Source organism: Extensimonas vulgaris (assembly GCF_003337425.1).
Lineage (GTDB): Bacteria > Pseudomonadota > Gammaproteobacteria > Burkholderiales > Burkholderiaceae_C > Extensimonas > Extensimonas vulgaris.
In genome coordinates this window covers 1-56,607 of sequence record NZ_QPJU01000009.1, presented here as the reverse complement: position 1 = coordinate 56,607, position 56,607 = coordinate 1, and the positions used below count along the sequence as shown (strand labels likewise).

At 66.3% G+C, this 56,607-nt stretch carries 51 protein-coding genes and 1 pseudogene (1 of these 52 only partly in view); 28 read left to right on the top strand and 24 right to left on the bottom strand.

What is annotated here, in order from left to right:
* Positions 1-1,046 carry the 3' portion of a cation-translocating P-type ATPase gene (locus DFR45_RS11975; protein ID WP_114483975.1) on the top strand. The gene continues 1,915 nt to the left of window position 1, outside the view, so only the last 1,046 of its 2,961 coding nucleotides appear in the window; its start codon lies off the left edge, out of view; it ends in the stop codon at positions 1,044-1,046.
* A 333-nt stretch (positions 1,047-1,379) separates the two neighbouring features.
* A complete protein-coding gene (locus DFR45_RS11970; protein WP_114484029.1) occupies positions 1,380-2,663 on the top strand; it encodes an O-acetylhomoserine aminocarboxypropyltransferase/cysteine synthase family protein in 1,284 nt (427 codons plus the stop codon).
* 56 nt (positions 2,664-2,719) lie between these two features.
* Here the strand turns inward: DFR45_RS11970 and DFR45_RS11965 are convergent, their stop codons facing one another.
* From DFR45_RS11965 to DFR45_RS11955, 3 genes are read right to left on the bottom strand one after another with little or no spacing between them, the layout of a single operon-like run.
* The gene (locus DFR45_RS11965; protein ID WP_114483974.1) at positions 2,720-3,166 is read right to left on the bottom strand and encodes a PaaI family thioesterase; all 447 of its coding nucleotides are present in this window, start codon (positions 3,164-3,166) and stop codon (positions 2,720-2,722) included.
* Positions 3,163-4,041, bottom strand: a complete 879-nt coding sequence (locus tag DFR45_RS11960) for an SDR family oxidoreductase (protein ID WP_114483973.1) — start codon at positions 4,039-4,041, stop codon at positions 3,163-3,165. Before DFR45_RS11960 ends, DFR45_RS11965 begins: the two co-directional genes overlap by 4 nt.
* The gene (locus DFR45_RS11955) at positions 4,038-4,901 is read right to left on the bottom strand and encodes an SDR family oxidoreductase (protein WP_114483972.1); all 864 of its coding nucleotides are present in this window, start codon (positions 4,899-4,901) and stop codon (positions 4,038-4,040) included. The genes DFR45_RS11960 and DFR45_RS11955 overlap by 4 nt, the downstream gene beginning before the upstream one ends.
* A gap of 454 nt (positions 4,902-5,355) precedes the next feature.
* Here DFR45_RS11955 and DFR45_RS11950 point away from each other — a divergent pair, with 454 nt between their 5' ends.
* From DFR45_RS11950 to nrdR, 3 genes are all read left to right on the top strand, one after another.
* Entirely contained in the window at positions 5,356-6,219 is an 864-nt protein-coding gene (locus tag DFR45_RS11950; RefSeq protein WP_114483971.1) for a lytic transglycosylase domain-containing protein, read from the top strand.
* A gap of 283 nt (positions 6,220-6,502) precedes the next feature.
* A complete protein-coding gene (gene glyA / locus DFR45_RS11945; protein ID WP_114483970.1) occupies positions 6,503-7,747 on the top strand; it encodes a serine hydroxymethyltransferase in 1,245 nt (414 codons plus the stop codon).
* 18 nt (positions 7,748-7,765) lie between these two features.
* Entirely contained in the window at positions 7,766-8,215 is a 450-nt protein-coding gene (nrdR, locus tag DFR45_RS11940; RefSeq protein WP_114483969.1) for a transcriptional regulator NrdR, read from the top strand.
* An 87-nt stretch (positions 8,216-8,302) separates the two neighbouring features.
* On the opposite strand, the gene DFR45_RS11935 is transcribed toward nrdR, so the two are convergent.
* On the bottom strand, positions 8,303-9,493 hold the full coding sequence (locus DFR45_RS11935) for an aminotransferase-like domain-containing protein (RefSeq protein WP_114483968.1): 1,191 nt from the start codon (positions 9,491-9,493) through the stop codon (positions 8,303-8,305).
* An 89-nt stretch (positions 9,494-9,582) separates the two neighbouring features.
* Here DFR45_RS11935 and nth point away from each other — a divergent pair, with 89 nt between their 5' ends.
* A complete protein-coding gene (gene nth, locus DFR45_RS11930; protein WP_114483967.1) occupies positions 9,583-10,227 on the top strand; it encodes an endonuclease III in 645 nt (214 codons plus the stop codon).
* A 33-nt stretch (positions 10,228-10,260) separates the two neighbouring features.
* On the opposite strand, the gene DFR45_RS11925 is transcribed toward nth, so the two are convergent.
* Genes DFR45_RS11925 through DFR45_RS11915 form a run of 3 tightly spaced genes read right to left on the bottom strand, consistent with a single transcriptional unit; the run spans position 10,261 to position 16,283 of the window.
* Positions 10,261-11,811: an efflux transporter outer membrane subunit gene (locus DFR45_RS11925; RefSeq protein WP_114483966.1), complete on the bottom strand. Its 1,551-nt coding sequence runs from the start codon at positions 11,809-11,811 to the stop codon at positions 10,261-10,263.
* Complete coding sequence (locus tag DFR45_RS11920) at positions 11,808-13,055, bottom strand: efflux RND transporter periplasmic adaptor subunit (protein WP_114483965.1); 1,248 nt, start codon at positions 13,053-13,055, stop codon at positions 11,808-11,810. Before DFR45_RS11920 ends, DFR45_RS11925 begins: the two co-directional genes overlap by 4 nt.
* 3 nt (positions 13,056-13,058) lie before the next feature.
* On the bottom strand, positions 13,059-16,283 hold the full coding sequence (locus tag DFR45_RS11915) for an efflux RND transporter permease subunit (protein WP_114484028.1): 3,225 nt from the start codon (positions 16,281-16,283) through the stop codon (positions 13,059-13,061).
* 291 nt (positions 16,284-16,574) lie between these two features.
* On the opposite strand from DFR45_RS11915, the gene DFR45_RS11910 reads away from it, so the two are divergent.
* Complete coding sequence (locus DFR45_RS11910) at positions 16,575-17,528, top strand: NAD(P)H-dependent flavin oxidoreductase (RefSeq protein WP_114484027.1); 954 nt, start codon at positions 16,575-16,577, stop codon at positions 17,526-17,528.
* Positions 17,529-17,587: 59 nt separating this feature from the next.
* Here DFR45_RS11910 and rng read toward each other — a convergent pair whose 3' ends face one another.
* The 7 genes from rng to DFR45_RS11875 all read right to left on the bottom strand — a co-directional run bounded on the left by rng (position 17,588) and on the right by DFR45_RS11875 (position 24,572).
* On the bottom strand, positions 17,588-19,075 hold the full coding sequence (gene rng / locus DFR45_RS11905; protein ID WP_114484026.1) for a ribonuclease G: 1,488 nt from the start codon (positions 19,073-19,075) through the stop codon (positions 17,588-17,590).
* Positions 19,076-19,113: 38 nt separating this feature from the next.
* Positions 19,114-19,746 carry a Maf family protein gene (locus DFR45_RS11900; protein WP_114483964.1) on the bottom strand — a complete coding sequence of 211 codons (633 nt, stop codon included), beginning with the start codon at positions 19,744-19,746 and terminating at the stop codon, positions 19,114-19,116.
* A gap of 145 nt (positions 19,747-19,891) precedes the next feature.
* Positions 19,892-20,359, bottom strand: coding sequence for a 23S rRNA (pseudouridine(1915)-N(3))-methyltransferase RlmH (gene rlmH / locus DFR45_RS11895; RefSeq protein ID WP_114483963.1), 468 nt, complete (start codon positions 20,357-20,359; stop codon positions 19,892-19,894).
* Between the two features lie 17 nt (positions 20,360-20,376).
* Positions 20,377-21,189, bottom strand: coding sequence for a ribosome silencing factor (rsfS, locus tag DFR45_RS11890; RefSeq protein WP_114483962.1), 813 nt, complete (start codon positions 21,187-21,189; stop codon positions 20,377-20,379).
* A gap of 325 nt (positions 21,190-21,514) precedes the next feature.
* Positions 21,515-22,552, bottom strand: coding sequence for an oxygen-dependent coproporphyrinogen oxidase (gene hemF / locus DFR45_RS11885; RefSeq protein ID WP_114483961.1), 1,038 nt, complete (start codon positions 22,550-22,552; stop codon positions 21,515-21,517).
* Complete coding sequence (gene purD / locus DFR45_RS11880; RefSeq protein WP_114483960.1) at positions 22,549-23,850, bottom strand: phosphoribosylamine--glycine ligase; 1,302 nt, start codon at positions 23,848-23,850, stop codon at positions 22,549-22,551. Before purD ends, hemF begins: the two co-directional genes overlap by 4 nt.
* 2 nt (positions 23,851-23,852) lie before the next feature.
* Positions 23,853-24,572 (bottom strand): YebC/PmpR family DNA-binding transcriptional regulator, encoded by a 720-nt coding sequence (locus tag DFR45_RS11875; RefSeq protein ID WP_114483959.1) that lies wholly within the window; start codon positions 24,570-24,572, stop codon positions 23,853-23,855.
* An 83-nt stretch (positions 24,573-24,655) separates the two neighbouring features.
* On the opposite strand from DFR45_RS11875, the gene DFR45_RS11870 reads away from it, so the two are divergent.
* The 9 genes from DFR45_RS11870 (at position 24,656) to DFR45_RS11830 (ending at position 34,719) form a co-directional block, all read left to right on the top strand.
* The gene (locus DFR45_RS11870; protein WP_114483958.1) at positions 24,656-26,200 is read left to right on the top strand and encodes a helicase HerA-like domain-containing protein; all 1,545 of its coding nucleotides are present in this window, start codon (positions 24,656-24,658) and stop codon (positions 26,198-26,200) included.
* A gap of 43 nt (positions 26,201-26,243) precedes the next feature.
* A complete protein-coding gene (locus DFR45_RS11865; RefSeq protein ID WP_114483957.1) occupies positions 26,244-27,086 on the top strand; it encodes an enoyl-CoA hydratase-related protein in 843 nt (280 codons plus the stop codon).
* Positions 27,087-27,187: 101 nt separating this feature from the next.
* Positions 27,188-27,823 (top strand): uracil phosphoribosyltransferase, encoded by a 636-nt coding sequence (upp, locus tag DFR45_RS11860; protein ID WP_114483956.1) that lies wholly within the window; start codon positions 27,188-27,190, stop codon positions 27,821-27,823.
* Between the two features lie 106 nt (positions 27,824-27,929).
* On the top strand, positions 27,930-29,018 hold the full coding sequence (locus DFR45_RS11855; RefSeq protein ID WP_114483955.1) for a BMP family protein: 1,089 nt from the start codon (positions 27,930-27,932) through the stop codon (positions 29,016-29,018).
* A 16-nt stretch (positions 29,019-29,034) separates the two neighbouring features.
* Positions 29,035-30,657, top strand: a complete 1,623-nt coding sequence (locus DFR45_RS11850) for an ABC transporter ATP-binding protein (RefSeq protein ID WP_114483954.1) — start codon at positions 29,035-29,037, stop codon at positions 30,655-30,657.
* Positions 30,654-31,715, top strand: a complete 1,062-nt coding sequence (locus DFR45_RS11845; protein ID WP_114483953.1) for an ABC transporter permease — start codon at positions 30,654-30,656, stop codon at positions 31,713-31,715. Before DFR45_RS11850 ends, DFR45_RS11845 begins: the two co-directional genes overlap by 4 nt.
* A gap of 94 nt (positions 31,716-31,809) precedes the next feature.
* Complete coding sequence (locus tag DFR45_RS11840) at positions 31,810-32,733, top strand: ABC transporter permease (RefSeq protein WP_114483952.1); 924 nt, start codon at positions 31,810-31,812, stop codon at positions 32,731-32,733.
* A gap of 2 nt (positions 32,734-32,735) precedes the next feature.
* The gene (locus tag DFR45_RS11835; RefSeq protein WP_114483951.1) at positions 32,736-33,374 is read left to right on the top strand and encodes a LysE family translocator; all 639 of its coding nucleotides are present in this window, start codon (positions 32,736-32,738) and stop codon (positions 33,372-33,374) included.
* Positions 33,375-33,426: 52 nt separating this feature from the next.
* A complete protein-coding gene (locus tag DFR45_RS11830; protein ID WP_114483950.1) occupies positions 33,427-34,719 on the top strand; it encodes an amidohydrolase family protein in 1,293 nt (430 codons plus the stop codon).
* A gap of 53 nt (positions 34,720-34,772) precedes the next feature.
* Here the strand turns inward: DFR45_RS11830 and DFR45_RS11825 are convergent, their stop codons facing one another.
* Positions 34,773-35,600, bottom strand: a complete 828-nt coding sequence (locus DFR45_RS11825) for a ferritin-like domain-containing protein (protein WP_114483949.1) — start codon at positions 35,598-35,600, stop codon at positions 34,773-34,775.
* 135 nt (positions 35,601-35,735) lie between these two features.
* Here DFR45_RS11825 and DFR45_RS11820 point away from each other — a divergent pair, with 135 nt between their 5' ends.
* The 5 genes from DFR45_RS11820 to DFR45_RS11800 all read left to right on the top strand — a co-directional run bounded on the left by DFR45_RS11820 (position 35,736) and on the right by DFR45_RS11800 (position 40,893).
* Positions 35,736-37,034, top strand: coding sequence for a diguanylate phosphodiesterase (locus DFR45_RS11820; RefSeq protein WP_114483948.1), 1,299 nt, complete (start codon positions 35,736-35,738; stop codon positions 37,032-37,034).
* A 103-nt stretch (positions 37,035-37,137) separates the two neighbouring features.
* A complete protein-coding gene (locus tag DFR45_RS11815) occupies positions 37,138-38,367 on the top strand; it encodes a nucleoside recognition domain-containing protein (RefSeq protein WP_114483947.1) in 1,230 nt (409 codons plus the stop codon).
* A 55-nt stretch (positions 38,368-38,422) separates the two neighbouring features.
* Entirely contained in the window at positions 38,423-39,271 is an 849-nt protein-coding gene (gene aat, locus DFR45_RS11810) for a leucyl/phenylalanyl-tRNA--protein transferase (protein ID WP_114483946.1), read from the top strand.
* On the top strand, positions 39,268-40,008 hold the full coding sequence (locus tag DFR45_RS11805; RefSeq protein ID WP_114483945.1) for an arginyltransferase: 741 nt from the start codon (positions 39,268-39,270) through the stop codon (positions 40,006-40,008). Before aat ends, DFR45_RS11805 begins: the two co-directional genes overlap by 4 nt.
* Positions 40,009-40,110: 102 nt before the next feature.
* On the top strand, positions 40,111-40,893 hold the full coding sequence (locus DFR45_RS11800; RefSeq protein ID WP_114483944.1) for an IclR family transcriptional regulator: 783 nt from the start codon (positions 40,111-40,113) through the stop codon (positions 40,891-40,893).
* A 96-nt stretch (positions 40,894-40,989) separates the two neighbouring features.
* Here DFR45_RS11800 and pbpG read toward each other — a convergent pair whose 3' ends face one another.
* The 6 genes from pbpG to DFR45_RS11770 form a co-directional block, all read right to left on the bottom strand.
* Positions 40,990-42,174: a D-alanyl-D-alanine endopeptidase gene (pbpG, locus tag DFR45_RS11795; RefSeq protein ID WP_114483943.1), complete on the bottom strand. Its 1,185-nt coding sequence runs from the start codon at positions 42,172-42,174 to the stop codon at positions 40,990-40,992.
* A 126-nt stretch (positions 42,175-42,300) separates the two neighbouring features.
* Entirely contained in the window at positions 42,301-43,839 is a 1,539-nt protein-coding gene (locus DFR45_RS11790) for a 2-isopropylmalate synthase (protein WP_114483942.1), read from the bottom strand.
* A gap of 243 nt (positions 43,840-44,082) precedes the next feature.
* Entirely contained in the window at positions 44,083-44,955 is an 873-nt protein-coding gene (gene pssA / locus DFR45_RS11785) for a CDP-diacylglycerol--serine O-phosphatidyltransferase (protein WP_114483941.1), read from the bottom strand.
* Positions 44,956-45,097: 142 nt separating this feature from the next.
* Positions 45,098-46,114: a ketol-acid reductoisomerase gene (gene ilvC / locus DFR45_RS11780; RefSeq protein ID WP_114483940.1), complete on the bottom strand. Its 1,017-nt coding sequence runs from the start codon at positions 46,112-46,114 to the stop codon at positions 45,098-45,100.
* Between the two features lie 62 nt (positions 46,115-46,176).
* Complete coding sequence (gene ilvN / locus DFR45_RS11775; protein WP_114484025.1) at positions 46,177-46,668, bottom strand: acetolactate synthase small subunit; 492 nt, start codon at positions 46,666-46,668, stop codon at positions 46,177-46,179.
* A 239-nt stretch (positions 46,669-46,907) separates the two neighbouring features.
* Positions 46,908-48,698, bottom strand: coding sequence for an acetolactate synthase 3 catalytic subunit (locus DFR45_RS11770; protein ID WP_114483939.1), 1,791 nt, complete (start codon positions 48,696-48,698; stop codon positions 46,908-46,910).
* Positions 48,699-49,003: 305 nt separating this feature from the next.
* Here DFR45_RS11770 and DFR45_RS11765 point away from each other — a divergent pair, with 305 nt between their 5' ends.
* From DFR45_RS11765 to DFR45_RS11740, 6 genes are read left to right on the top strand one after another with little or no spacing between them, the layout of a single operon-like run.
* Complete coding sequence (locus DFR45_RS11765; protein WP_114483938.1) at positions 49,004-49,573, top strand: RNA polymerase sigma factor; 570 nt, start codon at positions 49,004-49,006, stop codon at positions 49,571-49,573.
* Positions 49,570-50,079, top strand: a complete 510-nt coding sequence (locus DFR45_RS11760; RefSeq protein WP_114483937.1) for a DUF3619 family protein — start codon at positions 49,570-49,572, stop codon at positions 50,077-50,079. Before DFR45_RS11765 ends, DFR45_RS11760 begins: the two co-directional genes overlap by 4 nt.
* Positions 50,080-50,137: 58 nt before the next feature.
* Positions 50,138-50,995 carry a DUF3106 domain-containing protein gene (locus DFR45_RS11755; protein WP_114483936.1) on the top strand — a complete coding sequence of 286 codons (858 nt, stop codon included), beginning with the start codon at positions 50,138-50,140 and terminating at the stop codon, positions 50,993-50,995.
* A 28-nt stretch (positions 50,996-51,023) separates the two neighbouring features.
* Complete coding sequence (locus DFR45_RS11750) at positions 51,024-51,572, top strand: RDD family protein (protein ID WP_114483935.1); 549 nt, start codon at positions 51,024-51,026, stop codon at positions 51,570-51,572.
* A 53-nt stretch (positions 51,573-51,625) separates the two neighbouring features.
* Positions 51,626-52,048 (top strand): diacylglycerol kinase, encoded by a 423-nt coding sequence (locus DFR45_RS11745; protein WP_114483934.1) that lies wholly within the window; start codon positions 51,626-51,628, stop codon positions 52,046-52,048.
* On the top strand, positions 52,041-52,634 hold the full coding sequence (locus DFR45_RS11740; RefSeq protein WP_114483933.1) for an LOG family protein: 594 nt from the start codon (positions 52,041-52,043) through the stop codon (positions 52,632-52,634). Before DFR45_RS11745 ends, DFR45_RS11740 begins: the two co-directional genes overlap by 8 nt.
* 194 nt (positions 52,635-52,828) lie before the next feature.
* On the opposite strand, the gene DFR45_RS11735 is transcribed toward DFR45_RS11740, so the two are convergent.
* A complete protein-coding gene (locus DFR45_RS11735) occupies positions 52,829-53,167 on the bottom strand; it encodes a P-II family nitrogen regulator (RefSeq protein WP_114483932.1) in 339 nt (112 codons plus the stop codon).
* Between the two features lie 74 nt (positions 53,168-53,241).
* On the bottom strand, positions 53,242-54,900 hold the full coding sequence (locus DFR45_RS11730) for an NAD+ synthase (protein ID WP_241659441.1): 1,659 nt from the start codon (positions 54,898-54,900) through the stop codon (positions 53,242-53,244).
* Positions 54,901-54,986: 86 nt separating this feature from the next.
* Here DFR45_RS11730 and DFR45_RS11725 point away from each other — a divergent pair, with 86 nt between their 5' ends.
* A complete protein-coding gene (locus tag DFR45_RS11725) occupies positions 54,987-56,186 on the top strand; it encodes a GNAT family N-acetyltransferase (protein WP_114483931.1) in 1,200 nt (399 codons plus the stop codon).
* Positions 56,187-56,237: 51 nt separating this feature from the next.
* Here DFR45_RS11725 and DFR45_RS11720 read toward each other — a convergent pair.
* A pseudogene (locus DFR45_RS11720) lies at positions 56,238-56,607 on the bottom strand (methyl-accepting chemotaxis protein); the annotation flags it as partial.

The following is a 56,607-nucleotide window of genomic DNA, read 5'->3' as shown; positions in this document are numbered from 1 at the left end:
TCACGGGCGACCACCCGGCCACGGCGCGCGCCATCGCCCTGCGCCTGGGCATCGTCGCCAGCGCCGACGCGCCCGTGCTCACGGGCAAGGAGCTTGCCGAGCTCGACGCCGCCGCGCTGCGCGCGCGTATCGAGCAGGTGCGCGTCTATGCGCGCGTCGATCCGGCGCAAAAAATCCGCATCGTCGAAGCCCTGCAGGCGCTGGGCCACTTCGTCGCGATGACGGGTGACGGCGTCAACGACGCGCCTGCACTCAAGCGCGCCGACATCGGCGTGGCCATGGGCCGCGGCGGCACTGACGTGGCGCGCGAAGCCGCGAGCCTGGTACTGCTCGACGACAACTTTGCCACCATCGTCGCGGCCGTGCGCGAAGGCCGGCGCATCTACGACAACATCCGCAAGTTCGTGCGCTACGCCATGTCGGGCAATTCAGCCGAGATCTGGACCATTTTGCTCGCGCCCATGGTGCTGCTGCCCATCCCGCTGCAGCCCATCCACATCCTTTGGATCAACCTCGTGACCGACGGCCTGCCCGGCCTGGCGCTGGCCGCCGAGCCGGCCGAGCCGGACGTCATGCGCCGCCCACCCCGCCCGCCGCGCGAGAGCCTGTTTGCGCGCGGGCTGTGGCAGGACGTGCTGGGCATGGGCCTGCTGATCGCCGGACTGTGCCTCGCGGTGCAGGCCTGGGCCTTGCACACCGGCCGAGCGCACGCCCAAACCATGGTGTTCACGGTGCTCACGCTCTCGCAAATGACCTACCTGCTGGCCATCCGTTGCGAAAGCGCTCCGCTGTGGCGCGTGGGCCTGGCCAGCAACCGCCCGCTGCTGGGCGCCGTGCTGCTGACCTTCCTGCTGCAACTGGGCACCATCTACGTGCCCTGGCTGCAACCCATTTTCAAAACCGAGCCACTGAGCGCCTTCGAGCTGGGCATCTGTCTCGCCGCCTCCTTGCTCGTCTATCTTGCCGCCGAGGCCAGCAAAGCCTGGTGGCGCGCACGCCAACGCCGAGGTGCGCTCCCTGCCAGCAGTGCGGTGGACGACACGTGAACCCAGATTGTTCATTCGGACGCGGGATGATCGTTCCTCGTCATTGCGAGGGCCGAAGGCCCGCGGCAATCCATGGGCCTTGGCAAAAGCGCCTGCGCACGCTGCGAAGGACAGGACTGGATTGCCGCGCCCCTGCGGGGCTCGCAATGACGGGTAGCTTTGCTGCGGCCAAAATGACCGGCAGCCGTCCGCCAGCGCCCACGTAGGCGCGCAGCGCCGCCGAATGGACAATCTGGGTTGAACAAACCATAAGCTCATGCACAAATGTTCGTTTCGGGCGCTGCCGTGGGCCGGCACAATGCAGCCTCCACCGCTTTCACCGCAAGCACCGCCATGAAACTCGAAACCCTCGCCGTCCACGCCGGCTACAGCCCCGACCCGACGACCAAGTCCGTTGCCGTGCCCATCTACCAGACCGTGGCCTACGCCTTCGACAGCGCGCAGCATGGCGCCGACCTGTTCGACCTCAAGGTGCCGGGCAACATCTACACGCGCATGATGAACCCGACCAACGACGTGCTCGAAAAGCGCATTGCGGCGCTCGAAGGCGGCATAGGCGCGCTGGCCGTGGCCTCGGGCATGGCGGCCATCACTTACGCGATCCAGACGCTGGCCGAAGCGGGCGACAACATCGTCTCGGCCAGCACCATTTACGGCGGCACCTACAACCTGTTTGCGCACACCTTCCCGCAGCAAGGCATCACTACGCGCTTTGCCGACCCGCGCGATCCGGCCGGCTTTGCGCGCCATATCGACGCACGCACCAAGGCGATCTTCGTCGAGTCGATAGGCAACCCGCTGGGCAACGTGACCGACATCGCCGCGCTGGCTGACGTGGCCCACGCGCACGGCGTGCCGCTGATCGTGGACAACACCGTGCCCAGCCCCTACCTGCTGCGCCCGATAGAGCACGGCGCCGACATCGTGGTGCACTCGCTCACCAAATACCTCGGCGGCCACGGCAACAGCCTGGGCGGCGCGATCGTGGACAGCGGCAAATTCCCCTGGGCCGAGCACCAGGAACGCTTTGCGCGCTTCAGCCAGCCCGACCCGAGCTACCACGGCGTGGTCTATACCGAAGCCCTGGGCCCGGCCGCCTTCATCGGCCGGGCGCGTGTGGTGCCGCTGCGCAACATGGGCGCGGCGCTGGCGCCGCTCAACGCCTTCCTGATCCTGCAGGGCATAGAGACGCTCGCGCTGCGCATGGAACGCATCTGCGACAACGCGCTTGCGCTGGCGCGCTACCTGCAAAGCCACCCCAAGGTCGAATGGGTGCGCTACGCCGGCCTGCCAGACCACCCCGACCACGCCATCGCGCAGCGGCTCATGGACGGGCGCGCGTCGGGCATCCTGTCGTTCAGCCTCAAGGCCCAGGACGGCGACGCACGCGCGGCCGGTGCGCGCTTTCTCGACGCGCTGCAGCTGTTCACGCGCCTCGTCAACATCGGCGACGCTAAGTCGCTCGCCACGCACCCCGCCTCGACCACGCACCGCCAGCTCAGCCCCAGCGAGCTCGAACAGGCCGGCGTGAGCGCAGGCATGGTGCGCCTGTCGGTCGGCATAGAGCACGTGGACGACCTGCAGGCCGACCTCGCGCAGGCGCTCGAAATGGTATGAAAAAGTGAGCAGTTAGTGCACGCCATATCTAGGCAAAATGCCGATTTGGCTCAATTTCAGACGTCTTTGACGAGCGACTTGGTATAGACCCGGTACGTGCCGATGCCGCGCGCGACGAGTTCGCCGTCGAGCGCGTCGCGCGTGACCTTGACCGAGACGTAGGCCAGCGTCTTGCCGATGAAGTCGGGCGTGCCGCTCGCGTACAGCACGCCGCTGTCGATCGCGCGCATGAAGTCCACCGTGAGCGTCGCCGTGACGGTGGAGCGGATCAACAGATCGCTGCCCGGAATCTGCCGGTCGATCAGCACGCGCCCGCCGATCGCATCGAGCAAGGTCAGCGGCACGCCGCCATGCAGCACACCATGCGGGTTCAGGTGGTCGCGCCGTATCGGCAGCGTGAAGTACGGCCCGCTCTCACCCTTCAAAATGTCGTAGCCCACGAGCTGCTGGAACGGCCCGTGAAAATACGCCGGCGAGGGCGCAGGAGTGGGGCTTTCGCTCATGCGCCGTTGACCTTGAAGTAGTCGGGCTTGCCGGCGGGCCAGAATTCGCCCCACAGCAGCATGCCGCCCTCGACGTTGAGCACTTCGCCCGTGATGAACTTGCCCGAGGGCCCGGCCAGATAGACCACGGCTTCGGCAATGTCCTGCACGTCGCCAGGGCGCATCATGGGGTTGCACTGGTAGAAGGTGGGGACGTTTTCTTCGCGGTAGTTGTTGAAGCCGTTGCTCTCGATCGCGCCGGCGCCTATGCAGTTGAGGCGGATGTCGTGCTCGGCCCATTCGATGGCCAGCGTGCGCGAGAGCGCGATCACGCCCGCACGCGAGGCCGCGGTGTGCGCCATGCCCGGCAAGCCGCGGTCTATCGCCGCCGTGATGGTGATGATGTTGCCGGGCTTGCCCTGCTCCACCCAGCGCTTGGCGGCGCTTTGCATCATGAACCAGCTGCCGTTGAGGTTGGTGTCTATGACCGCGTTCCAGCCCTTGATGGGGAAGTCCATCGCATGCGCGGCAAACTGCCCACCCGCGTTGTTGACCAGGATGTCCAGGCCGCCGAAATGCTCCCACACGGCACCCATCAAGGCATCGACCTGCTCGGGGTCGCGGATGGTCATGGGGTAGGTGAACACCTCGCGCCCCGAGAGCGCGCGCAGCTTTTGCGCGCTGTCTTCGAGCTTTTCGGCATTGCGCCCGCAGATCGCGAGCGTCGCGCCCAGGCGCGCAAACAAGAAGGCAATCGCCTTGCCGATGCCGCTGCCCGCGCCCGACACCAGCACCACCTTGCCGGCAAACAAGTCGTCGCGGTACACCGTGGGCAGCGCGGCCAGGGCCTCGTCGCCGGGGCCGAATTTGGGTTGTTGTGTGTCTTGCGTGCTCATGCGTTCACCTTGAAATAGTCAGGCTTGGGGATGGTCCAGACCTCGCCCCAAAGGACGCCGCCGCCATCGACGGTGAGCAACTCGCCCGTGATGAACTTGCCGCTGGGCGCGCTCAGATAGACCACGGCCTCGGCAATGTCGTGCACATCGCCCACGCGCTTCATCGGGTTGGCGGCCGAGAAGGACTTGACGGCCTCCTCCGAATACTGGCGAAAGCCCGTGCTCGCCACCGCTCCGGGCGCGACGCAGTTGATGCGGATGCCGTACTGCGCCCACTCCACCGCTACGGTCTTGGAAAGATAGGTCACGGCCGCACGCGCCGCACAGGTGTGTGCCACGCCCGGCATGCCGCGCTGGAAGGTGGCGACGATGTTCACGATGTTGCCCTGCGTGCCCGTGTCGCGCCAGCGCTTGGCCATAGCGTGCATCATGTACCAGGTGCCGTTGAGGTTGGTGTCTATCACCGCCTTCCAGCCCTTGACGCTGAAATCGAGCGCGCGCTGCGGGAACTGGCCGCCGGCGTTGTTGACCAGCACATCGACGCGCCCGAAGTGCTGCCACGCGGCATCCATGAGCTGCTCGACCTGCTCGGGGTCGCGGATGCTCATGGGATGCACGAGCACGTCGGGGCTGCCGAGCTTGCGCAACCACTCGGCGCTGGCCTCGAGCTTGGCCACGTCGCGCCCGCAGATCGCGAGCCTGGCACCCAGGCGCGCATACAAAAAGGCGATGGCCTTGCCAATGCCGCTGCCCGCGCCCGAAACGAGCACGACCTTGTCGTCGAAAAGCCCGGCGTGATAGACCGTGGGCTGCTGGGCCAGGGTCTCATCGTCGAAGCCGAACGTGGGGGGTGTTGTCATGAAGAACCTCAGGAATCTCAGAAACGGAAAATCCCATTGCGGGGGTCTGCGATAGTGGCGTTGGCTGCATGCACCTGCGGGATTATCCGACTCTAACTAGCGTTTGATTGTTTTGAGCAAGGGAAAACCCTTGTTTACACCACCAAACCGCCTTTCATACGGGGCAAAAATCCCTAGCACTCACCCCTCAAATAACAAAAATATCTCATATCTAACTTTTTAAGCATTGACTTGGCATTTATTGCCTCCCAAAATCCGCCTCTCTTCGGACGCAGTCCGTGCGACTCGCTTCCACTGCCCCACCTGGCTCTGTGCTCGTTTGCTTTGCTTCCGGTCTAGTCAACGACCGGCGCAGGAAACTAGCGATGCGTTTGTATCGCGGCGCCGCAGATGCCTTGCCAGCCTTGTGCATGCAAGGCATCTGGCACCCGCTTCATCTAGGAAAGGAATAGTGATGACAGCGTTCACTCGTTTCATCTCTGGCAGCAAGACCTTTGCCAACCACGTGATAGGCGCAGTCCTGGCCGTCACCCACAACGGCTTTGCCTTGCTGGGCCTGGCCGTCACGTGCGCGGCATTGCTCGGTGCAAGCCGTCCTGACTTGCGCGCGCAGGCAGAAGCGCAGCTTTTCGATTGGCTGCGCACGCGCCATGTCGTGGCGCAAGCGCCTGAAACCGCGACGGATGTGCCCGACACCACCGAGCGGGCCTTGGCAGTCAATCCCCGCACCCTTCCCAAAGAGCAAGCCGCCCTGGCTTTCTGGCTCAGCAAAAAATACCGCGTGGCGCCGGAGCCCGTGAGCGCCTTGGTGGCGCAGGCGTTCGAAATCGGCGCGCGCAGCAAGATCGACCCGACCCTGCTGCTCGCCGTCATTGCCGTCGAGTCGAACTTCAATCCTTTTGCCCAAAGCGTCGTCGGCGCCCAAGGCTTGATGCAGGTCATGACGCGCACCCACACCGAAAAATACGAGGACTTCGGCGGCCACCTGGCGGCGTTTGATCCCATCGTGAATCTGCGCGTGGGCGCCCAAGTGCTGCAAGAGTGCATACAGCGCGCCGGCTCGATCGAAGGCGGTTTGCGCTATTACGTGGGCGCGGCAAACCAGGAAGACGACGGCGGCTACGCGGCCAAAGTCTTGGCCGAACAAGCGCGCCTGCGCCAGATCGCCGGCCGGCGCGCAACGCCCGCTCCGGCGCCCAAGCAGCTTGCGGCGCGCGCACAGACGCCGCCCGCACAGACGCCCGCGCCCGTGCGCCCGGCGGAAGATGCCACGGCACGCAACGAAAACGACGTCGCCGCATTGCCGGCGCAGTCCTGATCGCGCCTTGACGGCGACCCCGTCTGTCCTTGCGGCAGGCGAGCGTGACAGCGTGAGAGGCGATCGCCTCGCTCGGCTACACTCGCGGCGTACGCAACTGGCGATAGGCGCGGCCGCCGGCACACCGGCAGCCGCCGCTGACGTGGAATCTTGACAACCACGGGGAAGCGTACCGCCGGCCCCCCCCGGTGCCAAGCCGTTCGCCTGGGCAGCCCTTGTCAGCGCCGCAAACGCCGTTTCGCGGCGCAAAGTGCAAGGAAGCAGCTTTCACCCTAGGACTGCCATGTACCACCGCAACATCCTCGTCGAACAAACCGACCCTGAAGTCTTTGCCGCCATCCAGGCCGAAAACCGCCGCCAGGAAGAGCACATCGAGCTGATCGCCAGCGAAAACTACGCCTCGCCCGCCGTGATGTGGGCGCAAGGCACGCAGCTGACCAACAAATACGCCGAGGGCTACCCCGGCCGCCGCTACTACGGCGGCTGCGAGCACGTCGACGTGGTCGAGCAGCTGGCCATAGACCGGCTCAAGCAGCTCTTCGGTGCCGAGGCCGCGAACGTGCAGCCGCACTGCGGCGCCTCGGCCAACGAGGCCGTGTTCCTCGCCTTCCTCAAGCCCGGCGACACCGTCATGGGCATGAGCCTGGCCGAAGGCGGCCACCTCACGCACGGCATGCCGCTGAACATCAGTGGCAAGTGGTTCAACGTGGTCTCGTACGGCCTCGACGCCAAGGAGGCCATCGACTACGACGCGATGGAAAAGAAGGCCCACGAAACGCGGCCCAAGCTGATCATCGCAGGCGCCTCGGCCTACAGCCTGCACATCGACTTTGCACGCTTTGCCAAGGTGGCCAAGGACGTGGGCGCTATCTTCATGGTCGATATGGCGCACTACGCGGGCCTGATCGCCGCGGGCGTCTATCCCAACCCCGTGCCGCATGCCGACGTGGTCACCTCGACCACGCACAAGAGCCTGCGCGGCCCGCGCGGCGGCATCATCCTGATGAAGGCCGAGCACGAAAAAGCCATCAACAGCGCCGTCTTCCCTGGCTTGCAGGGCGGCCCGCTGATGCACGTGATCGCGGCCAAGGCCGTGGCCTTCAAAGAGGCGCTGCAACCCGAGTTCAAAGCCTACCAGCAGCAGGTGGTGACGAACGCGCGCATCGTCGCCGAAACGCTGACCGAGCGCGGCCTGCGCATCGTGAGCGGCGGCACGCAAAGCCACGTGATGCTGGTCGACCTGCGCTCCAAGGGCATCACCGGCAAGGAAGCCGAAGCCGTGCTCGGCGCAGCGCACATGACGATCAACAAGAACGCGATCCCCAACGACCCCGAAAAGCCCATGGTGACGAGCGGCGTGCGCATAGGCACCCCCGCAATGACCACGCGCGGATTCAAGGACGATGAAGCACGCCTCACGGCCCATCTGGTGGCCGACGTGCTCGACAACCCGCGCGACCCTGCCAACATCGAAGCGGTGCGCGCCAAGGTGCACGCGCTCACGGCACGCTTTCCGGTCTATGGCTGAACGCGGCGCAGCGCAAGCATGAAATGCCCTTTCTGCGGCCACCAGGAGACGCAAGTCGTCGAAACCCGCGTGGCCGAGGACGGCGGCTTCATCCGCCGCAGGCGCCAGTGCGCGGCGTGTGAGCGGCGCTTTACCACCTACGAGCGCCCCGAGGTGACGCTGCCCACCATCATCAAAAAGGACGGGCGGCGCACCGAGTACGAGCGCGCCAAGCTGCTCGGGTCGTTCAAACTCGCTCTGCGCAAACGCCCCGTGAGCACCGAGCAGATCGACAGCGCCATCGAACGCATCGAAGAAAAACTGCTGAGCCTGGGCCAGCGCGAGCTGCCCTCAAACCAGCTTGGCGAGCTCGTGATGCGCGAGCTCAAAAAGCTCGACAAGGTCGCCTACGTGCGCTTTGCGAGCGTGTACCGCAACTTCGAAGACGTGGATGCGTTTCGCGCCGTCGTCGATGAAGTGGACAAATAGCTCATAAAATAATAGCTTCCAGCGCTTGATCTACAAGCGCTAGAAGCCAAAATCATCCAAATTTTCCGGCACCCTGGCGCGGTGCGCTCACAGCGCCTGCGCGAGCCGGCGCACGCCTTCTTCGATCTTGGGCAGGTCCGCGGTCGCGAACGACAGGCGCAGCGTGGCGCGGTCGGGGTTGGCGCAGTAAAACGGCGCACCCGGCACGAAGGCCACGCCCTTTTCGACCGCACGCGGCGACAGTTCTTGCGCGTCGGCGATCTTGCCGCCGGCCCCGGTCAGGCGCGCCCAGATGAACAAGCCTCCCTGCGGCGGCACGAAGTCGATCGCGGCGCCGAGCTCGCGCCGCAGCGCCTGCCCCATGCCAGCGGCACGCTCGGCATAGACCTTGCGCACATGGGCCAGCGTGGCCGGCATACGGCCCGCGCGCAGGTAGTGCGCGGCCGTGGCCTGGGCAAAGGTGCTGGTGTTGGCGTCGCTGAACTGCTTGCACATCACGGCCTTGGCGAGCAACTCGGGCGGCGCAATCAGCCAGCCCAGGCGCAAGCCCGCACTCAGCACCTTGCTGAGGCTGCCACAGTGCGCAAGCCACTCGCGGCTGCCTGGCACCTGGGGCGAGAGCGCGAGCAGGCTGGGCGGCGGCGGAGCGTCGAAATACAGGTCGCCGTAAGGGTCGTCCTCGACGACCAGGCACTGGTACTGCAGCGCGAGCTCCAGCACCCTTTTGCGCCGCGCAAGGCTCAGCGTGGCGCCGCTCGGGTTGCCGTAGGTCGGGATCAGATACAGCATTTTGGGCCGGTGCTGCGCCATCAGCTGCTCGAGCACGTCGGTCTGCACGCCCTGCGCGTCTATGGGCGCGCTCACGAGCTGCGCACCATAGAGCCGAAAACACTGGATGGCGGCCAGAAAGGTCGGCCCCTCGACGATCACCTTGTCGCCAGGGCTGATCATGGTCTTGGCGAGCAAATCCAGCGCCTGCTGGCTGCCCGTGGTGACGATGAGCTGCTCGGGCGCCACATCCTGGGCGCCCTTGCCTGCCATGAAGCTGGCCAGCTGCTCGCGCAGCGCCGGGTAGCCCTCGGTCGCGCCGTACTGCAGCGCACCGCCGCCATCCTCCGTCAGCGCGGCATTCACCGCAGTGCGAATGCCCTCGACGTCGCACATCGCGCTGTCGGGAAAGCCCCCCGCAAAGCTGACGATGCCGGGCTTGCCCAGCAGCTTGAAAAGATCGCGGATGGCGGAAGTCTCCACCTGGTTCAGACGGTCGGCAAATTGCATGGCAAAAACACTCCAACGAAACGGCAAAGCCCCATTGTCGCAGCGCATGGCGCCACACGGTGCCGTATCGCAGCGCCTACACTCGCACCATGACGCCCGCGCAAATCGAAGCCTTTTTTGCCACACTCCAGGCCGACAACCCCACGCCGCGCAGCGAGCTCGAATTCTCGACGCCCTTCGAGCTGCTCGTGGCCGTGCTGCTGTCGGCGCAGGCCACCGATGCCAGCGTGAACAAAGCCACGCGCCGCCTGTTTGCCGTGGCCAACACACCCCAGGCCATCCTTGCGCTCGGGCAGGAGGGGCTGGAGAGCTACATCAAAACCATAGGCCTGTACCGCAGCAAGGCGCGCCACCTGATCGAGACCTGCCGCATCCTGGTCGAGCGCTACGGCGGCGAGGTGCCGCGCACGCGCGCCGCGCTCGAAGCGCTGCCCGGCGTGGGGCGCAAGACCGCCAACGTGATCCTCAACGTAGCCTTTGGCGAGCCCACCATCGCCGTCGATACGCACATCTTCCGCGTCTGCAACCGCACGGGCCTCGCGCCGGGCAAGACGCCGCTCGAAGTCGAGCGCAAGCTGCTCGAGCGCGTGCCCGAAAAATACCTGCAGCACGCGCACCACTGGCTCGTGCTGCTCGGCCGCTACGTCTGCCAGGCGCGCAAGCCGCGCTGCTGGGAATGCAAGGTCGCGCGCTGGTGCGACTACGAGCCCAAGACGCCGGCGCCTACGCGCTGATCCATGTCGGCAGCGCGGCGCCCTGCCGTTGCATCAGGGAGCGGTGTTCGCTTTGCCCGCTCCGGCAGCCACGGCAGCGAACGCGCAAGCCGCCTGCGAACCCTGTACTGACGAATCCGGCGCCTGCGGCGCGCACCAGTCGCCGCCCAGCGCCTTGACCAGGAACACCGCCGTTTGCAGGCGCTGGCCTTGCACCTGGGCGAGCTGGCGCTCGGCGGCGAGCAGCGATTGCTGGGCCGTGATGACGTCGAGGAAGGTGCTGGCGCCGCCCTCGTAGCGGTAGGCGGCCATGGTGCGCACCTGGCGTGCGGCATCGACGGCGCTTTGCGCCTGGGCGCTCGCGCGCTCGAGCGCCGCGAGGCCGGTGATGCCGTCTTCGACCTCCTGCATCGCCGCGAGCACCACGCGGCGGTAGCTCGCCACCGTGGCATCGTAGCCGGCCTGCGCGAAATCGACGTTGGCGCGGATGCGCCCGCCGTCGAACACGGTCTGCACGGCCGTCACGCCCAGCGACCACAGCATGCTGGGCGCGTCGAACAGCGCGGCGCTGCGGTTGCTGTCCACGCCAAAGGCCGCGCCCAGCGTGACGCTCGGGAAAAACGCCGCCTTGGCGACGCCGATCTGCGCATTCGCCGCGGCCATGGCGCGCTCGGCCGCGGCGACATCCGGGCGGCGCTCGAGCACGTCCGAAGGCAGGCCCAGCGGCACGGCGGGCGGCGCGATGGGTTGCACCGCCGGGGCGATGGAGAAGTTGGGCGCAGCCTGGCCGATCAGCGCGGCAACGGCGTGCTCGTACTGCGCGCGCTGCTTTTGCAGCAAATCGACCTGCGTGAGCGTGCTCTCGAGCAGCGCGCGCTGCTGCGCCACGTCGATGCCGGGAATCGCGCCGAGGTCGTGGCGTGCGGTGACGAAGTCGAGCGCGCGGCGCTGCCAGTCGATCGAGCGCCGCACCACGTCGAGCTCGATGTCGGTCGCGCGCAGGTTGAAGTAATTGCTCGCGAGGTCGGCCGTGAGCAGCAGGCGCGTGTTGCGCAAGTCGGCCTCGGACTGCTGGGCTGCCGCCTGCGCACCTTCGACGGCGCGCTGCACGCGGCCGAACAGGTCGGCCTCGTAGCTCGCGTTGAACTGCAGCAGGTAGTCGTTTTGCGTGGTCGCGTAATTGGGGCTGTTGTAATTGGTCAAAGGCCGGTTGGCCGAGATGCGCTGGCGCGCGTCGCGCGCCGTCAGGCCCACCTGCGGGTACAGCGCGGCCGAATTCACGCCCACGAGCGCGCGCGCCTGCGCGAGCCGCGCAGCAGCCAGCGCGAGCGTGGGGTTGGTCGCGAGCGCCTGGTCTTCGAGCGCGTCGAGTTCTGCGTCGCCAAAGCGCTTCCACCACGGGCCTTTGTCGAGCGCGTCGCCGGGCTGCGCCTCGCGCCAGGGCGCCTCGACTTTCCAGCTCACGGGCACGGTGACGTCGGGTTTGCGGTAGTCGGGCCCCACGGCGCAGGCCGCGAGTGCGGCGCAGGCACAGGCGAGCACGCCCAGGCGCAAGCTGCGCAGACGCCCTGCGGGCGTGCCGGACAGCGTTCGCGCGCCCCTCATGCCGACTCCTTTTGGCCCGGTTTGGCGCCTTGCGAGGCGTCCGCCTTGGGTGGCGCGATGGTCACGGTGTCGCCCTCGGCGAGCGCGTCCGAGGGGTTGAGCACGAGCTGCTCGTTGCCTTGCAAGCCGCTCAGCACCTCGATGCTGCCGCCATAGTTGCGCCCCAGCGTGACGGGCTGCAGGTGCACCTTGCCGTGCGCATCGACGATGGCTACGCGCGTGCCTTCGGCGCGAAACAGCAGCGCGTTTTCGGGCACGCTGAGCATTTTGCTCGGCGGCAGCGGCACTTCGACCTGCACGTAGGCGCCCGGCAGCAGGCTGCCGTCGGGATTGGGCAAGGCGATTTCAACCTGCATCTGGCGCGTCGCGATGTCGATGGCACCCGCGGTGCGCGCGACCTTGCCCTCGAACTTTTTGCCCTGCAGCTCGGCCTGCGTGACGATGACGGGCTGGCCCGGCTGGATGCGGCTGGCGTAGGACTGCGGCACGTTGACGTAGATGCGCAGCGGGTCGGTCTGCGCCATGGTGAAGAGCACGCGGCCCGCACCGGCGTCGATCAAGTCGCCCACATCGACGTTGCGCCGCGTGACCACGCCGGCAAATGGCGCGAGCACGCGCTTGAAGCCTTCCATCTGGCGCAGGCGCTGCACGTTGGCTTCGGCGGCTGCGAGGTTGGCCGTGGCCGTGGCGACGGCGTTGCGGCGCTCCTCGAGGTCTTGCTGCGCGACCACGTCTTTCTGGCGCAGGGCCTCCCAGCGCTGCGCGGTGCTGCGCGCAAGCGCGAGGCTCGCGGCGGCCTGCTCGCGCGCGGCGATGGCCTGTGCGAGCTGCTGGTCGATTTCAGGGGTTTCGATTTCGGCGAGCAGCTCGCCCTGCTTGACGCGGCTGCCGATGTCGTGCGTCCAGCGCTTGAGGTAGCCGCTCACGCGCGCGGCGATCGAGGCCTGCACGTAGCCTTGCAAGGTGCCCGGCAGCGTCAGCGTCTGGCCCTTTTGCGGCAAAGTGGGCGTGGTGGTGAGCACGTATTGCGTGGATTGCTCGGCCGCGACCTTTTCAAGCGCGCTGCCGTTGGCGTGGCGCTGGTACAGCGTGCGCGCCGCGCCGATCAACAGCAGCACGGCGACGACCACGATGATCGAGCGCGTGCGCCGCACCATCTGCTGGCGCTGGAGCAAATCGTGGTGGCCCGTGTCATCGGTTTCGAGCGGGTGGATGGCCATTGCCGCATGGCGTTGTTCGGTCATATCTCAGCTTTCTTGTGCGGTAGCGGGCGGCGGCGCTGCAACGCCCGTGCCTTGGTCTTGGGCATGCCCGGCGCGCTTGGCGCGCCAGCTGTGCACGGCGGCGAACACCGCGGGCACGAAAAACAGGGTGGACACGGTGGCGAGCAGCAGGCCGCCGATCACGGCACGCCCGAGCGGCGCATTCTGCTCGGCGCCTTCGCCCAGGCCCAGAGCCATGGGGATCATGCCGATGATCATGGCCAGCGCCGTCATGAGCACCGGCCGGATGCGCGTGGCGCCCGCTTCGAGCGCGGCCGACAGCGGCGGTATGCCCGCGAGCAGCCGGTCGCGCGCGAACGACACCAGCAAGATGCTGTTGGCCGTGGCCACGCCCATGGTCATGATGGCGCCCGTGAGCGCCGGCACGCTGAGCGTGGTGCCGGTGAGAAACAGCATCCACGCGATGCCCGCGAGCGCCGCAGGCAGCGCCGTGATGATGATCGCCGCGTCGAGCCAGGCTTGGAAAGTCACGACGATGAGCAGATACACGAGCACGATCGCCATCGCCAGCCCCACGCCCAGGCCCAAGAACGAGGACTGCATGGTCTGCACCTGGCCGCGCGTTTGCACCTGGTTGCCGCGCGCGAGCTTGGGCCGCGCGGCATCGACGAGTTTTTGCACCTGCGCGGCCACGCTGGCCAGGTCGGTGCCCTGCACGCTCACGAACACGTCGATCACGGGCGCGATGTTGTAGTGCGACACCACCGCGGGCTGGCGCGCGGGCCGCACATCGACGAGGTTGCCGAGCAGCTGCGGCGCGTTGCCGCCGGTGTTTACAGGCACGTTGAGCAGCGCGTCGAGCGAGCCGATCTGGTACTGCGGCGCCTGCACGGCGAGGTTATAGACCACGCCGTTTTTGGGGTTGAGCCAGAACGCGGGCGCGGTCTGCGAGCTGCCCGAGAGCGCGATCAGCACGTTCTGCCCCACGTTCGCCGCGGTGAAGCCCACTTGCTGCAGGCGCGAGCGGTCCATCTGCAGCCTGAGCGCGGGCGCGTCCAGGCGCTGGTGCACGTGGGCATCGACCGCGCCGGGGATTTTCCGAATCTCCTTGACCAGGGCGGCCGCCAGCTGCGCGTTGCCTTCCATGTCGTTGCCGCTGAACTGGATGTCGATCGCCGCGGGCAGGCCGAAGTTCAAAATCTGCGTGACGATGTCCGCAGGCTGGAAAAAGAACTCCACGCCCGGAAAACGCTTGGGCAGCTCGGCACGCAGCCGCGTGATGTATTCCTGCGTGGGCCGGTGGCCTTCCTTCAGCGCCATGAGCAGCTCGGCATCGATGGTGCCGATCACGCCCGAATTGCTGTAAGAGAGGTTGATGCCGCTGTTGGGCACGCCGAGGTTGTCGAGGATGGTTTCGAGCTCGGCGGGCGGGATCATGCGGCGGATTTCAGCCTCGACCGCGTCGGCCAGGCGCGCCGTCTCCTCGATGCGCGTGCCCGTGGGCGCACGCATGTGCAGGCGGATCTGCCCCGCGTCCACGGTCGGGAAAAAGTCGCGCCCCAAAAACGGAAACAGCGCGCACGAGAGTACGCAAAAGCCCAGAAACAGCACGATGAAGCGCGCGCGGTGCGAGAGCACCGACGAGAGCACGAGCGCATAGGCACGGCGCACGTGCTCGAAGCGGCTGTCGAACGCGCGATAGACGCGCTGCAGCAGGCTCGCATGCTGGCCTGGGCCGGCCGCCTCGTCGCCGTGCGGCGCGTGCCCCGCATGGCCCTTCATCAGCAGCATGACGAGCGTGGGCACCAGCGTGCGCGAGAGCAGGTACGAGGCCAGCATGGCAAACACCACGGCCTCGGCCATGGGCGTGAACAGGTAGCGCGCCACGCCCGAGAGGAAAAACAGCGGCACGAACACGATGCAAATGCACAGCGTGGACACGAGCGCGGCCGAGCCGATCTCGCCTGCGCCGTCCAGGATCGCGTCGTGCAGGGATTTGCCCAGGCCCACATGGCGCTCGATGTTTTCGATGGTGACGATGGCCTGGTCCACCAAAATGCCCACCGACAGCGCGAGCCCGCCCAGCGTCATGAGGTTGAGCGTCTCGCCGAGCACGTAGAGCAGCAAAATCGACGCGAGGATAGACAGCGGAATCGTGAGCGCAATGATCAGCGTGCTGCGCCAGTTGCCCAGAAACACCAGCACCATGGCCGCGGTGAGCGCCGCCGCCAGCAGCGCCTCGAACACCACGCCCTTGACCGCCGCCTTGACGAACACCGACTGGTCGAACAGCGGCGTCACCTTGATGTCGGTCGGCATGGTCTGCACGGCCAGGGGCAGCATGGCGCGCAGGTTGTTCACGATGTCTATGGTCGAGGCGCCGCCGTTTTTGAGGATGGACAGCAGCACGCCGCGCACGCCGTCCTGGCGCACGATGTTGGTCTGCGGCGAGAAACCGTCGCGCACCTGCGCCACGTCGCGCAAATACGTCGTGGCGCCATTGATGGTGCGCACGGGCAGGTCGTTGAGCCCCTCGATCACGCTGGGCGAGCTGTTCATCGCCACGTTGTATTCGATCGCGCCGATCTTGGCCGTGCCCGAGGGCAGGATCAGGTTCTGCGAATTCACGGCGTTGACCACGTCGCTCGGCGCCAGGCCGCGCGCCTGCAGCGCCGGGATGTCCAGATCGACCGAAATCAGCCGCGTCTTGCCGCCGTAGGGAAAAGGAATCGCCGTGCCCGGAATCGTCACGAGCTGCGGGCGCAGCTGGTTCACGGTGGCGTCGAACAGGCGGTTCTCGGGCATCGTGGGGCTGGAGAGCGCGAGCTGGATCACCGGAATGCTCGAAGCCGAATACTTGATCACCAAGGGCGGCGTGATGCCCGGCGGCAGCTGCTTGAGCAGCGTCTGCACGGCGGCCGTAGTCTGCGCGAGGCCGGCCTGGATGTTCGCCGTGGGCTGGAAGAACATCTTGATCACCGACACGCCCGAGAGCGAGGTCGAATCGATGTGCTCGATGTCGCTGACCATGGTGGTGAGCGCACGCTCGGTCTGACCCGTGATGCGCTGGCCCATTTCGTCGGGGGCGAGGCCGGTGTAAGTCCAGATGATGCTGATCACCGGAATGTTGATTTCCGGGAAGATGTCGGTCGCCATCTTCAGCAGCACGAAGGGGGTGGCCAGCACGATCAGCATCGCCATGACGATGAAGGTGTACGGCCGGCGCAGGGCGATCGAAACCATGGGGATGGCGGAAAAGGGGGATGGAGAAAAGACGCGCTCCCCTTGGATGGGGGGAGCGCGCAGCCATGATAGATGCAAACATTTGCCAGCGTGTGCGGGTTATCGCCTATCCGACCAGGCACGCTGGGCATTGCACAATGTGCGCGCATCGCTTGCACAAGGCTGCCGGTATTTTTCAAGCAAAAATAGCCTCTAACCTTGATGAAATAAGCGTTAGAAGCTATTGTTTTTGAAGATTGGCGCTTGCGCCGCCAGACCCTTCGCCGCCTGACCTCGAACCGTCCAAAAGGAACGCTCATGCCCTCTTCCCGCCTGCCCGCACCTATCGCACGCCGTCTGCGCCTGCCGGTGATCGCCGCGCCCATGCTGCAGGTGTCGGGCATAGAGCTTGTCGTGGCGGCGTGCCGCAGCGGCGTGATCGGCGCCTTTCCCACCGTGAATGCGCGCAGCCCTGCAGAGCTCGACGCCTGGCTGACCGAAATGCGCACGCGCCTCGCGCCCTATCCCGATGCCGCGCCGCCCTGCCCGAACCTGATCATGCGCTCGCCACGGCTCGCGCAAGACCTGGACTGCGTGCTGCGCCACGGCGTGGAAGTCGTCATCACCAGCGTGGGCTCGCCCGCGCCCGTGGTCGATGCGCTGCACGGCATAGGCTGCCTGGTGCTTGCCGACGTGGCCACGCTCGCGCACGCGCGCAAGGCCATCGCGGCCGGCGCCGACGGGCTGGTGCTGCTCACGGCAGGCGCGGGCGGGCAGACCGGTTGGCTCAACCCCTTTGCCTTCGTGCGCGCGCTGCGTGCCGAATACGACGGCCCGCTGGTGCTTGCCGGCGGCATCAGCGACGGCGTGGCGCTGCGCGCGGCGCAGGTGCTGGGCTGCGACCTGGCCTCGATGGGCACACGCTTCATTGCCACGCACGAGAGCATGGCCGACGAAGCCTACCGGCAGATGCTGGTCGCCTCCACGCTCGACGAAGTGCTGCTCACGCGCGCCTTCAGCGGCCTGCCCACCAACATGCTGATCGGCTCCATCGTGCGCATGGGGCTGGATCCGGCCCGGCTCGACGAAACCGTGACGCCCAGCACCGCCGACCAGATGTTCGGCGGCAGCGCCCACGGCAACCACAGCGCCGGCCCGCGCCGCTGGCGCGACATCTGGAGCGCCGGGCACAGCGTCTCGGGCGTGCACGCGGTGCAGTCGGTGCAGGAGCTGGTCGAGGAGCTCGCGCAGGAATACGCGCAGGCGGGGTAGCGGCGTTTTTTCGCTCGTGGCTCGTGGCTCGTGGCTCGTGGCTCGTAGCTCGCACAGCCTCACAGCAGCACGATGTCGTACTGCTCGGGCCCGAGCGCGCTTTCGGCCTGCAAAGAGATCGGTTTGCCGATGAAGTCCGACAGGCCCGCGAGGTGCTGGCTTTCTTCGTCGAGAAAGAGCTCGACCACGCGCGGCGGCGCGATGACGCGGAATTCGCGCGGGTTGAACTGGCGCGCCTCGCGCAGGATTTCGCGCAGGATGTCGTAGCACACGCTGCGCGCGGTTTTCACGCTGCCGCGGCCCGCGCAGGCGGCGCAGGGCTCGCACAGCAGCTGCGCGAGCGACTCGCGCGTGCGCTTGCGCGTCATCTCGACCAGGCCGAGTTGCGAAAAGCCGCTCACCGTGGTCTTGACGCGGTCGCGCGCGAGTTGTTTGCGCAGCTCGCCCAGCACGGCCTGCTGGTGGTCCTCGCGCCCCATGTCGATGAAGTCGACGATCACGATGCCGCCCAGGTTGCGCAGGCGCAGCTGGCGCGCGATGGCCTGCGCGGCCTCGAGGTTGGTCTTGAAGATGGTGTCGTCGAAATTGCGCGCGCCCACGTAGCCGCCGGTGTTCACGTCGATGGTGGTGAGCGCCTCGGTCTGGTCGATGACGAGGTAACCGCCCGACTTCAGCTCGACGCGCCGCCCGAGCGCGCGCGCCACTTCGTCGTCGATCGCGTACAGGTCGAAAATCGGCCGCTCGCCCTTGTAGTGCTGCAGCTTGGCTGCGGCCGCAGGCATGAACTCACGCCCGAAAGCGCGCAGACGCTGGAATTGCTCGTGCGAGTCTATGCGTATGCTTTGCGTGTGCTCACTCACGAGGTCGCGCAGCACGCGCTGCAGCAAGTCCAAATCTTGGTGCAAGAGCGAGCGCGGCGGCAGCTCGAGCGCGGCCGCCTTGATGCGCGCCCAGGTCTTGCGCAGGTAGGCGATATCTTCGGCGAGCTCGGCGTCGCTCGCGTCCTCGCCGTTGGTACGCAGGATGAAGCCGCCCCCGCCGCCGCTGGCCTTGTCGCCCACGAGCGCCTGCAGGCGCGCCCGCAGCGCATCGCGCTCGGCCGCGGGGATTTTTTGCGACACGCCCACATGCTCGTCCTGCGGCAAAAACACCAGCAGCCGCCCCGCGATGCTGATCTGCGTCGAAAGGCGCGCGCCCTTGGTGCCTATGGGGTCTTTGATGACCTGCACCATCAGCGCCTGGCCTTCGAACACCTGCTTTTCGATCGGCACCTGCGCCTCGCTTTTGCGCGCCCAGGGCACGGCATCGCCTTCGGCGGGGCGCTGCCAGACGTCGGCCACGTGCAAAAACGCCGCGCGCTCGAGGCCGATGTCGATGAAGGCCGACTGCATGCCCGGCAGCACGCGCGAGACTTTGCCGAGGTAAATGTTGCCCACGAGGCCGCGCTCGAGCGCGCGCTCGATGTGCAGCTCCTGCACCGCGCCGCTTTCGACCACCGCGACGCGCGTCTCCTGCGGCGACCAGTTGATGAGGATGTCTTGTTGCATGGTGGGCATGGCGGGGGCGGAAAGGATGGGGGCCGAAATTACAGCTCGAAACCGATGTCGCGCAGCAGCTGCGCGGTTTCGTACAAAGGCAGCCCCATGATGCCCGAATAGCTGCCCGCCAGCTGCGCAATGAACGCCGCCGCGCGGCCCTGCACGCCATAGGCCCCGGCTTTGCCCAAGGGTTCCCCCGTGGCCACGTAGGCGGCGATCTGCGCTGTCGTCATGGCCGCGAAGCGCACGCGCGAGACCGACAGCGCCGCAAGCCGACGGGGCCCGGCCTGCAGCGCGACGGCCGTGAGCACGCGGTGCACCCTGCCCGAGAGCGCAGCGAGCATGCGCTCGGCCTCGGCGGCGTCGGCAGGCTTGCCGAAGATGTGGCGCCCGAGCGCGACGGTGGTGTCGGCGCACAGAATCGGCGCCTCGGGCAGACCGCGGCGCGCATGCCGCGCCACCGCGGCGTCGAGCTTGAGCGCCGTCACGCGCTGCACGTAGCGGGCCGGCGCCTCGCCGGGGCGCACGGCTTCGAGCGCTTCGGCGTCTTCGGCAAGGTCTTCGACCGCATCTTCTGCACCGGCAGTTGTGGGCAGCAGCAGTTCATGGCGCACGCCGATCTGGGTCAGCAGCTGGCTGCGGCGCGGGCTTTGCGAGGCGAGGTAAATAAAGGCGGACATGGCGGCCTGATTATGAAAGAAAAAGGCCTTTTGCGCTGATGGTAGCTACGCAAGCAGATACGAAATCCATAGCATCCCTGCGGTGCACGGACACGGACACGGACACGCCCCGCCCTGCCGGGCCGCCCGGAAGGCTCGCGCCTTCTCAGGCTCGGTGGTATGGATGCCCCGCGTTGATCGACCAGGCGCGGTAGAGCTGCTCGATCAACAGCACGCGCACCAAAGCGTGCGGCAGCGTCAGGTCGGACAGGCGCAGGCTCTCGTGCGCAGCGGCGCGCAGCGCGGGGTCGAGCCCGTCGGGCCCGCCGATCAAGAGCGCCACGTCGTCACCCGATTGCTGCCAGCCGCGCAGCCGCTCGGCCAGCGCCGGCGTGGTGATGCGCGCGCCGCGCTCGTCGAGCACGACCACATGCGCCCCGCGCGGCAGCGCCGCCTCGATGCGCGCGCGCTCGGCGGCGTGCAGGGTTTGCAGGCTCTTGCTGCCGCGCGGCTCGGTCTTGACGGTCTTGAGCTCGACCTTGAGCTCGGGCGGAAAGCGCTTGGCGTAGTCCTCGTAGGCCGTCTGCGCCCAGTCGGGCACACGCTGGCCCACGGCCACGATCAGCAGCTTCATGGCCTGCGTGCGTCAGCTCAGGCGTTGGAAGATGAGGATTTCTTGCCGGCGCTTTTCCGGGACGCCGTTTGGGAGGCTGCGGTTTTTTTGGCCGCGGTTTTCGCGGCCGCCTTCTTGCGCGCGGGCGGCGCGACGACGATGGTCTTCACAGGCGCCTTGGACGATTTCTGCGCAGCCTTCTTCACGGCTGTTTTGGCCGCCGTTTTTGCTGCCGTTTTAACCGCTGTTTTCGGCGCGGCTTTGGCAGCCGTTTTGACTGCGGTTTTAGTAGCTGCCCGCGCAGGCGTTTCCTTGGCTGCAGGCTTTTTGACCGTGGGTTTTTTCACGACCGGGGCGGCCGCATCTGGCGCCTCTGCTTGGGTCTTGCTGCGCTTGGCCGGCTTCTTCGCTGCGGCCACATCCTCGGCCGCTGCGGGCTTGGCAGGCTTCACAGTCTTGGCGGGCTTGGGGGCGCCAAGCTTCAGGCGCACGGGCGTCTCGCCCCAGAGCTCTTCAAGCCGGTAATACTGGCGGATCGCGGGCTGCATGATGTGCGCCACGGCGGCGCCGCAATCGACGATGATCCACTCGCCGTTGTCCTCACCCTCGATGCGCGGCTTGTCGAAGCCCGCCGCACGCACCGCGTCGCGCACGCTCGCGGCCAGCGCTTTGGTCTGGCGGTTCGAGGTGCCCGAGGCGACGATCACGCGCTCGAAGAGCGGCGAGAGTTCCGCCGTGTTGAAAACCTGTATGTCCTGCGCCTTGACGTCCTCCAGGCCATCGACGATGGCGCGCTGGAGCTTGGTGATGTTCTTTTTGGCGGCGGATTCCGAAAGGGTGTTGGTGCTCATCAGAGGGGTGGGGTCAAAAATATGAACGCGATACTAGCAGCCTGTCGGACTTTGGAATCGTCGGCTGCGAATGTGCCGCAGCGGCCCATTTTTTACCGTTTTCTTGCCCCATAGTCCCGCTATGGGGCGGCGATTCCGGCAAAAACTGGCCTCGCTGGGGCCCATTCTCGCTTTCGACGCCCAAAGTCCGACAGGCTGCTAGCGTGCAAGCCGCATGCCAGCCATAGGCAAGTTCCCGGCGCCGACGTGCGGGCGCCACGGTGGCGGCGCGGAAATTTCAGGTGTTTTTGGCCTTTTGCGCAGGTGCAGCAAGCGCAAGCAGCTCTCATTTTTGGGGTGCCTCGGCGCTGCCAGGCGCGTGCGCTTCGGCAAGCCAGTCGCGCCGCTGCAGAAATTCGCGCACGAGCGCGGCTTCGGGCGTTTCGGGGCCATCTTCGCGCTGGTACGACCAGGCCACGAGCGGCGGCATCGAGAGCAGAATGGACTCGGTGCGCCCGCCCGACTGCAGGCCGAAATGCGTGCCGCGATCCCACACGAGGTTGAATTCGACGTAGCGCCCGCGCCGGTAGAGCTGGAACGCGCGCTCGCGCTCGCCCCACGGCGTGTGGCGGCGGCGCTGCACGATGGGCAGATACGCGCCCAGAAAGGCATCGCCCACGGACTGCAGCAGGCCTAGGCTTTGCGCAAAGCCGAGCTCGGCAAAGTCGTCGAAAAAAATGCCGCCCACGCCGCGCTGCTCGCCGCGGTGGCGCAGGTAAAAGTATTCGTCGCACCACTGCTTGAAGCGCGGGTACTTGTCGGCGCCAAAGGGCTGCAGCGCGTCGTGGCAGCAGCGGTGAAAGTGCTGCACGTCTTCGAGAAAGCCGTAGTACGGCGTCAAGTCCATGCCGCCGCCAAACCAGCAGTGCGCGGGCGCATCGGGGCCCAGGTCGGGCGCACGGGCGGCGATCATGCGCACGTTCATGTGCACCGTGGGCACGTAGGGGTTGCGCGGGTGGAACACCAGCGACACGCCCATGGCCTCGAACGGTGCGCCCGCGAGCTCGGGGCGGTGCTGCGTGGCCGAAGGCGGCAGGCGCGGCCCGCGCACGTGCGAAAACCCGCAGCCCGCGCGCTCGAACACCTGCCCGCCTTCGATGATACGCGTGATGCCGTCGCCCTGCAGCGCCTCGCCAGGCTCTTTGCTCCAAGGGTCGATGAGGCTCCTGGCGACCGTCTGTCCTGCGCCAGCAGCTTGCGCTTCGATAGCATCGAGCGCATCCATGATGCGCGCCTGCAGGCCCAGCAGGTAGGCGCGCACCTGGGGGACTTGGTCGGCCAGAGCGTCGGGGGCGGCCTGCGTGGCCGTTGGCTGCGCGCTCATTTCAGCGCCCGGTGGCCGATGTCGCGCCGGTACTGCGCGCCGTCGAAGTGGATGCGCTGCACGATCTCGTAGGCGCGCTGCTGCGCCAGGCGCAGGCTGTCGCCGAGCGCGGTGACGCACAGCACGCGCCCGCCGCTGGTGCGCAGCACGCCGTCCACCAGCTCGGTGCCCGCGTGGAACACCATGGCGTCGTCACCCAGCGCGGATTCCGGCGGCAGGCCGGTGATGACGTCGCCCTTGCGCGGCTGGTCGGGGTAGCCGTGTGCGGCCATGACCACGCCCAGCGCCGTGCGCCGGTCCCACTGCAGCTCGATCTGGTCGAGCTTGCCGTCGATGGCAGCGCCCAGCACATCGACCAGATCGCTCTTGAGGCGCATCATGATGGGCTGCGTTTCGGGGTCGCCCAGGCGGCAGTTGAATTCGAGCGTCTTGGGGCGGCCCTGCGCGTCTATCATCAAGCCGGCGTAGAGAAAGCCCGTGTACGGAATGCCATCCTTGGCCATGCCGCGCACGGTGGGCAGGATGATCTCGCGCATCGCGCGCGCGTGCACGTCGGCGGTCACGACCGGTGCCGGCGAATACGCGCCCATGCCGCCGGTGTTGGGCCCCTGGTCGCCGTCGAGCAGGCGCTTGTGATCCTGGCTGGTGGCGAGCGCGAGCACGTTCTTGCCATCGCACAGCACGATGAAGCTCGCCTCTTCGCCGGGCAAAAATTCCTCGATCACCACGCGCGGCTGCGCCCGGCCTTCGGCGTCCGCGTTGTGCTGCACGCCGTATTTGTTGTCGATCAGCATGTAATCGACCGCAGCGTGCGCCTCGGCGAGCGTCTGCGCCACGACCACGCCCTTGCCCGCCGCCAGGCCATCGGCCTTGACGACGATGGGCGCGCCGAGCCGCTCGATGAAGGCGTGCGCGGGCGCTGGCTCGGTGAAGGTGTCGTAGTCCGCCGTGGGGATGCCGTGGCGGCGCATGAAGGCCTTGGAGAAGGCCTTGGAGCTCTCGAGCTGCGCCGCGGCGCGCGTGGGGCCGAAGATGCGCAGGCCGTGCGCACGGAATTCATCGACCACGCCGGCCGCGAGCGGCGCCTCGGGGCCGACCACGGTGAGGCCGATCTTGTGCTCCTGCGCCCAAGTGCGCAGCGCCTGCACGTCGGTGATGGGGAGGTTTTCGAATGCACCCGACAGCGCCGTGCCGCCGTTGCCTGGCGCGACGTAGATCTTGCCGGCCTTGGGCGACTGGCGCAGCTTCCAGGCCAGCGCGTGTTCGCGGCCACCGCCGCCGATGACGAGAATGTCCATGGTCAGAGCGCCGCGTTGTGATAGACCGCCTGCACGTCGTCGAGGTCTTCGAGCGCGTCGAGCAGCTTTTGCATGCGCACGGCGTCGTCGCCCGAGAGCTCCACGGTGTTTTCGGGGCGCATGGTGACTTCGGCCACTTCGGGCGTGAGCCCCGCGGCTTCGAGCGCGGCCTTCACGGCCTCGAAGTCGGCCGGCGCGGTGAGCACCTCGATGGTGCCCTCGTCATCGCTGATCACGTCCTCGGCGCCGGCTTCGAGCGCCACTTCCATGACCTTGTCCTCACTCGTGCCGGGCGGGAAGATCAGCTGCCCGCAGTGCTTGAACTGGAACGCCACCGAGCCTTCCGTGCCCAGGTTGCCGCCGTATTTGCTGAACACGTGGCGCACCTCGGCCACGGTGCGCACGCGGTTGTCCGTCATGGTGTCCACGATCACGGCCGCGCCGCCGATGCCGTAGCCCTCGTAGCGGATTTCCTCGTAGTTCACGCCCTCGGCGTTGCCCGTGGCCTTGTCGATGTTGTATTTGACGCGGTCCGAAGGCATGTTCGCGGCCTTGGCCTTTTCCACCGCCAGGCGCAGGCGCGGGTTCGCCGCCAGGTCGCCCCCGCCGGCGCGTGCGGCCACCGTGATCTCGCGGATGATGCGCGTCCAGATGCGCCCGCGCTTTTCATCCTGCCGCCCCTTGCGGTGCTGGATGTTGGCCCATTTGCTGTGTCCTGCCATGGCAAGTCCTTTTGATCCTGTTGATCCTGTTGATCCTGTTTTAATCTCGCTGGATTTTACTTTTGCCCCACACTCCTTCCGCCATGACCGAACCTCTGTTGATCGCGCGCAATGCCCACACCCAATGCGAGCTGCTGCCGCAGATGGCCAACCGCCACGGCCTCATCACCGGTGCCACGGGCACGGGCAAGACGGTGACGCTGCAGACCCTCGCGGAAAATTTTTCGCGCATCGGCGTGCCAGTGTTCCTCGCCGACGTCAAGGGCGACCTCAGCGGCATCAGCCAGCCGGGCCACATCAGCGAGAAACTCGCTGCCACGCTTGCCGAGCGCGGCCTGCCCCAGCCCACGCCGCAGGCCTGCCCCGTGACGCTGTGGGACGTCTTTGGCGTGCAAGGCCACCCCGTGCGCGCGACCATTTCCGACCTGGGGCCGCTGCTGCTCGGGCGCATGCTCGACTTGAACGACACGCAAATGGGCGTGCTGAACCTGGTGTTCAAGCTCGCTGACGACAGCGGCCTGCTGCTGCTCGACCTCAAAGACCTGCGCGCCGTGCTGCAGTACGCCGCCGACAACGCGCGCACGCTCACCACCAGCTACGGCAACATCAGCGCCGCGAGCGTGGGCGCAATCCAGCGCGGCCTGCTGCTGCTCGAACAGCAAGGCGGCGACCGATTCTTCGGCGAGCCCATGCTCGACATTGCCGACCTGCTGCAGACCGTCGATGGCCGTGGCGTGGTCAACATTCTTGCCGCCGACCAGCTCATGAACGCGCCGCGCCTGTACGCGAGCTTTCTGCTGTGGCTGCTGTCCGAATTGTTCGAGCACCTGCCCGAAATCGGCGACCCCGAAAAGCCCAAGCTCGTGTTCTTCTTCGACGAGGCGCATTTGCTCTTCGACCAGGCGCCCAAGGTGCTGCTCGAGCGCATCGAACTGGTCGTGCGCCTGGTGCGCTCCAAAGGCGTAGGCGTGTATTTCGTCACGCAAAACCCGCTCGACATCCCCGACAGCGTGCTCGCGCAACTGGGCAACCGCGTGCAGCACGCGCTGCGCGCCTTCACCCCGCGCGACCAGAAAGCCGTGCAGGCGGCAGCCAGCACCATGCGCCCCAATCCGGGCTTGGACATAACGCGCGCGATCACCGAACTGGCCGTGGGCGAGGCGCTCGTGAGCCTGCTCGACGCACAGGGCCGCCCCGGCGTGACCGAGCGCGCCTTCGTGCTGCCGCCCGGCAGCCAGATCGGCCCGATCACGCCACAGCAGCGCGAGGCGCTGCGCGCGCAATCGCTGGTCGCGGGCGTCTATGAAAAAACCGTGGATCGCGAATCCGCCTACGAAAAGCTCCAGGGCCGCGCTGTATCGGCCTCCGGGCCTTCCGCTCCTGGCGGTGCAGCACCCGGCACTTCCCAAGCCGGGTCAGCCAATGCCAGCAGCGGCGCAGGCGCCCTGTCCAGCGTGCTCGGCGGCCTGGGCGAGGTGCTGTTCGGCAGCACCGGCCAGCGCGGCGGCCAGCGCGACGGCCTGGCACAGACGCTGGCCAAGTCCGCCGTGCGCACCATGGGCTCGGCGCTGGGCCGCGAGCTGCTGCGCGGCGTGATGGGCACGCTCGTAGGCGGCAAGCGGCGTTGATGCCCCCTTCTGATTCCCCTGATTTTTCTCACGGAGCCCCTGCATGTCCCACCTGAGCTGCTTTACCCTCCAGATCGACGCCCATGTCGCACACCTCGTGCTCAACCGCCCCGAGGCCATGAACACCATGGGCCCGGTGTTTTGGCGCGAGCTCGATGCCGTGCTCACCGAACTGCACCACGGCAACGCGGCGCGCGCGCTGGTGATCTCGAGCACCGGCAAGCATTTTTCGGCCGGCATGGCGCTCGACGTGTTCGGCGGCGCGATCGCCATGGACGACGCCACCCCCGAGGGCCGCGCCGCCATCTTCGATCTGCTGGGCGACCTGCAGGCCACCTTCACGCGGCTCGAAAACCTGCGCATCCCCGTGATCGCCGCGATCCACGGCGGCTGCATCGGCGGCGCGGTGGACATGGTCACCGCGGCCTGCATACGCTACGCGAGCGCCGACGCCTTCTTTTGCGTGCAGGAGATCAACATCGGCATGGTGGCCGACGTGGGCACGCTGCAGCGCCTGCCCAAGCTCATCCCCATGGGCATGGCCAAGGAGCTCGCCTACACCGGCCGGCGCCTGAGCGCCCAGCGCGCGCTGGCCTGCGGCCTGGTCAACGAGGTGTTCGACAGCCACGAGGCGCTGGTCGCTGGCGCGCTGCAGTGCGCACGCGAAATCGCGAGCAAAGCGCCCGTGGCCGTCTGGGGCAGCAAACAGGCGCTGAACTACGCGCGCGACCACTCCGTCGAAGACAGCCTGCGCCAGATGGGCTGGCTGCAAGGCGCCGTATGGAGCACCGCCAACGTGCAAAAGGCGATCAGCGCGATGAAGCAAAAAAGCGCTGCGGACTTCCCACCCCTGGCCCCGCTGCGGCGCTTTGGCGATGCCTGCTGACAAGATTATCAAAACAGTAGCTACCAGCGCTTGATGCATGAGCTCTAAGGCCGTTTTTGATCCAAAATCCGGCCATCCATCTTTCCCTTGCGCCTACCACCATGACCGACCCCCAAGTCCACGTCGTCACCCACCCGCTCGTGCAGCACAAGCTCACGCTGATGCGCAACAAGGAAGCGAGCAGCACGTCGTTTCGCACCCTGCTGGGCGAGCTCGCCATGCTCATGGCCTACGAGATCACGCGCGACGTACCCACGCAGCTCGTCGAGGTCGAGACGCCGCTCGAAAAAACCATGGGCCCCATCATCGACGGCAAGAAGCTGGTCTTTGCCTCCATCCTGCGCGCGGGCAACGGCATGCTCGACGGCCTGCTGCGCGTGGTGCCCAACGCCCGCGTGGGCCACATCGGCCTGTACCGCGACCCAAACACGCTCGAGGCCGTGGAGTATTACTTCAAGATGCCCACCGGCATGAACGAGCGCGACGTGATCGTCGTCGATCCGATGCTGGCCACGGGCCACTCGGCCGTGGCCGCGATCACGCGGCTCAAGCAGCTGCAGCCGCGCTCGATCAAGTTCCTGTGCCTGCTGGCCGCGCCCGAAGGCATCGCCACGCTGCGCCAGGCGCACCCCGACGTGCCCATCTACACCGCCGCAATCGACCGCCAGCTCAACGAGCACGGCTACATCCTGCCCGGCCTGGGCGACGCGGGGGATAGGATTTTTGGCACGAAGTAGGGCCGACACAAAGACGCAAACAAGCGCGCCACTTGGGCACGCATCTTGCTTACCCTTCGTTGTTTCATCCTGCCATCGTTCCCACCCTTTTGCACGAGGAAGCACCATGACCGATCGTTCCAACGCCTCCCACACCACCCTTGAGGCCCAAACCAAGCGCTGCGCCAGCCCCGCGCACCCCACACGCCGCGGCTTTGGTGCCAGCCTGCTCGGCCTGGCCCTGAGCGCAGCAGCCACGCTGGGCCTGGCCCCAGCGCCAGCGACGGCACAGACGGCGCAACCCAAGCTCAAGGTCGCGGCCATTTACACCGTGCCATACGAGCAGCAATGGGTCAGCCGCATCCACAAGGCGCTGAAGGCCGCAGAGTCACGCGGCGAGATCGAATACAAGTCGAGCGAGAGCGTGGCCAATGCCGACTACGAGCGCGTGATGCGCGAATACGCCACGGGCGGCAGCCAGCTCATCGTGGGCGAGGTGTTCGGCGTGGAAGCTGCGGCGCGCAAGGTCGCCAAGGACTTTCCCAAGGTCGCCTTTCTCGCGGGCTCTTCGGGCAAGCCGCAGGCGCCCAACTTCAGCGTGTTCGACAACTACATCCAGGAGCCCTCCTACCTCACGGGCATGATCGCCGGCGGCATGACCAAGACGAACAAGATCGGCATGGTCGGCGGCTTTCCGATCCCCGAGGTGAACCGCCTGATGAACGCCTTCATGGCCGGTGCACGCGAAGTCAACCCCAAGGTCGAATTCATGGTCAGCTTCATCAACAGCTGGTTCGATCCGCCCAAGGCCAAGGAAGCCACCTTTGCCATGATCGACAAGGGCGCCGACGTGCTCTACGCCGAGCGCTTCGGCGTGAGCGACGCGGCCAAGGAAAAGGGCAAGCTCGCGATTGGCAACGTCATCAACACGCAAGAGCAGTACCCCGACACCGTGGTCGCCTCGGCGCTGTGGCACATGGAGCCGACCATAGACCGTGCGATCCAGCGCGTCAAAGAAGGCAAGTTCAGTGCCGAAGACTACGGCCCCTATTCGATGATGAAGTACGGCGGCTCCTCGCTCGCGCCGCTGGGCACCTTCGAGAAGAAAGTTCCGCCCGAGCTCATGGCCAAGGTGCGCGCACGCGAGGCCGAGATCCGCGCCGGCAAGTTCACCGTGAAGATCGACGACAGCGCGCCGCGCTCCACGGTCAAATGAGCACGGCACACACGGCATGACGGAAACCGTCCTGGAGTTGCGCGGCATCACCAAGCGTTTCGGGCCGCTGCTGGCCAACGACGGCATCAGCCTGCAGCTGGCGCGCGGCGAGGTGCTGGCCCTGCTCGGCGAGAACGGCGCGGGCAAGTCCACGCTGATGTCCATCCTGTTTGGCCACTACGTCGCCGATGCGGGCGAGATTTTCGTGCACGGCCGGCCGCTGCCGCCCGGCCAGCCGCGCGCGGCGCTCGCGGCGGGCATAGGCATGGTGCACCAGCATTTCACGCTCGCCGACAACCTCAGCGTGCTCGACAACGTGCTGCTCGGCACCGAGCCGCTGTGGCAGCCGTTTTCACGCCGCGCCGCGGCACGGCAGCGGCTGCTCGACGTGGCGCAACGCTTTGGCCTGCCCGTGCAGCCCGATGCGCGCGTGGGCAGCCTCTCGGTGGGCGAGCGCCAGCGCGTGGAAATCCTCAAGGCGCTGTACCGTGGCGCGCGCATCCTCATCCTCGACGAGCCCACCGCCGTGCTCACGCCGCAAGAGAGCGAAGCCCTGCTGCAGACGCTCACGCAAATGGCCGCGCAGGGCCTGTCGATTCTTTTCATCAGCCACAAGCTCGCCGAGGTGCTGCGCGTGGCGCAGCGCGTGGCCGTGCTGCGCCATGGCCGGCTGGTCGCCGAGGCGCCCGCCGCAGGCACCACGCAGGAGCAGCTCGCGCAGTGGATGGTCGGCCAGGCCGTGGCAGCCGCGCCGCTGCGGCAACCCGCCAAGCGCCTGGGGGCACCGTGCTGCATCATCGAAAATGTGAGCACCTCAGGCCATCTGCGCGAGCGTTTGCACGCCGTTTCACTGACATTGCACGCGGGCGAAATCGTGGCCGTGGCGGGTGTTTCGGGCAACGGCCAGACGGCGCTCGCCGAGCTGCTCAGCGGCCTGCGTGCGCCCGTCGCAGGGCGGCTCACGCTGCTGGGCCGGCCCTGGCGGGCGCGCCCGGCCTGGCTCGTCGCGCAAGGCGTCGCGCGCATTCCCGAAGACCGCCAGGGTGTGGGCCTGGTGGGCGAGCTGCCGCTGTGGGAGAACGCGGTCTCCGAACGCCTGCGCAGCCCCTGGTTTGCCTCCCCCTGGTGGCGTGGCCGCTGGTTGCGGCGCGCCGCTGCGCGTGCACATGCACGGCGCATCGTCGAGACTTTCGACGTGCGCGGCGGCGGGCTCGACAGCCCCGCGCGTGCGCTTTCGGGCGGCAACATGCAAAAACTCATCCTTGGCCGCGCACTGCTGCCGCCAGCCGGCGCCGACGGCCGCGCCGCGGCACCGCCGCCGCGCCTGATCGTCGCGCACCAGCCCACCTGGGGCCTGGACATAGGCGCAGTGCGCTTCGTGCAGCAGCAGCTCGTCGCCGCGCGCGATGCGGGCGCGGCGGTGCTGCTGATCTCGGACGATCTCGACGAGGTGATCGCGCTGGGCGACCGCATCGCCGTACTGCACGCCGGCGCGCTCTGCCCCGCGCGCCCTGCCCACGCATGGACACGCGCCAGCATCGGCCTGGCGATGGCCGGCAGTGTCGCAGGCGAGGATGGGGTCGATAGCGATGGCGAAAATACGCACAGCCACCCCTCGCGCCCCGCAACTGCCCCATGAGACTCGAAAAACGCCATGCCGTCGCCCCCGCAGCCTACGTGGCTGCGCCCGTGGGCGCCGTCGTCTTCACGCTGCTCGTGTGCGCGCTGCTGCTGCGCTGGGCCGGCGCACCCGTGGGGCGCAGCTACGTGCTGCTGCTGCAGGGCGCGTTCGGCTCGGTGTTCGCGCTCACGGAAACGCTGACGCGCGCCACGCCGCTGATCCTCACGGGCCTTTGCACCGCGGTGGCGTTTCGCGCGCGCCTGTTCAACATCGGCGCGGAAGGCCAGTTCTACGCCGGCGCGCTGGCGTGCGTGGCCGTGGGCGGTCTGCATGGCGGCACCGGTTTTGCCGCGCCCGCATGGCTGCTGTTTCCGCTCATGATGCTGGCCGCAGCGCTGGCCGGGGCCCTGCTGCTGCTGGGCCCGGCGCTGCTCAAAACGCGCCTGGGCGTCGATGAGGTGGTGACCACGCTGCTGCTCAACTTCATCGTGCTGCTGCTCGTCTCGGCCCTGCTCGACGGCCCCATGAAAGACCCGCTCGCGCTCGGCTGGCCGCAGAGCGTGACGCTGCAGGACGGCCTGGAGCTCGCGCGCCTGGTGCCGCAGACGCGCCTGCACACGGGCCTGCTCTGGGCGCTGGCGCTGGCCGTGCTGCTGTGGCTGCTGCTGGCGCGCACGCTGCCCGGGTTCGACCTGCGCGCCACGGGCGCAAACGCGCGCGCCGCCGCATTCGCGGGTGTGCCCGTGACGCGCACGCTGGTGTGGGTCGCGCTGCTCTCGGGCGCTCTGGCAGGCCTTGCGGGCGCCATCGAAGTCGCCGGACGCACGGGCTACGTGACGCTGGACATGTCGCCCGGCTACGGCTACAGCGGCATCGTGATTGCCATGCTGGCCGGATTGCATCCGCTCGGCGTGATCGCGGCGGGCGTTTTCGTGGCGGCCACGCTGGTCGGCGCCGACAGCATGGGGCGCGCCCTGGGCGTGCCGACCTACATCGCCGACGTGATCGTCGCCACGTCCCTGCTCGCGGTGCTCGTGGCCACGCTGCTCACACAATACCGGGTGCGTTGGAAATGACTTCGAGTTACATGACAAATTGGCTTCAAGTGCGCTCCCATAAAGCGCAAGCAGCTATCAATGTGAAAGCATCCGGCACGTCGGAGTGCCGCGCATGACCGCATGGCTGGACATCCTCTCCAACCTGGCGTTCTGGGGCGCCGTGCTGCGCGTGGCCACGCCGCTGATCCTGGGCACGCTGGGCGTGCTGCTGTGCGAGCGCAGCGGCGTGCTGCACCTGGGCATAGAAGGCATCATGGTCGCGGGCGCTTTTGCGGGCTGGCTCACGGTCTATGCAGGCCATGGCCTGTGGGCGGGCGTGGCCGTGGCCGCGCTCACGGGCGCCGCGTTCGGGCTGCTGCACGCCATGCTCACGGTCTGGCTGGCACTGTCGCAGCATGTCTCGGGCCTGGGCATCACTCTGTTTGCCACGGCGCTCAGCTATTACGGCTACCGCGTCAGCTTCCCCAAGGTGAGCACCCCGCCCACCATAGAGCCCTTCGCCCCTATGGCCTGGCTCGGCGTGCCGGTGCTGCAGGCGCAAACGCCGCTGACCCTGCTCGCGCTGCTGCTCGTGCCCGCGCTCGCCTGGCTGCTGGCGCGCACGCCGCTGGGCCTCGCGCTGCGCATGGCGGGCGAAAACCCCCAGGCCGTGGAGAGCCAGGGCATCCCGGTCGCCACGCTGCGCACGGGCGCCGTGGTCGCCGGCTCGGCGCTGATGGGCGTGGCCGGCGCCTTTCTCACGCTCTCGGCTTTCAACACGTTTTTCTTCAACATGGTCAACGGCCGTGGCTGGATCTGCGTGGCGCTGGTGGTGTTCGCCTCGTGGCGCCCCGGCAAGGCGCTGGCGGGCGCGCTGCTCTTCGCCTTTTTCGATGCACTGCAGCTGCGCCTGCAACAATCGGGCGACGCCTGGCTGCCCTATCAGGTGTACCTGATGCTGCCCTACCTGCTGTCCATCCTCGCGCTGGTGCTGGTGGCGCGCAAGGCCGCCTACCCGCAGGCGCTGATGAAGCCCTACCGCAAAGGAGAACGCTGACCATGCCCGCCTTCGAAACCCTGGTGCTCTTTGCCACGGCCTCGCTGGCGCTGGCCGTGATTCCCGGCCCCACCATGCTGTTGGCACTCTCCAACGGCATGGCGGGCGGCATGCGGCGGGCGGGCTGGGGCACGGCCGGCGCCTGTTTAGGCAGCGCCCTGGTGATTGCCGTGGTCGCCGTGGGGCTGGGCTCGCTGCTGGCGGCGTCTGCGCTGCTGTTCGACGGACTGCGCATGGCGGGCGTGCTCTACCTGCTGTGGCTTGCGGTGCAAATCTGGCGCAGCCCGCCACTGAATGTGCAAGAGCTGCTGGCGCACGCGCCGAGCCAGCGAATGCAGGGCCGCGCAGCCTTTGTGCGCAGCCTGGGCGTGGCGCTTTCCAATCCCAAGGCCCTGCTGTTTTTTGCCGCGTTCCTGCCGGAGTTCATCGATCCGGCGCTGCCACAGAGCCCCCAATACGCTCTGCTCGGCGCCTTGTTCATCGGTATCGATGCCCTGGTGATGACGGCTTACGCGGTCGCGGGCCGCCAGGCAGTGCGCTGGCTCTCGCCCCTCGGCCTGCGCTACCTGCACCGCAGTTGTGCCGTCGCCATGGCGGCATTGGCGGCGCTGCTGGCCAGCTACCGCAAGCACGCCAGCTGAGGGCCCGGGAATCTTCCTGCTTCCGTCATTCACGCCATCCACGTGCCCGCCCATGCTCGACCTGCTCATCACCCACGCCAGCCTGCCCGACGGCCGCTGCAACATGTCCATCGCCGTGCAGGATGGCCGCATCACCGAAGTCACCGAAGGCCTGCAGGCGCCCGCGCACGAGACGCTGGATGCAGCCGGCCTGCTGCTCAGCCCGCCCTTCGTCGATGCGCATTTCCACCTCGACTCGGCGCTGAGCTACGGCCAGCCGCGCGTGAATGCAAGCGGCACCCTGCTCGAAGGCATCGCGCTGTGGGGCGAGCTCAAGCCCACGCTCACGCACGAGGCCATCGTCGAGCGCGCGCTGCGCTACTGCGACTGGGCCGTCGCGCGCGGCCTGCTCGCCATCCGCTCGCATGTCGATACCAGCGACCCGAGCCTGCTGCCCGTGCACGCGCTGCTCGAGGTGAAGCGGCGCGTGGCGCCCTACCTCGACCTGCAGCTCGTCGCGTTTCCGCAGGACGGCGTGCTGCGCCGGGCGGGCGCGCTCGACAGCCTGAAACGCGCACTGGCGCTGGGCGTGGACGTGGTCGGCGGCATCCCGCATTTCGAGCGCACCATGGCCGAGGGCGCGCAGAGCGTGCGCATCCTCTGCGAGATCGCGGCCGAAGCGGGCAAGCGTGTGGACATGCACTGCGACGAGAGCGACGACCCGCACTCACGCCACGTCGAAACCCTGGCCTTTGAGGCGCAGCGCCTGGGCCTGCAGGGGCGCGTGACGGGCTCGCACCTGACTTCCATGCACAGCATGGACAACTACTACGTGAGCAAGCTGATCCCGCTCATGGCCGAAGCACAGCTCGGCGTGGTCGCGAATCCACTCATCAACATCACCCTGCAAGGCCGCCACGACAGCTACCCCAGGCGCCGCGGCATGACGCGCGTGCCCGAGCTGCTGGCCGCGGGCCTCACGGTGGCCTTCGGGCAGGACTGCGTGCTCGACCCCTGGTATGGCCTGGGCAGCGGCGACATGCTCGAGGTCGCGCACATGGGACTGCACGTGGCGCAGATGACCAGCCAGAGCGCCATGCGCGCCTGCTTCGAGGCCGTGACCACGCAGCCCGCGCGGCTGCTGGGGCTGGAGGGCTACGGCCTGCAGCCAGGCTGCCACGCCGATTTCGTGCTGCTGCATGCGCGCGAGCCCGCCGAAGCCATCCGATTGCGCGCGGCACGCCTCGCGGTGTACCGCCGCGGCAAGCGGATTGCGCAAAGCCCGGCGCCCGTGAGCCAGCTCACGCTACCGGGCCGCCCGCAACAGCACGTGGATTTTTTGCTGTCGCCTGCAAATTTCAAATAAAAACGGGCTGCAGTCAAGGTATTGCAAGCACGGGAAGCTATCGGAACGATAGCTCAATGCAGCAACGCCCAGCGCGCCACCAGCCCCAGAGGGCGCTCCACGCCGTGCTCCAGCCATGCCGGTAGCCGCAAAGGCTTGAGCGCCATGCGCAAGGCCAGGTCCAGAGGATATTGCCCGCGCATCAAGGCAAACAGGCGCTGACTGACCTCCTCATAGGCAGGAGCATCGGCCCGTCCCCGAAAACGCCAGTTCCAGGCATGGCGCAAGGCGATGTCGGCGTCGCTCTGGCGCAGCTCGGCCGCACGGCGCCACAGCGTGGCGAGCACTTGCGGGCGGCGCAAATGTTCGCGTTCGCGGTAATTCAAAAAGTAGTGATAGAAGTGCTTGTAATGCTGCACCTCGTCGGTGCGTATGCGCCAGCACAGGTCGCGCAGCACGGGCTCGTCGCTCACGGCGTGCAGCGCCTGGTAGTAGGTGGTCGTGCCCATCTCGACGATGCAGCGCGCCACCATCTCCTGTCCGCGCGTGGGCTCGAGTTCATCGGTGGTGCAAATTTTGGAGTATTCGGCAAAAAAGTCGGCATAGGCCCCCTCCCAGTCGAAGTCGGGCCAGACATGCTGCACATATGCCTTGAGCGCCCGGCCATGCTGCAACTCTTCGGCCATCCAGTGTGCGCCCAACCACCCCCCGGCCTCGGCGTCGCCGGCGAAATAATCGACGAGGTTTTGCGCATAAGTGTCCGCGCCGCTCTCGACGAACGAAGCGCTGCACACGAGCAGAAAGATCTCGTCACTCCCCTGCACCTTGGATGCGTCTATGGCAGAAAAATCGAGTTCCTCCAGGCGCCAGCGCAGGCCTGCGGATGTTTCGCTTTCAGACATGCCCACTCTCCTTGAACGGATTGACGAATAGATACAAACTCACACCCCACCCACGCAAGGCACAGCGCCGCCGCGCCAGCCACCGAATTGTGGTGAACCCCGCCAGCATAATGCGCCAAGCCTGCGCCAACTCCTATGCCAAACACTCTCGCACACCTGATCTACAGCAGCGCGGCTACGCGCCCTCTCTCGCGGCAGGAGCTGCAAGATTTGCACGCCAAAGTAGAGCGCAACAACGCGGCCCGCGGCATCACGGGCATGCTACTTTATGCAAATGGGAGCTTCTTTCAGGTTTTGGAAGGGCCCGAAGCGACGCTGGAACAACTTTTTGCAAAAATTGCCGCCGATCCGCGCCACCAGCGTGTGACGCGCATCATCCAGGAATCGATTCCGCAGCGCGCTTTTGCCGATTGGGCCATGGGCTTCTCGCAGCTCGAAGCCTTCGAACTCGACCAGATCGAAGGGATGGGTGACTTCTTCTCCCAAGGCCACACACTCGCACAACTTCCTGCGGGGCGCGCACGCAAGCTGCTCGAAGCCTTTGCCAAGGGCCGCTGGCGCAGCCAGCTGCAAGGCATGCCCCCGCAGCCAGCGCCCGCTTCCTCGCTTGCTGCACCAGCGCCGCGAGCGCTTGACAAGGCACCGCAAGCGCCGGGCAACGGCGCAGGCGAGGCCGTGGATTTTTCTTTCGCCTTTCAGCCCATCGTCGATGTGCTGGCGCGCCGCGTCTATGCGCACGAAGCCCTGGTGCGTGGCTTGCACGGCGAGCCCGCCAGCGAAGTGATCGCGCGCCACAGCGCACCCGACCTCGCTGCCTTCGATGCCGCCTGCCGCGCCCAGGCGATCGCCGTCGCCGCGCGCATCGGGCTGCCCGGCACCCTCAACATCAACATCCTGCCCAACGCCGTGCTCGACCCGGTCGTGGGGCTGGACTCCACGCTCGCAGCCGCGCGCCGCCACGCATTCGCGCTGGAGCGCATCGTGATCGAGGCCACCGAGAGCGAAGCCATCCGCGACCTCGCGCACTTTCGCCGTACGGTCGATGCCTACCACGGCGCGGGCATACGCTTTGCCATCGACGACTTCGGCGCAGGCTATTCGGGTTTGAATCTGCTCTCCGAGTTTCAGCCCGACATCGTCAAGCTCGACATGCTGCTCGTGCGCGGCATCGCCGCCCACGGCCCCCGCCAGGCGATCGCACGCGCGATCGTGCAAGTGTGCGTAGACCTCGGCATAGACCTGATCGTCGAAGGCGTGGAAACGCTGGACGAATACGCCTGGTTCCGCGACCAGGGCGTGCGCCTGTTCCAGGGCTATTTGTTCGCGCGCCCGATGTTCGAAGGCGCCCCGCCCTTCGTGCTGCCAGAGCATGGCCAAGCGCCGCCCGAGCAGACACATCGGCCCGCCGACACGGGCGGCGCGAGCGCTGCCTGAGCATGCGGCTGGCAGCCCTCGAAGTCCGCCCGGGCCTGTTGCACGGCCAAGCCGTACGTCCTGGCGCGCGCGGCCTGGCACAGCCCGCGTCGCGGAGACGCCCGTGCTGAACCTGCTCTGGCTCGGCTTTTTCCTCACCGCCGCGCTCGCGGCGCTCAGCCAGTGGCTCGTAGGCGGACAGGTGCAGGTCTTTGCCGCCATGGTCGAGGCGCTGTTTGGCATGGCCAAGCTTTCGGTCGAGGTGATGCTGCTGCTCTTTGGCACGCTCACGCTGTGGCTGGGTTTTCTGCGCATTGCCGAGCGCGCGGGGCTGGTCGCGGCACTCGCGCGCTGGCTCGCGCCGCTGTTTCAGCGCCTCATGCCCGAGGTGCCGCGCGGGCACCCGGCGCTCGGGCTCATCACGCTGAACTTCGCCGCCAACGCGCTCGGCCTGGACAACGCCGCCACGCCGATCGGCCTCAAGGCCATGCGCGAGTTGCAAACGCTCAACCCACGGCCCGAGAGCGCGAGCAACGCGCAAATCCTGTTCCTCGTGCTCAATGCGTCTTCGCTCACGCTGCTGCCGGTGACGATCTTCATGTACCGCATGCAGCAGGGCGCACCCGATCCGGCGCTGGTGTTTCTGCCGATTCTGCTCGCCACCTCGGCCTCGACCCTGGTGGGCCTGCTCAGCGTCGCATGGGTGCAGCGCCTGCCTCTGTGGAGCCCCGTGGTGCTGGCCTACCTGCTGCCCGTGGCGCTGGCGCTCGGCGGCTTCATGGCGCTGCTGGCCACGCTGCCCGCGGCGGCGCTCACGCAGCTGTCCTCGCTGCTCGGCAACCTGCTGCTGTTCGGCCTGGTGCTGCTGTTTCTGCTGCTCGGCGCCTGGCGGCGCGTGCCGGTGTACGAGGCCTTCATCGACGGCGCGCGCGAAGGCTTTGACGTGGCAAAAAACCTGCTGCCCTACCTCGTGGCCATGCTCTGCGCCGTGGGCGTGCTGCGCGCCTCGGGGGCGCTGGACTATGCCCTCACGGCGATCCGCGCAGCCGTGCAATGGTTCGGCTGGGACACGCGCTTCGTCGATGCGCTGCCCACGGCGCTGGTCAAGCCTTTTTCGGGCAGCGCCGCGCGTGCCCTGCTGATCGAAACCATGCAGAGCCACGGTGTGGACAGCTTCGCCGCGCTGCTCGCCGCGACGGTGCAGGGCAGCACGGAAACCACCTTCTACGTGCTCGCGGTGTATTTCGGTGCCGTAGGCATACAGCGTGCGCGCCACGCAGTGGCCTGCGCGCTGCTCGCCGAGCTCGCGGGCGTGCTCGCGGCGATTGCCGTGTGCTATTGGTTTTTTGGCTGAGCCCCTTTTCTGTGCATTTTCTGCAGCCTGGGCCGCTCTTTGCTACGCTTTGCACATGGCCTTGCAACTCCCCTTGCAACTTCCCTGGCTCGAACCCCAAGATCCGCTGCCAGACCCGAGCAGCGCGTGGGGGCCGGACACGCCTGCCCCCGGCCTGCTTGCCGCGGGCGGCGCACTCGATCTGGCCCACCTGCGTGCGGCCTACGCGCAAGGCTGCTTTCCGTGGTTCAGCGCGGGGCAGCCCATCCTCTGGTGGTCGCCCGATCCGCGCATGGTGCTGCCGGTGGCCGAATTCCGCCTGCACCGCTCGCTGCGCAAGACCTTGCAGCGCTTTGCCGCCACGCCCGGCTGCGAGATTCGCGTGGACCACGCCTTCGGCCAGGTCATTCGCGCCTGTGCGAACACGCCGCGCGCCGGCCAGACGGGCACCTGGATCGTGCCTGAGATGGTGCGTGCCTACGAGCGCCTGCACGCCGCGGGCGACGCGCACAGCGTCGAGACCTGGGTCGATGGCAAGCTGGTGGGCGGGCTGTACTGCGTGGCGCTGGGGCGCGCGGTGTTCGGCGAGTCGATGTTCGCGCACGCCAGCGACGCCTCCAAAATCGCGCTCGCCGCGCTGGTGTGCCTGTGCCGCCGCGATGGCGTGGCGCTGATCGACTGCCAGCAAAACACCGCGCACCTGGCCTCGCTGGGCGCGCGCGAAATTCCGCGTGGCGACTTCCTGCAGCACGTCGCCGCGGCACGGACGCTGCCACCGCTGCGCTGGCACTTCGAGCCGGCGTATTGGGGTGAGTTGCTCGCGCCCTTTCCGACAATGGCACAGTCATCGGCCATCGCATCGGCATCGGCATCGGCAGCGCCATTGCCCACGGCCACCGTCACCCTTTCCCGCTCCCACGCATGACGCAACTCAACGAACTCCCGCTGCGCGCTTTGCAGTTCTATGCCACGGCTCCCTACCCTTGCAGCTACCTGCCCGGGCGGCAGGCGCGCTCGCAGGTTGCCACACCCAGCCACCTGATCCAGACGGGGCCGTATTCCGCGCTGGTGGCGCAGGGCTTCCGGCGCAGCGGCATGTTCACCTACCGGCCGTATTGCGACGGCTGCAAAGCCTGCATCCCCTTGCGCGTGCCCGTGGCCGCGTTCCGGCCCGACCGCAGCCAGCGCCGCGCCGCGGCGCGCCACGCTGACTTGCAGGTGCGCGTGCTGCGTCTGGGCTTCGTGGCCGAGCATTACCAGCTCTACCGCCGCTACCAGAGCCAGCGCCACCCGGGCGGCGGCATGGACCAGGACAACATCGACCAATACACGCAGTTCCTGCTGCAAAGCCGCGTGAACTCGCGCCTGGTCGAATTCCGCGCACCAGGCACAGAAGAGGCGCCCGGCGCGCTCAAGATGGTGTCCATCCTCGATGTGCTCGACGATGGTCTGTCGGCCGTCTATACCTTTTATGAACCCGACGCGCACTGCAGCTACGGCACTTACAGCGTGCTGTGGCAAATCCAGGAGGCGCACCAGCTCGGCCTGCCCTACGTTTATTTGGGCTACTGGATCGAACAAAGCCCCAAAATGGCCTACAAGGCGCGCTTTGTGCCGCACGAAGTGCTCGTCGACGGCACTTGGCAGCGCCGAGATGCTTGAGCGACGCCCTGTCGGCCCGTGCAGGGCGATTTTCTTTCGCTGCATGGGAGTGGATTTCACAAGATAAGATACACGCAACCATCTTCTCCTGTGTATTTCTTCATGAAGAAAAAACCCCAAGCCACCACGCCCAGCATCCAGGTGTTGGAGCGCATGTTTACGCTGATCGATGTCCTGGCCTCCCGCGCCGAGCCGATCTCGCTCAAGGAACTCAGCGAAAAAACCGGCCTGCATCCTTCGACCACGCACCGCATCTTGAACGACCTCACGCTGGGCCGCTTCGTCGACCGGCCCGAAGTTGGCAGCTACCGCCTGGGCATGCGCCTGCTGGAGTTGGGCAATCTCGTCAAGGGTCGGCTCAACGTGCGCGAAGCCGCGCTCGCCCCCATGCGCAAGCTGCACAAGCTGATCCAGCAGCCCGTGAACCTCAGCGTGCGCCAGGGCGATGAAATCGTCTATATCGAGCGCACCTACAGCGAACGCTCAGGCATGCAGGTGGTGCGCGCCATCGGCGGCCGGGCGCCGCTGCACCTGACATCGACGGGCAAGCTTTTTCTGGCATTCGACGATGCACAGCGCGTGCGCGCCTACGCCACACGCACGGGCCTTGCAGGGCACACGCGCAACAGCATCACCCAATTGCCCGTACTCGAACGCGAACTGGCCAAAGTACGCCAGTACGGCATTGCGCGCGACAACGAAGAGTTGGAGCTTGGCGTGCGCTGCATGGCCGCGGGTGTTTTCGATGACCAGGGGCAACTCGTCGCCGGGCTGTCGATCTCCGCGCCCGCCGACCGACTCGACGAAGGCTGGGGGGCCAAGCTCCAGGCCGCAGCGCAAGAAATTTCGCTGGCGCTGGGCCATCAGCCCCGCAGCGAGCCGTGACCGCGCCAGGCGCCGCACCAGGTCAAGGCCAAGGCCAAGGCCAAGGCCGAAAAATACACGCAAAATAAGGCGTTAAGCCTTATCAGCAAAGCGGTTTCAACTATTTTTATTGGAGCGATCAGACTGCAGTTTCGCCCCCAATGCCGGGTTGCCCGTGGCAGCGGAAGCAGACTCGACCCAATGCCGTACGCGCTGTGCATCGGCGATGCGGCTGAGCTTGCCCGCCGAGTCGAGGAACACCATGATGAGCCGCCGCCCGGCGATTTTGGTCTGCATCACCAGGCAGCGCCCGGCTTCGGAGATATAGCCCGTCTTTTGCAGCCCTATGTCCCAATCGGGGTTTTTGACCAGGCGGTTGGTGTTGTTGTATTGCAGGGTTCGGTTCCCCACCGCCACCTCATATCCAGGGGACGTGGTGAGTTCGCGCATCAGAGGCTCGGCATACGCGGTGTTCACGAGCACCGCCAGATCGCGCGCACTGGATTGATTGCTGCTCGACAAGCCGGTGGGTTCGACGTAGCGCGTGCTCGTCATGCCCAGCTGGCGCGCCTTGGCGTTCATCAACGCCACAAAGGCATCGAGCCCGCCGGGATAGGTGCGCCCCAGTGCGTGCGCGGCACGGTTTTCGCTGGACATCAGCGCAAGGTGCAGCATTTCACCGCGCGAGAGCGTGGTGCCCACGGCCAAGCGCGAGTGGCTGCCTTTTTCGGTGTCCACGTCGTCCTGCGTGATCGTGATGGGCTCGTCGAGCGGCAAGCGCGCCTGCACGACCAGCAGCCCTGTCATGAGCTTGGTCAGCGAGGCGATGGGCAGCACGGCATGGTCGTTTTTGCTCAGCAAGACTTCATGCGTGTCCTGGTCCAGCACGAGCGCGACGCTGGATTTGAGATCCAAGGGATCGTTCACCGCATGCAGCCCGGCAGCCTGACCGAATGACTTGCGCTCGGGCACGTCGGCAAGCGCACGCACAGGCGCCTTCACGGCGCGCGCTGCGAGCGTGCGATGCACGCGCGTCGCGGCGGTGGTCTTGCTGGCGGGCTGGCGGGCGGTCTTTGCCTTGGTTTTTGGTGCAGTCTCTTGCGCCGCAGCCGGGCGTTTGCTTTTGGCGGGGGTTGCGCTGGCGGTGTGCTTTTTCTTCACCGTGGCGGTTTTTTTGTGCGGCGCCGGCGCAGCCGCCTGCACTGCGGGCGCCGACAGCGCCAGACCGACCAGGGCGATACCGAAAAAGCGCGTGCAGTGGCGGATGAAACGATGCGCTGCTGTTGAGCGACGAAGGTGCATCCAAATGCTCCCGGTGGTAAAAAATGTGGGTGTTTGCAAATCACCCGAAAAAGCCACGCAAAATCAAAGCATTGCGTGGCCTTCTCAGAATCGGGATGAATTATAGATGCGGCCTTGCCGCTTGGTTCAGCCTTGCGCCGCCACGCGCTCGGCTTTACTTTGTAACTTGTTCAGCGCGCTCAGATAGGCCTTGGCCGAGGCCACGATGATGTCGGGATCGGCCCCCACGCCATTGACCACGCGCCCGCTGCTTTGCAGCCGCACCGTCACTTCGCCCTGGCTTTCGGTCGATCCGCTGATCGCGTTCACCGAATACAGCACCATCTCGGCGCCGCTGTGCACGATGGACTCGATCGCCTTGAGCGAGGCATCGACGGGGCCGTTGCCGTCCGCCTCGCCCGTCACCTCGGCGCCATCGACCGTGAAGACGATGCGCGCATGCGGCTGCTCGCCGGTTTCGCTCTGCTGGTAAAGCGACACGAAGCCGTACTTTTCCTTCTCGCCGCTGAGGTTTTCCTCGCTCACGAGCGCGAGGATGTCCTCGTCGAAAATCTCGCTCTTGCGGTCGGCCAGTTCCTTGAAGCGCAAAAACGCGGCGTTGATCTCGGCCTCGCTGTCCAGGCTCACACCGAGCTCCTGCAGGCGCTGCTTGAAGGCATTGCGGCCTGAGAGCTTGCCGAGCACGATTTTGTTGGCGCTCCAGCCCACGTCTTCGGCGCGCATGATTTCGTAGGTGTCGCGCGCCTTGAGCACGCCGTCCTGGTGGATGCCGCTTGCGTGCGCAAACGCATTCGCCCCGACCACGGCCTTGTTGGGCTGCACCACGAAGCCCGTGGTCTGGCTCACCATGCGGCTCGCGGCGAGGATGTGGCGCGTGTCTATGCCCACGTCGAGCTGGAAATAATCGCGCCGCGTCTTCACGGCCATCACAACTTCCTCAAGCGAACAGTTGCCCGCGCGCTCGCCCAGGCCGTTGATCGTGCACTCGACCTGGCGCGCGCCGCCGATGTGCACGCCCGCGAGCGAGTTCGCCACCGCCATGCCCAGGTCGTTGTGGCAGTGCACCGACCAGATCGCCTTGTCGCTGTTGGGCACGCGCTCGCGCAAGGTCTTGATGAAATGGCCGTACTGCTCGGGCACGGCATAGCCCACGGTGTCGGGCACGTTGATGGTGGTCGCACCTTCGGCGATCACGGTTTCGATCACGCGGCACAAAAAGTCGATGTCGCTGCGCGAGCCGTCTTCGGTGCTGAACTCGATGTCGTCGAGCAGATTGCGCGCAAAGCGCACCGACTGCCTGGCCTGCTCGAGCACCTGCTCGGGCGTCATGCGCAACTTCTTTTCCATGTGCAGCGGTGAGGTGGCGATGAAGGTGTGGATGCGCGCACGTGCCGCGCCCTTGAGCGCCTCGGCCGCGCGTGCGATGTCGCGGTCGTTGGCGCGCGAGAGCGAGCAGACCGTGGAATCCTTGATGACCTGGGCAATCGTCTTGACGGCCTCGAAGTCACCGTCGGAGCTCGCCGCGAAGCCCGCCTCGATCACATCGACCTTCAGGCGCTCGAGCTGGCGCGCGATGCGCAGCTTTTCCTCGCGCGTCATGGAAGCGCCGGGCGACTGCTCGCCGTCGCGCAAAGTGGTGTCGAAAATGATGAGTTTGTCGGCCATGAAATGCTCCTGGTTTCAAAAAACGATGGGTTGAAATTGCGTTGCGAAATCTTTGCGCCCAAAACAAAAGGCCCGCTGCGGGTGTGCAAACGGGCCTTGGTAGAAAAAGTATGCGCGCGCGCCTACTGCCTCCGCCCGTAGTGAGGTAGCAGTAGAAGGGCTAGCGCAAACTTGCTCATAGGCGTGGAATGTAGCACAGCTCGTGGGCCAGCGCTTGGCCGAAGCTTGCGCTTGGATGCGGCATCAGTCGTGCAGCCCGCGCTCGTCGGGCTCGTCGGTCGAGGTGCTCACGATGCTCACCGGATGCCCCTGGGCGCGGCGCCAGAAGTAGATCACATAACCCGACAGCGCGTAGCCGACGAACAACACGAAGAGCATGGTCGCAGGCTCTATGCTGACGATGGCGATGAGCAGCGCCAGCACCACCAGCACCACGAAAGGCACGCTGCGCCGCCCGCCGAAGTCCTTGAAGCTGTAATAAGGAACGTTGGTGACCATGGTGAGCCCCGCGAACAAGGTCACGACGAACAAAATCCACGACAGGTCACCGCGCTCTATGGGCGCGCCACCAAACACCGAGATCAACGCCCGAAAAAGCGGCACCTCGCGGTGCGCCACGAGCATCGCGCTGGTCAGCCAGATGAAGCCCGCCACGAGCGCGGCGGCGGCCGGTGAGGGCAGGCCCTGGAAGTAGCGTTTGTCCACCACGCCGACGTTGACGTTGAAGCGCGCCAGGCGCAGCGCCGCGCAGGCGCAATAGACGAAGGCCGCGATCCAGCCCCAGCGCCCGAGCGGGCGCAGCGCCCACTCGTAGGCGATGAGCGCGGGCGCGGCGCCGAAGCTGACCATGTCGGAAAGCGAATCCATCTGCTCGCCGAAGGCACTTTGCGTGTGCGTCATGCGCGCCACGCGGCCGTCGAGGCTGTCGAGCACCATGGCGGCGAAAATGCCGGTGGTGGCCAGGTCGAACTGGCCGTTCATGGCCATCACGATGGCATAAAAGCCACCAAACAGCGCCGCGAGCGTGAACAGGTTGGGCAGCACGTAAATGCCCTTGCGCCGCCGGCGCGGCAGCACTGCGGCGCCGGCGCGGGAAAAGTTTTCATCTTCTTGCATCGAATCGCCCTCTTGCGCTTATCTGACAAGCGCATAAAGCTACAGTATCAATAGCATCTTCAGCGATGCTTCGTCACAGTGTAGCCGTGCAAAAGCGCCAAAGGCCACCGAAGTGGCCCTTGTGTGCGCTGAGCTTTGCAAATCAGTTGCGGCTTTGATCGACCAGCTTGTTCTTCGCGATCCAGGGCATCATGGCGCGCAGCTTGGCGCCCACCACCTCGATGCTGTGGTCGGCGGTGTTGCGGCGACGCGCGGTCATGCTCGGGTAGCCGGTGCGGCCCTCGAGGATGAACTGCTTGGCGTAGTCGCCGTTCTGGATGTTTTTCAGCGCCTCGCGCATGGCCTGGCGCGAGCTTTCGTTGATCACCTTGGGGCCGGTCACGTACTCGCCGTATTCGGCGTTGTTCGAGATCGAGTAGTTCATGTTCGCGATGCCGCCTTCGTAGATCAGGTCCACGATCAGCTTGAGCTCGTGCAGGCACTCGAAGTAGGCCATCTCGGGCGCGTAGCCGGCTTCGACCAGGGTTTCGTAGCCCATCTTGATGAGCTCGACGGTGCCGCCGCAGAGCACGGCCTGCTCGCCGAACAGGTCGGTTTCGGTTTCTTCCTTGAAGTTGGTCTCGATGATGCCGGCCTTGCCGCCGCCGTTGGCCATGGCGTAGCTCAGCGCCAGATCACGCGCCTTGCCCGAGCGGTCCTGGTGCACGGCCACGAGGTGCGGCACGCCGCCGCCTTGCACGTAGGTGCTGCGCACGGTATGACCAGGGGCCTTGGGCGCGACCATCCACACGTCGAGATCAGGGCGCGGCACGACCTGGTTGTAGTGCACGTTGAAGCCGTGCGCAAAGGCCAGCGACGCGCCGGGCTTGATGTTGGGCTCGATGTTGTTTTTATAGACGTCGGCGATCTGCTCATCGGGCAGCAGAACCATGACCACGTCGGCCGCCTTGACCGCGTCGTTGACTTCCATCACCGTAAGGCCGGCCTTGCCGACCTTGTCCCAGCTCGCGCCGCCCTTGCGCAGGCCGACCACGACCTTCACGCCGCTGTCGTTGAGGTTTTGCGCATGGGCGTGGCCCTGGCTGCCGTAGCCGATGATGGCCACGGTCTTGCCTTTGATCAGGCTCAGGTCACAGTCTTTGTCGTAGAAAACTTTCATGTTGGCTCCAGGGTTGAATTTTTCAGTAATGGAAATGGAAAAAAGGGTTCTTGCGAGACGCCTCAGACGCGCAGGATGCGCTCGCCGCGGCCTATGCCGCTCGCGCCGGTACGCACGGTTTCGAGGATGGCCGAGCGGTCTATGGCCTGCAGGAAGGCATCGATCTTGGCCTGGTCGCCCGTGAGTTCTATGGTGTAGCTTTTTTCGGTGACGTCGATGATGCGGCCGCGGAAGATGTCGGCCATGCGCTTCATTTCTTCGCGCTCCTTGCCCACGGCGCGCACCTTGACCATCATGAGCTCGCGCTCGGTGTAGGCGCCTTCGGTCAGATCGACCACCTTGACGACTTCGATCAGGCGGTTGAGGTGCTTGGTGATCTGCTCGATCACCTCGTCCGAGCCCGAAGTCTGGATGGTCATGCGCGAGAGCGTCGGGTCTTCGGTGGGAGCGACGGTGAGCGACTCGATGTTGTAGCCACGTGCCGAAAACAGTCCGACCACGCGCGAGAGCGCTCCAGCTTCGTTTTCGAGCAATACGGCGATGATGTGTTTCATGATGGGTACTTCCTCATTTTGCGACGGCAGCACGGCCCACGAAAGGTCGCAAAAAGCTGCCGTTTTCGCTGCCCTCCCCCGGCGCCGGTAAGCGCCAGGCTTGGCAGGCAATAGATTCGTCCAAGGGTTGAAGGGGCACAGCGCATGCAGCCGAAACTGCGCACGCCGCACGAAAGCTTCTCTTTTGATAGCTACTAGCGCTTGCTATATCTACCTCTAAGCCGAATTTTGTTCAAAACTCAGAGGTCTTCCGAACCGAGCAGCATCTCGGTGATGCCTTTGCCGGCCTGCACCATGGGGAAGACGTTTTCCGTCGGATCGGTGCGGAAGTCCAGAAACACCGTGCGATCCTTGAGCTTGCGCGCTTCGCGCAGCGCGGGCTCGACGTCCTTGGGGTGCTCGATCAAAAGCCCCACATGGCCGTAGGCCTCGGCGAGTTTGGCGAAGTTGGGCAGCGCGTCCATGTAGCTGTGGCTGTAGCGGCCCGAGTATTCGATTTCTTGCCACTGGCGCACCATGCCGAGGTAGCGGTTGTTGAGCGCGACGATCTTGATCGGCGTGTTGTATTGCAAGCAGGTGGAAAGCTCCTGGATGTTCATCTGCACCGAGCCCTCACCCGTGATGCAAAACACTTCACTTTGCGGCTTGGCAAGCTTGATGCCCATGGCGTAGGGAATGCCCACGCCCATGGTGCCAAGGCCCCCCGAGTTGATCCAGCGGCGCGGCTCGTTGAACTTGTAGAACTGCGCCGCCCACATCTGGTGCTGACCCACGTCCGAGGTGATGTAGGCGTCGGCATCTTTGGTCATGTTCCAGAGCGTCTCGATCACGTACTGCGGCTTGATCACGTCGGTCGCGTGGCGGTCGTATTTGAGGCAGTCACGCTTGCGCCAGCCCTCGATCGTGTCCCACCAGGCGGCGAGCGCGGCAGGGTCGGGGCGCGCTATGCTTTCACGGATCATCGCGATCAGCTCGGTCAGCACGTCCTTCACGTCGCCCACGATGGGCACATCGACCTTGACGCGCTTGGAGATGCTCGAAGGGTCGATGTCGATGTGGATGATCTTGCGTTCGTTCTGTGCGAAGTGCTTGGGGTTGCCGATCACGCGGTCGTCGAAACGCGCCCCGACCGCGAGCAGCACGTCGCAGTTTTGCATGGCGTTGTTGGCTTCGAGCGTGCCGTGCATGCCCAGCATGCCGAGGAATTTGCGATCCGTCGCGGGGTAGGCACCCAGGCCCATCAGCGTGTGCGTGACAGGGTAGCCGAGCAGATCGACCAGCGTGCGCAATTCCTGCGTGGCGTTGCTCATGAGCACGCCGCCGCCCGTGTAAATGTAGGGGCGCTTGGCCGAGAGCAGCAGCTGCACCGCCTTGCGGATCTGCCCGCCGTGTCCCTTGCGCACGGGGTTGTACGAACGCATCTCGACTTTGTCGGGGTAGCCGCTGTAGGGCACCTTCTTGAACGATACGTCCTTGGGGATATCGACCACCACGGGGCCCGGGCGGCCGGTGCGCGCGATATGGAAGGCCTTTTTCAGCGTCATCGCGAGGTCGCGCGCGTCCTTGACGAGGAAGTTGTGCTTGACGATGGGGCGCGTGATGCCCACGGTGTCGCACTCCTGGAAGGCGTCGAGACCAATGGCCGCCGTCGGCACCTGGCCCGTGATGATCACCATGGGGATGCTGTCCATGTAGGCCGTGGCGATGCCCGTGACGGCGTTCGTCACGCCCGGCCCTGAAGTGACCAGCGCCACGCCGACTTCGCCCGTGGCGCGCGCGTAACCGTCGGCAGCGTGCACGGCCGCCTGCTCGTGGCGCACCAGAATGTGCTGGATGCTGTCTTGTTTGTAGAGCGCGTCGTAGATATAGAGCACCGCGCCGCCGGGGTAGCCCCAGACGTATTGCACGTTTTCGGCCTGCAAAGCCTTGACGAGGATTTCGGCGCCCATCAATTCGGGCGTGCCGGCAGTGGTGGTGGGGTGTGCGGTGGCTGCGGCCGCAGAGGTGATTTCAGCCTTGGACATTTCCATGATGAACCTTTCGAGAATTTCTCTGACGAAAAACCTTGGGTGCCCCTTGCACGCGCTCTCGTGAAGCCCGCTTGGGACTTGAGGCCAAGGACATGGACGGGAAAAAGATGCCCGCCGGACCGTGACCCGTTTGCCTGTTGCTTGGTGGCGCAAATTATCGCACCGCAACATGCGAAAAATCGGGCCAGAGGCGAAAAAAGACCGGGGAATGTGATAATTACAGGCTTGACTTTGCTTGGGCTGCGTGCGTTCTGCGCTTTTTTCCACCCGGCTGATCTACCCCATCACGAACCGCGTTCGTTCTCTTGGCTACCGAACAAGAACTCTCCGACTTCCTGCACAGCGTGGAAAAGCGCGCCTTCAAGCGCTCGCTCTACCACGTGCGGGACGAAGAAGCGGCGCTGGACATCGTGCAGGACAGCATGCTCAAGTTGGCCGAGCACTATGGTGACAAGCCCGTGAACGAGCTGCCCATGCTCTTTCAGCGCATCCTCTCGAACTGCACCCTCGACTGGTTCCGGCGCCAGAAAACGCGCAAGGCGCTGTTTTCCAACCTGTCCGACTTCGAGGGGGCGCACGACGATGACGCCGACTTCGACTTGCTCGAAGCCTACGCAGGTGCGCCGAATGAAGAAAGCGTGGAAAGCGCCGAGGACGAAGTGCGGCGCGCACAGATCTTGCATGAGATCGAGGACGAAATCGCCGCCCTGCCCGCACGTCAACGCGAAGCCTTTCTCATGCGTTACTGGGAAGAAATGGATGTAACAGAAACGGCAGCCGCCATGGGCTGCTCGGAAAGCAGCGTCAAACAGCACTGCTTTCGCGCCGTGCAAAAACTCAGCAAGGCGCTCAAAGCCAAAGGAATCACGCCATGAACCCCGCCCGTTCTCACTCCTCTTCCGTGTCGTCTGCGGATGCCGCTGCCGAGCGCTTTGCCCGCCGCGTCACTGCGCGCCTGGAACATGGCACGCAAGACCTGCCCTACGAGATCTCCGAACGCCTGCGCGCCGCACGCATGCAGGCGCTGGCCAAACGCAAAGTCGCGCTGGCGCCCAAACGGGAGCAGGTGCGCGGGCTTGCACCGGCCACAGCGCCCGTGCACGTGGCTGCCAGCGGCGGCACTGCGGCATGGGGGCATGGCGGCCGCAGTGGGCGTGGCGCTGGTCACGAACGTGGCGCCTGGTGGAACGCCCTGGTGTCGGCCGTTCCCATCCTGGCCTTGCTGATCGGCCTGGTGGTGATCAACGACACGCAAGAAGAGCTCAACACGCATGAGATCGCCGAAGTCGATTCGGCGCTGCTCGCGGACGAGCTGCCCCCATCGGCCTACACCGATCCGGGGTTCGTCCAGTTCCTCAAAACCTCGACCGAAAATCGGTGAAACTCGCGGTTGCCCTGAGAACCCGTTCTGAGCCCAGCAGCCGCGCGCGCCTGATTGCATGCCCGACAACTCCCACCACCCTCACCCCCTCAGGCCAGGCTTCATACTGGCCTTGTTGTTGTGGGCGGGATTGGCTGTGGGCGGGCTGAAAGCACTGCAGTTTTTGCATTGGGCGCCGAGCACCTTGGTTCCTGCAGCGGCACTGGAATCCAAGCCAAGCCCTCGCAGTTTGGGCGCAGTTGCCCCCACAGAAGCCATCGAGCCGGCTTCCGGCCCCGGCTGGGAGACCCTGAGCACGCAACAAAAGCTGGCCCTGTACCCTTTGGCCGAGCGCTGGGCCTCGCTCAGCAAAGCCCAAAAGAAGTATTGGTTGACGCTTGCAGAAACATTTCACACGCTGCCACAAAGTGAACAAGATCGGCTGCACGCACGCATGACGACCTGGGCCAGCCTGAGCGCCCAGCAGCGCAACCAGGCGCGGTTGAATTACGCCGGCGCCAGCCGCCTGGCGCCCAAAGACAAGTTGGAGCGCTGGGAAGCCTACCAAGCCCTCAGCGAAGAAGAAAAGCGCCAGCTCGCCGCCCGCGCGGCTGCCAAACCGCAAGGCGCCGCCACCGCCCTGCGCCCCGCACCTTCGCGCAAACTGGTACAGGTGCCGGCCGCCCTGCAGGCCAGCCCCAATCGCCCCAACCCGCCCAAGATTTCTCCACCCAAGGGCCTGCTGCCCCGCCTGGACGCCCCCCTGCCAGCCGCCGCCACAGACCCTTTTGGCAACCCTGCACAAGCGCCCGTCGAGACTGCGCCTGTCGATGTTCCCATGGCGGTGCCTACGCCCTTGCCTCCGCTACCGTCCACAGAACCCCCATCGGAAGGCAGCAGCACCGCAAGCACCGGCGCGGCGCTGCCCGGACGCTGATCCATTTTCCGCCACTCCCGCCCTCACCTTGACCGACAAATTCCCATCCTCTACTGCCGCAGGCAACGCGACGGCCGACCCGGCCAGTGCGGCGCTCCAGGCGCCGGCGCTGGGCCGGCGCATGGCCTGCTGGCTTTACGAAGGCATCTTGCTGTTTGCCGTGGCTTTTTTCGCCGGTTATCTGTTCAGCACGCTGAGCCAGACGCGCAATGCACTCGACAACCGCCACGCGCTGCAGGCCTTTTTGTTCGTGGTGTTCGGCATTTACTTCACCTGGTTCTGGTCCGAGGGGCAAACGCTGGCGATGAAAACCTGGCACATCCGCGTGGTGGACCGTGCGGGCAAGCCCTTGACCCAAGGGCGCGCACTGCTGCGCTATGTGCTGAGCTGGCTGTGGTTCTTGCCGCCGCTCGTGGCCATCGCGCCCTTTCACTTGTCTGGCGGCGAAATTGCCGTGCTCATGCTGGGCTGGGTGGCCGTGTGGGCGCTGCTGAGCCGCTTGCACCCGCAGCAGCAGTTCTGGCACGACGCCCTCGCGGGCACGCGCCTCGTGCACTGGCAACCGGTGCAAAAATAAGTCTCTACCGCACAGGCCCGGGTTCTGTCACATGGCGGCACCACAATTCACGCATGTCCACACCCTCCAACGCGCAGTCCGCCGAGCCCGATCCTACGGTGAACCCGCAAAAAGCGCGCACCGGTCTGAGCCGCATCTGGCATGCCGCGGGTTATTCCATCGCCGGTTTGCGCGCCGGCTGGAGCGAGCCCGCTTTCCGCCAGGAGGCCAGCGCCGCGATCGTGCTGCTGCCGTTGTCGTTCTGGCTGGGCGAGAGCTGGGTCGAAGTGGCCTTGCTGGCCGGCTCGGTCATCGCGGTGCTGGTCATCGAGTTGCTCAACACCGGCATCGAAACCGCCATCGACCGCATCGGCCCCGAATGGAACCACCTGTCCAAGCGCGCCAAAGACATGGGCAGCGCCGCGGTGTTGCTCGCGCTGCTGCTGTGCGCGGGCGTCTGGGCCGCAGCGCTGTGGCAGAGGTTTGGCCATGGCTGAGCCGGCATTTTCCCTCTGCGTGTATTGCGGCTCGCGCGCCGGAGAGCGCCCGGAGTTTGCCCAGGCTGCCACGGCAGTGGGCCAATGGATAGGCGCGCACGGCGGGCAGCTCGTGTATGGCGGCGGGCGCAACGGCTTGATGGGCGTGGTGGCCGAAGCCACGCGGCAGGCGGGCGGCCGTGTGCTCGGCGTGATCCCGCAGGCGCTGGTGGACAAGGAACAGGCCAACCACGCCTGCGACGAATTGCACATAGTGCAGACCATGCACCAGCGCAAAGCGCTGATGGCCGAGCGCTGCGACGCCTTTCTCGCGCTGCCCGGCGGCATAGGCACCTTCGAGGAGTTGTTCGAAGTCTGGACCTGGCGCCAGCTGGGCTACCACGACAAACCCGTGGGGCTGCTCAACGTGGCCGGATACTATGACGGCTTGCTCTCTTTTTTGAGGCACAGCATGGCTGAGGGCTTCATGGGCGCGTGGCAACTCGGGCTGCTGCAGGTGGGCGCTGACGTGGATGCCCTGTTGCCTGCGTTGGTGCAGGCGGCGGGATTCGGGCAGGAGCTCGTAGCGCTGCGCGCCGTGATCTGAGCTAAGAGCCTGCCGGACTTTGGAATCGTCGGCTGCGAATGCGCCGCAGCGGCCCATTTTTCACCGGCTTCTTGCCCCATAGCACCACTATGGGGCTGCGAATCCGGCAAAATCTGGTCTCGCTGGGGCGCATTCTCGCTATCGACGCCCAAAGTCCGACAGGCTCCTAGAGCATCGCTGCGCCCACCCTCACCTCACACTGCCGATTCGTCGAGTTCGCCCGTGCGGATGCGCACCACGCGCTCGACTTCGGTGATGAAAATCTTGCCGTCGCCGATCTTGCCGGTGCGCGCCGCGCCGACGATGGCTTCGATGCAGCGCTCGACGTCCGCCGTCTTCACGGCCACCTCGATCTTCACCTTGGGCAAAAAGTCCACCACGTATTCGGCGCCGCGGTAGAGCTCGGTGTGGCCCTTTTGCCGGCCAAAGCCCTTGACCTCGGTCACGGTGAGGCCGGTGACGCCGCATTCGGCCAGCGCCTCGCGGACTTCTTCGAGCTTGAAGGGTTTGATGATGGCGGTGATCATTTTCATGGTGGACTCCCTGGGGTATTTGCAAATCGGTCGATGGGCGGGCGGCGATGTTGGGCGCAACTGCAACCAAGCGGTCAAGCGCGAAAGCGGTTGGTGATCGGGTAGCGCCAGTCTTTGCCGAAGGCCCGGCGCGTGACGCGGATGCCCACGGGGGCCTGGCGGCGCTTGTATTCGTTGAGCTTGAGCAGGCGCGTGACCAGATCGACGTCGGCCCGCGCGAAGCCCGCGGCGACGATGCTCTCTATGGACTCGTCGTTTTCCATGTAGCGCTCGACGATGGCGTCGAGCACCTCGTAGGGCGGCAGGCTGTCCTGGTCTTTCTGGTCGGGGCGCAGCTCGGCGCTCGGCGGGCGCGTGATGATGCGCTCGGGAATGGGACTGGCGCCGCTGCCGTAAGGGTCGTTGGCGTTGCGCCAGCGCGCCAGCGCGAAGACGCGCGTCTTGGCCACGTCCTTGATGACGGCAAAGCCGCCCGCCATGTCGCCGTACAGGGTGCAGTAGCCCGTGGCCAGTTCGCTCTTGTTGCCCGTGGTGAGCACGATGGCGCCGAATTTGTTCGACAGTGCCATGAGCAGCGTGCCGCGGATGCGCGCCTGCAGGTTTTCTTCGGTCGTGTCCTCGCGCAGGCCCACGAACTGGGGCGCGAGCGCGGCTTTGAAGGCTTCGAACTGCGCCGCGATGGGGATTTCGTCGTAGCGCACACCCAGGCGCGCGGCCATGTCGCGTGCGTCCAGCCAGCTGATGTCGGCCGTATAGGGCGAGGGCATCATCACCGCGCGCACCTTGTCCGCGCCCAGCGCATCGACGGCGATCGCGAGCACCAGCGCCGAATCGATGCCGCCCGAAAGGCCCAGCACCGCTCCGGGAAAGCCGTTTTTGCCCACGTAGTCGCGCACACCCAGCACCAGCGCATCCCACAAGTCGGCCTCGGGGCTTGCGAGCGGCGTTATAGGCGCATCTATTTTGATAGCTGCTTGCGCTTGCTGCACCTGCATAAACAGCAGATTTTCCTTGAAACCGGGGGCGCGCGCGGCCACGCTGCCGTCGGCCTGTAAAGCAAACGAGCGCCCTTCGAACACCACCTCGTCCTGCCCACCCACGAGGTGCGCGTAGACGAGCGGCAGGCCCGTTTCGGCCACGCGCGCGCGCATGATCTGCTCGCGCTCGGCGCTCTTGCCCAGGTGGAAGGGCGAGGCATTGAGCACCGCGAGCAGCTGCGCGCCGGCCGCAGCGGCCTCGCGCGCGGGGGTGGGGTACCAGGCGTCCTCGCAGATCAACAGACCCACGCGCAGGCCCGCCACTTCGACCACGCAGGGCGCGCTGCCCGGCACGAAATAGCGCCGCTCGTCGAACACCTGGTAGTTCGGCAGCTCGCGCTTGATGTAGGTCTGCTCGATGTGGCCGTGGCGCAGCACGCTCGCGACGTTGTGGCAGGTGCTGAAGGCCGGCGCGTCGGGGCGGCACTTTTGCGGGTGGCCGAGCACGATGGCCAGACCCTGCAACCCTGCGGTCTCGCGGGCCACCGTTTTCACGGCATCATCGCAGGCGTCAAGAAAGGCCGGGCGCAGGAACAAGTCTTCGGCCGCATAGCCGCAAATCGCGAGCTCGGGCGTGAGCAACAGCTGCGCGCCGGCGGCGTGGGCCGTGCGCGCTGCGGCGATGATTTTTTGCGCATTGCCGGGCATGTCGCCCACCACGAAATTGAGTTGCGCTATGCAAATTGAGGGCATCATGGAACCGAAAATGACCAGGGCAACGGGTGGAAGTGGAGCCAAAGCCCGCCGGGGAATGCTCCCGAAAACGCAGCATCGGTACGGGCATGGCTGAAGCGCGCATTATCGCCCGCGTGCTGGATTCGCCGCTCGAGATCGATGCTGCGGTGTGGAACGCGCTGCTCGCGCGCCAGAGCCGCCCCACGCCGTTCATGCGCCACGAATACCTGGCCGCGCTGCACGCGAGCGGCAGCGCCACGCCCGCCACCGGCTGGACGCCGCGCTTCATGGGTCTGTGGGCCGGCGCGGAACTGCTCGCCGCCTGCCCGCTGTACGTCAAAAGCCACTCGTATGGCGAATACGTGTTCGACTGGGCCTGGGCCAACGCCTACGCGCAGCACGGTCTGGCCTACTACCCCAAGGCCGTCGTCGCCGTGCCTTTCACGCCCGTGCCCGGCACGCGCCTGCTCGCGCGCGACCAGGCGCTGCGCGTGCAGCTGCTGCACGCCGTGCGCGATTGGTGCGAGCGCCAAGGGCTGTCGTCACTGCACCTGTTGTTTGCCGCCGACGAGGACCTGCAAGCCGGGCAGGAGCTCGGCCTGCTGCAGCGCCACACGGTGCAGTTCCACTGGCGCAACCAGAGCCCCGCGGGCACGCCCTACCGTGACTTCGATGATTTTTTGCAGCATCTGAGCCAGGACAAGCGCAAGAAAATCCGCCAGGAGCGCCGCCGCGTGGCCGAGGCGGGCGTGCGCTTTCGCTGGCTGCGCGGGCGCGACATCGGCCCGGCGGACTGGGATTTTTTCTACCGCTGCTACGAGCGCACCTACCTCGAACACGGCAATCCGCCCTACCTCACACGCGCATTTTTTCGCCTCCAAGCGGAACAAATGCCCGAAGCCTGGCTGCTCTTTGTTGCCGAGCGCGCAGGCCGGCCGATTGCATCGAGTTTGATAGCTATCAGCGCTGATCCTGCCTTGACAAACGGCGAAAAAGACCATGAATTTGTGGCTTACGGCCGCTACTGGGGCGCGCTCGAGCGCGTCGATTGCCTGCACTTCGAGGCCTGCTACTACCAGCCGCTCGCGTGGTGCATAGCGCATGGCGTGCAGCGTTTCGAAGGCGGCGCGCAGGGCGAGCACAAAATGGCGCGCGCGCTGCTGCCCGTGCCCACCCACAGCGCGCACTGGCTCGCGCACCCGGCCTTTGCCGACGCGGTAGAGCGCTTTTTGCTACGCGAGGGGGCCGCGGTGCAGAAATATCTTGGCGAGCTGCAAGCGCGCTCGCCGTTCAAGCACAGCGGCTGAGCGGCCATCCGTCTTTTGTGCGCGGCCCTACAGCTCCGCAACGCTGCCGGATCAGAACGACTCCCACTCGCCCTCTGCAGCCGTCTCGCCCGCGCGGGGTGCAGGCGCAGCGGGCGCACCTGTCGTCCTGGCTGCCGCCTTGCCCGCTCCCGGGGCCGCCTGGGCTGGCGCACCCAGGCGTGCCGTGTCCTTGCCTGCGCCCCCACGCCCGCCACCCGCCAATGGCCGTTTGGCCTGCGGCGCAGGCATCGGTGGGCGCGGCACCGAAGGTGCAGGCATGGCAGCACGCGGCACAGATGCTGCGGACGCCACCGCCTGCTGCGCGCCCGCCTCGAGCTTGAACACCGCCACGGCGTTCACGAGCTCGCCCGCCTGGGCGTTGAGGCTGCTGGCCGCTGCGGCCATTTCTTCCACGAGTGCC

Bases quoted from the DNA above. Each gene is read 5' to 3' on its own strand.
- DFR45_RS11970 (WP_114484029.1), top strand. From the start codon at position 1,380: ATGAAACTCGAAACCCTCGCCGTCCACGCCGGCTACAGCCCCGACCCG.
- DFR45_RS11965 (WP_114483974.1), bottom strand. From the start codon at position 3,166: ATGAGCGAAAGCCCCACTCCTGCGCCCTCGCCGGCGTATTTTCACGGG.
- DFR45_RS11960 (WP_114483973.1), bottom strand. From the start codon at position 4,041: ATGAGCACGCAAGACACACAACAACCCAAATTCGGCCCCGGCGACGAG.
- DFR45_RS11955 (WP_114483972.1), bottom strand. From the start codon at position 4,901: ATGACAACACCCCCCACGTTCGGCTTCGACGATGAGACCCTGGCCCAG.
- DFR45_RS11950 (WP_114483971.1), top strand. From the start codon at position 5,356: ATGACAGCGTTCACTCGTTTCATCTCTGGCAGCAAGACCTTTGCCAAC.
- glyA (WP_114483970.1), top strand. From the start codon at position 6,503: ATGTACCACCGCAACATCCTCGTCGAACAAACCGACCCTGAAGTCTTT.
- nrdR (WP_114483969.1), top strand. From the start codon at position 7,766: ATGAAATGCCCTTTCTGCGGCCACCAGGAGACGCAAGTCGTCGAAACC.
- DFR45_RS11935 (WP_114483968.1), bottom strand. From the start codon at position 9,493: ATGCAATTTGCCGACCGTCTGAACCAGGTGGAGACTTCCGCCATCCGC.
- nth (WP_114483967.1), top strand. From the start codon at position 9,583: ATGACGCCCGCGCAAATCGAAGCCTTTTTTGCCACACTCCAGGCCGAC.
- DFR45_RS11925 (WP_114483966.1), bottom strand. From the start codon at position 11,811: ATGAGGGGCGCGCGAACGCTGTCCGGCACGCCCGCAGGGCGTCTGCGC.
- DFR45_RS11920 (WP_114483965.1), bottom strand. From the start codon at position 13,055: ATGACCGAACAACGCCATGCGGCAATGGCCATCCACCCGCTCGAAACC.
- DFR45_RS11910 (WP_114484027.1), top strand. From the start codon at position 16,575: ATGCCCTCTTCCCGCCTGCCCGCACCTATCGCACGCCGTCTGCGCCTG.
- rng (WP_114484026.1), bottom strand. From the start codon at position 19,075: ATGCAACAAGACATCCTCATCAACTGGTCGCCGCAGGAGACGCGCGTC.
- DFR45_RS11900 (WP_114483964.1), bottom strand. From the start codon at position 19,746: ATGTCCGCCTTTATTTACCTCGCCTCGCAAAGCCCGCGCCGCAGCCAG.
- rlmH (WP_114483963.1), bottom strand. From the start codon at position 20,359: ATGAAGCTGCTGATCGTGGCCGTGGGCCAGCGTGTGCCCGACTGGGCG.
- rsfS (WP_114483962.1), bottom strand. From the start codon at position 21,189: ATGAGCACCAACACCCTTTCGGAATCCGCCGCCAAAAAGAACATCACC.
- hemF (WP_114483961.1), bottom strand. From the start codon at position 22,552: ATGAGCGCGCAGCCAACGGCCACGCAGGCCGCCCCCGACGCTCTGGCC.
- purD (WP_114483960.1), bottom strand. From the start codon at position 23,850: ATGGACATTCTCGTCATCGGCGGCGGTGGCCGCGAACACGCGCTGGCC.
- DFR45_RS11875 (WP_114483959.1), bottom strand. From the start codon at position 24,572: ATGGCAGGACACAGCAAATGGGCCAACATCCAGCACCGCAAGGGGCGG.
- DFR45_RS11870 (WP_114483958.1), top strand. From the start codon at position 24,656: ATGACCGAACCTCTGTTGATCGCGCGCAATGCCCACACCCAATGCGAG.
- DFR45_RS11865 (WP_114483957.1), top strand. From the start codon at position 26,244: ATGTCCCACCTGAGCTGCTTTACCCTCCAGATCGACGCCCATGTCGCA.
- upp (WP_114483956.1), top strand. From the start codon at position 27,188: ATGACCGACCCCCAAGTCCACGTCGTCACCCACCCGCTCGTGCAGCAC.
- DFR45_RS11855 (WP_114483955.1), top strand. From the start codon at position 27,930: ATGACCGATCGTTCCAACGCCTCCCACACCACCCTTGAGGCCCAAACC.
- DFR45_RS11850 (WP_114483954.1), top strand. From the start codon at position 29,035: ATGACGGAAACCGTCCTGGAGTTGCGCGGCATCACCAAGCGTTTCGGG.
- DFR45_RS11845 (WP_114483953.1), top strand. From the start codon at position 30,654: ATGAGACTCGAAAAACGCCATGCCGTCGCCCCCGCAGCCTACGTGGCT.
- DFR45_RS11840 (WP_114483952.1), top strand. From the start codon at position 31,810: ATGACCGCATGGCTGGACATCCTCTCCAACCTGGCGTTCTGGGGCGCC.
- DFR45_RS11835 (WP_114483951.1), top strand. From the start codon at position 32,736: ATGCCCGCCTTCGAAACCCTGGTGCTCTTTGCCACGGCCTCGCTGGCG.
- DFR45_RS11830 (WP_114483950.1), top strand. From the start codon at position 33,427: ATGCTCGACCTGCTCATCACCCACGCCAGCCTGCCCGACGGCCGCTGC.
- DFR45_RS11825 (WP_114483949.1), bottom strand. From the start codon at position 35,600: ATGTCTGAAAGCGAAACATCCGCAGGCCTGCGCTGGCGCCTGGAGGAA.
- DFR45_RS11820 (WP_114483948.1), top strand. From the start codon at position 35,736: ATGCCAAACACTCTCGCACACCTGATCTACAGCAGCGCGGCTACGCGC.
- aat (WP_114483946.1), top strand. From the start codon at position 38,423: ATGGCCTTGCAACTCCCCTTGCAACTTCCCTGGCTCGAACCCCAAGAT.
- DFR45_RS11805 (WP_114483945.1), top strand. From the start codon at position 39,268: ATGACGCAACTCAACGAACTCCCGCTGCGCGCTTTGCAGTTCTATGCC.
- DFR45_RS11800 (WP_114483944.1), top strand. From the start codon at position 40,111: ATGAAGAAAAAACCCCAAGCCACCACGCCCAGCATCCAGGTGTTGGAG.
- pbpG (WP_114483943.1), bottom strand. From the start codon at position 42,174: ATGCACCTTCGTCGCTCAACAGCAGCGCATCGTTTCATCCGCCACTGC.
- DFR45_RS11790 (WP_114483942.1), bottom strand. From the start codon at position 43,839: ATGGCCGACAAACTCATCATTTTCGACACCACTTTGCGCGACGGCGAG.
- pssA (WP_114483941.1), bottom strand. From the start codon at position 44,955: ATGCAAGAAGATGAAAACTTTTCCCGCGCCGGCGCCGCAGTGCTGCCG.
- ilvC (WP_114483940.1), bottom strand. From the start codon at position 46,114: ATGAAAGTTTTCTACGACAAAGACTGTGACCTGAGCCTGATCAAAGGC.
- ilvN (WP_114484025.1), bottom strand. From the start codon at position 46,668: ATGAAACACATCATCGCCGTATTGCTCGAAAACGAAGCTGGAGCGCTC.
- DFR45_RS11770 (WP_114483939.1), bottom strand. From the start codon at position 48,698: ATGGAAATGTCCAAGGCTGAAATCACCTCTGCGGCCGCAGCCACCGCA.
- DFR45_RS11760 (WP_114483937.1), top strand. From the start codon at position 49,570: ATGAACCCCGCCCGTTCTCACTCCTCTTCCGTGTCGTCTGCGGATGCC.
- DFR45_RS11755 (WP_114483936.1), top strand. From the start codon at position 50,138: ATGCCCGACAACTCCCACCACCCTCACCCCCTCAGGCCAGGCTTCATA.
- DFR45_RS11745 (WP_114483934.1), top strand. From the start codon at position 51,626: ATGTCCACACCCTCCAACGCGCAGTCCGCCGAGCCCGATCCTACGGTG.
- DFR45_RS11740 (WP_114483933.1), top strand. From the start codon at position 52,041: ATGGCTGAGCCGGCATTTTCCCTCTGCGTGTATTGCGGCTCGCGCGCC.
- DFR45_RS11735 (WP_114483932.1), bottom strand. From the start codon at position 53,167: ATGAAAATGATCACCGCCATCATCAAACCCTTCAAGCTCGAAGAAGTC.
- DFR45_RS11730 (WP_241659441.1), bottom strand. From the start codon at position 54,900: ATGATGCCCTCAATTTGCATAGCGCAACTCAATTTCGTGGTGGGCGAC.
- DFR45_RS11725 (WP_114483931.1), top strand. From the start codon at position 54,987: ATGGCTGAAGCGCGCATTATCGCCCGCGTGCTGGATTCGCCGCTCGAG.